The organism is Thermococcus profundus (assembly GCF_002214585.1).
GTDB classification, from domain to species: domain Archaea; phylum Methanobacteriota_B; class Thermococci; order Thermococcales; family Thermococcaceae; genus Thermococcus; species Thermococcus profundus.
Genome location: NZ_CP014862.1, coordinates 1,321,287 through 1,376,548 on the forward strand (window position 1 = coordinate 1,321,287; position 55,262 = coordinate 1,376,548).

62 protein-coding genes and 1 tRNA gene (2 of these 63 cut by a window edge) are annotated in these 55,262 nt (G+C 54.1%); 32 read left to right on the forward strand and 31 right to left on the reverse strand.

Going from position 1 to position 55,262, the window contains the following annotated elements:
* On the reverse strand, window positions 1-60 hold the 5' end (the start) of the coding sequence (locus A3L09_RS07125) for a DUF432 domain-containing protein (protein WP_088858295.1). 585 nt of this gene lie to the left of the window's left edge; 60 of the gene's 645 nt are visible here — the first part of the coding sequence; its start codon is at window positions 58-60; its stop codon lies beyond the left edge, outside the window.
* A 90-nt stretch (window positions 61-150) separates the two neighbouring features.
* Here A3L09_RS07125 and A3L09_RS07130 point away from each other — a divergent pair, with 90 nt between their 5' ends.
* The 5 genes from A3L09_RS07130 to A3L09_RS07150 all read left to right on the forward strand — a co-directional run bounded on the left by A3L09_RS07130 (window position 151) and on the right by A3L09_RS07150 (window position 3,488).
* Entirely contained in the window at window positions 151-738 is a 588-nt protein-coding gene (locus A3L09_RS07130) for an exosome complex RNA-binding protein Csl4 (protein WP_088858296.1), read from the forward strand.
* A complete protein-coding gene (locus A3L09_RS07135; RefSeq protein ID WP_088858297.1) occupies window positions 739-1,377 on the forward strand; it encodes a DUF2067 family protein in 639 nt (212 codons plus the stop codon).
* On the forward strand, window positions 1,367-1,654 hold the full coding sequence (locus tag A3L09_RS07140) for a DNA-directed RNA polymerase subunit L (protein WP_088858298.1): 288 nt from the start codon (window positions 1,367-1,369) through the stop codon (window positions 1,652-1,654). Before A3L09_RS07135 ends, A3L09_RS07140 begins: the two co-directional genes overlap by 11 nt.
* A 107-nt stretch (window positions 1,655-1,761) precedes the next feature.
* Window positions 1,762-3,099: a hypothetical protein gene (locus tag A3L09_RS07145; protein WP_157727214.1), complete on the forward strand. Its 1,338-nt coding sequence runs from the start codon at window positions 1,762-1,764 to the stop codon at window positions 3,097-3,099.
* A gap of 2 nt (window positions 3,100-3,101) precedes the next feature.
* On the forward strand, window positions 3,102-3,488 hold the full coding sequence (locus A3L09_RS07150; RefSeq protein ID WP_088859020.1) for a ribonuclease III family protein: 387 nt from the start codon (window positions 3,102-3,104) through the stop codon (window positions 3,486-3,488).
* A 7-nt stretch (window positions 3,489-3,495) separates the two neighbouring features.
* Here A3L09_RS07150 and A3L09_RS07155 read toward each other — a convergent pair whose 3' ends face one another.
* Both A3L09_RS07155 and A3L09_RS07160 read right to left on the reverse strand, forming a co-directional pair.
* Window positions 3,496-4,065, reverse strand: a complete 570-nt coding sequence (locus A3L09_RS07155) for an ASCH domain-containing protein (protein ID WP_088858300.1) — start codon at window positions 4,063-4,065, stop codon at window positions 3,496-3,498.
* The gene (locus A3L09_RS07160; RefSeq protein WP_088858301.1) at window positions 4,062-4,400 is read right to left on the reverse strand and encodes an ASCH domain-containing protein; all 339 of its coding nucleotides are present in this window, start codon (window positions 4,398-4,400) and stop codon (window positions 4,062-4,064) included. The genes A3L09_RS07155 and A3L09_RS07160 overlap by 4 nt, the downstream gene beginning before the upstream one ends.
* 75 nt (window positions 4,401-4,475) lie before the next feature.
* On the opposite strand from A3L09_RS07160, the gene A3L09_RS07165 reads away from it, so the two are divergent.
* Together A3L09_RS07165 and A3L09_RS07170 are read left to right on the forward strand one after the other, a co-directional pair.
* Window positions 4,476-4,667, forward strand: a complete 192-nt coding sequence (locus tag A3L09_RS07165; RefSeq protein ID WP_232473497.1) for a class III signal peptide-containing protein — start codon at window positions 4,476-4,478, stop codon at window positions 4,665-4,667.
* A gap of 22 nt (window positions 4,668-4,689) precedes the next feature.
* Window positions 4,690-5,916 (forward strand): A24 family peptidase C-terminal domain-containing protein, encoded by a 1,227-nt coding sequence (locus A3L09_RS07170; protein ID WP_088858302.1) that lies wholly within the window; start codon window positions 4,690-4,692, stop codon window positions 5,914-5,916.
* A gap of 78 nt (window positions 5,917-5,994) precedes the next feature.
* Here A3L09_RS07170 and A3L09_RS07175 read toward each other — a convergent pair whose 3' ends face one another.
* On the reverse strand, window positions 5,995-6,693 hold the full coding sequence (locus A3L09_RS07175; protein ID WP_088858303.1) for an acetate--CoA ligase family protein: 699 nt from the start codon (window positions 6,691-6,693) through the stop codon (window positions 5,995-5,997).
* Between the two features lie 154 nt (window positions 6,694-6,847).
* On the opposite strand from A3L09_RS07175, the gene A3L09_RS07180 reads away from it, so the two are divergent.
* The 6 genes from A3L09_RS07180 (at window position 6,848) to A3L09_RS10900 (ending at window position 13,009) form a co-directional block, all read left to right on the forward strand.
* Window positions 6,848-8,167 (forward strand): DUF4139 domain-containing protein, encoded by a 1,320-nt coding sequence (locus A3L09_RS07180; RefSeq protein WP_088858304.1) that lies wholly within the window; start codon window positions 6,848-6,850, stop codon window positions 8,165-8,167.
* Between the two features lie 130 nt (window positions 8,168-8,297).
* On the forward strand, window positions 8,298-9,530 hold the full coding sequence (gene eif2g, locus A3L09_RS07185) for a translation initiation factor IF-2 subunit gamma (RefSeq protein WP_088858305.1): 1,233 nt from the start codon (window positions 8,298-8,300) through the stop codon (window positions 9,528-9,530).
* Window positions 9,531-9,562: 32 nt separating this feature from the next.
* Complete coding sequence (locus A3L09_RS07190) at window positions 9,563-9,985, forward strand: PIN domain-containing protein (RefSeq protein ID WP_088858306.1); 423 nt, start codon at window positions 9,563-9,565, stop codon at window positions 9,983-9,985.
* A gap of 118 nt (window positions 9,986-10,103) precedes the next feature.
* Window positions 10,104-10,880: an HD domain-containing protein gene (locus tag A3L09_RS07195; protein ID WP_088858307.1), complete on the forward strand. Its 777-nt coding sequence runs from the start codon at window positions 10,104-10,106 to the stop codon at window positions 10,878-10,880.
* Between the two features lie 32 nt (window positions 10,881-10,912).
* On the forward strand, window positions 10,913-11,614 hold the full coding sequence (locus tag A3L09_RS07200) for a DUF434 domain-containing protein (protein ID WP_088858308.1): 702 nt from the start codon (window positions 10,913-10,915) through the stop codon (window positions 11,612-11,614).
* Between the two features lie 87 nt (window positions 11,615-11,701).
* Window positions 11,702-13,009: a hypothetical protein gene (locus A3L09_RS10900; protein WP_157727215.1), complete on the forward strand. Its 1,308-nt coding sequence runs from the start codon at window positions 11,702-11,704 to the stop codon at window positions 13,007-13,009.
* Window positions 13,010-13,145: 136 nt separating this feature from the next.
* Here the strand turns inward: A3L09_RS10900 and A3L09_RS10950 are convergent, their stop codons facing one another.
* A complete protein-coding gene (locus A3L09_RS10950; RefSeq protein WP_198362307.1) occupies window positions 13,146-13,310 on the reverse strand; it encodes a hypothetical protein in 165 nt (54 codons plus the stop codon).
* 112 nt (window positions 13,311-13,422) lie between these two features.
* Between A3L09_RS10950 and A3L09_RS07210 the strand changes: the two genes are divergently transcribed.
* Both A3L09_RS07210 and A3L09_RS07215 read left to right on the forward strand, forming a co-directional pair.
* Window positions 13,423-14,211, forward strand: coding sequence for a hypothetical protein (locus tag A3L09_RS07210; protein ID WP_232473498.1), 789 nt, complete (start codon window positions 13,423-13,425; stop codon window positions 14,209-14,211).
* A gap of 11 nt (window positions 14,212-14,222) precedes the next feature.
* On the forward strand, window positions 14,223-16,136 hold the full coding sequence (locus A3L09_RS07215) for a hypothetical protein (RefSeq protein WP_088858310.1): 1,914 nt from the start codon (window positions 14,223-14,225) through the stop codon (window positions 16,134-16,136).
* On the opposite strand, the gene A3L09_RS07220 is transcribed toward A3L09_RS07215, so the two are convergent.
* The 3 genes from A3L09_RS07220 to A3L09_RS07225 are packed head-to-tail and all read right to left on the reverse strand — an operon-like array spanning window position 16,127 to window position 17,269.
* Window positions 16,127-16,873: an endonuclease III domain-containing protein gene (locus A3L09_RS07220; RefSeq protein WP_088858311.1), complete on the reverse strand. Its 747-nt coding sequence runs from the start codon at window positions 16,871-16,873 to the stop codon at window positions 16,127-16,129. The two genes, A3L09_RS07215 and A3L09_RS07220, sit on opposite strands and share 10 nt — an antisense overlap.
* Entirely contained in the window at window positions 16,842-16,964 is a 123-nt protein-coding gene (locus A3L09_RS11115; RefSeq protein ID WP_335755358.1) for a DUF6849 domain-containing protein, read from the reverse strand. The genes A3L09_RS07220 and A3L09_RS11115 overlap by 32 nt, the downstream gene beginning before the upstream one ends.
* Entirely contained in the window at window positions 16,913-17,269 is a 357-nt protein-coding gene (locus A3L09_RS07225; protein WP_335755359.1) for a hypothetical protein, read from the reverse strand. The genes A3L09_RS11115 and A3L09_RS07225 overlap by 52 nt, the downstream gene beginning before the upstream one ends.
* A 109-nt stretch (window positions 17,270-17,378) precedes the next feature.
* Here A3L09_RS07225 and A3L09_RS11030 point away from each other — a divergent pair, with 109 nt between their 5' ends.
* Window positions 17,379-20,471 (forward strand): protein kinase domain-containing protein, encoded by a 3,093-nt coding sequence (locus A3L09_RS11030; protein ID WP_232473499.1) that lies wholly within the window; start codon window positions 17,379-17,381, stop codon window positions 20,469-20,471.
* A 37-nt stretch (window positions 20,472-20,508) separates the two neighbouring features.
* Here the strand turns inward: A3L09_RS11030 and A3L09_RS07240 are convergent, their stop codons facing one another.
* A complete protein-coding gene (locus A3L09_RS07240; protein ID WP_157727217.1) occupies window positions 20,509-21,849 on the reverse strand; it encodes a hypothetical protein in 1,341 nt (446 codons plus the stop codon).
* 365 nt (window positions 21,850-22,214) lie between these two features.
* Between A3L09_RS07240 and A3L09_RS07245 the strand changes: the two genes are divergently transcribed.
* On the forward strand, window positions 22,215-23,309 hold the full coding sequence (locus tag A3L09_RS07245) for a DUF835 domain-containing protein (protein WP_088858313.1): 1,095 nt from the start codon (window positions 22,215-22,217) through the stop codon (window positions 23,307-23,309).
* A gap of 401 nt (window positions 23,310-23,710) precedes the next feature.
* Here the strand turns inward: A3L09_RS07245 and A3L09_RS07250 are convergent, their stop codons facing one another.
* From A3L09_RS07250 to panB, 11 genes are all read right to left on the reverse strand, one after another.
* Window positions 23,711-23,908 carry a 30S ribosomal protein S27e gene (locus A3L09_RS07250; protein WP_088858314.1) on the reverse strand — a complete coding sequence of 66 codons (198 nt, stop codon included), beginning with the start codon at window positions 23,906-23,908 and terminating at the stop codon, window positions 23,711-23,713.
* Window positions 23,909-23,912: 4 nt separating this feature from the next.
* Window positions 23,913-24,197 (reverse strand): 50S ribosomal protein L44e, encoded by a 285-nt coding sequence (locus A3L09_RS07255; protein ID WP_088858315.1) that lies wholly within the window; start codon window positions 24,195-24,197, stop codon window positions 23,913-23,915.
* Between the two features lie 149 nt (window positions 24,198-24,346).
* Window positions 24,347-24,673 (reverse strand): hypothetical protein, encoded by a 327-nt coding sequence (locus A3L09_RS07260; protein ID WP_088858316.1) that lies wholly within the window; start codon window positions 24,671-24,673, stop codon window positions 24,347-24,349.
* 10 nt (window positions 24,674-24,683) lie between these two features.
* Window positions 24,684-25,667 (reverse strand): DHH family phosphoesterase, encoded by a 984-nt coding sequence (locus A3L09_RS07265; protein WP_088858317.1) that lies wholly within the window; start codon window positions 25,665-25,667, stop codon window positions 24,684-24,686.
* Window positions 25,664-26,035, reverse strand: coding sequence for a HEPN domain-containing protein (locus tag A3L09_RS07270; RefSeq protein WP_232473500.1), 372 nt, complete (start codon window positions 26,033-26,035; stop codon window positions 25,664-25,666). Before A3L09_RS07270 ends, A3L09_RS07265 begins: the two co-directional genes overlap by 4 nt.
* 4 nt (window positions 26,036-26,039) lie before the next feature.
* Window positions 26,040-26,366: a nucleotidyltransferase domain-containing protein gene (locus A3L09_RS07275; RefSeq protein WP_232473617.1), complete on the reverse strand. Its 327-nt coding sequence runs from the start codon at window positions 26,364-26,366 to the stop codon at window positions 26,040-26,042.
* A 32-nt stretch (window positions 26,367-26,398) separates the two neighbouring features.
* The gene (locus tag A3L09_RS07280) at window positions 26,399-26,710 is read right to left on the reverse strand and encodes a DUF3194 domain-containing protein (protein ID WP_088858319.1); all 312 of its coding nucleotides are present in this window, start codon (window positions 26,708-26,710) and stop codon (window positions 26,399-26,401) included.
* Between the two features lie 32 nt (window positions 26,711-26,742).
* Window positions 26,743-27,096, reverse strand: a complete 354-nt coding sequence (locus tag A3L09_RS07285; protein ID WP_088858320.1) for a prefoldin subunit beta — start codon at window positions 27,094-27,096, stop codon at window positions 26,743-26,745.
* 76 nt (window positions 27,097-27,172) lie between these two features.
* Complete coding sequence (gene pcc1 / locus A3L09_RS07290) at window positions 27,173-27,457, reverse strand: KEOPS complex subunit Pcc1 (protein WP_088858321.1); 285 nt, start codon at window positions 27,455-27,457, stop codon at window positions 27,173-27,175.
* Window positions 27,394-28,041, reverse strand: coding sequence for a ribosomal biogenesis protein (locus tag A3L09_RS07295; RefSeq protein ID WP_088859025.1), 648 nt, complete (start codon window positions 28,039-28,041; stop codon window positions 27,394-27,396). The genes pcc1 and A3L09_RS07295 overlap by 64 nt, the downstream gene beginning before the upstream one ends.
* A 419-nt stretch (window positions 28,042-28,460) precedes the next feature.
* Window positions 28,461-29,315: a 3-methyl-2-oxobutanoate hydroxymethyltransferase gene (gene panB / locus A3L09_RS07300; RefSeq protein WP_088858322.1), complete on the reverse strand. Its 855-nt coding sequence runs from the start codon at window positions 29,313-29,315 to the stop codon at window positions 28,461-28,463.
* A gap of 91 nt (window positions 29,316-29,406) precedes the next feature.
* On the opposite strand from panB, the gene A3L09_RS07305 reads away from it, so the two are divergent.
* From A3L09_RS07305 to A3L09_RS07330, 6 genes are read left to right on the forward strand one after another with little or no spacing between them, the layout of a single operon-like run.
* On the forward strand, window positions 29,407-29,667 hold the full coding sequence (locus A3L09_RS07305) for a ribbon-helix-helix protein, CopG family (protein WP_088858323.1): 261 nt from the start codon (window positions 29,407-29,409) through the stop codon (window positions 29,665-29,667).
* A complete protein-coding gene (locus tag A3L09_RS07310; protein WP_088858324.1) occupies window positions 29,636-30,097 on the forward strand; it encodes a type II toxin-antitoxin system VapC family toxin in 462 nt (153 codons plus the stop codon). Before A3L09_RS07305 ends, A3L09_RS07310 begins: the two co-directional genes overlap by 32 nt.
* A 1-nt stretch (window position 30,098) precedes the next feature.
* The gene (locus A3L09_RS07315; protein WP_088858325.1) at window positions 30,099-30,527 is read left to right on the forward strand and encodes an archease; all 429 of its coding nucleotides are present in this window, start codon (window positions 30,099-30,101) and stop codon (window positions 30,525-30,527) included.
* A 9-nt stretch (window positions 30,528-30,536) separates the two neighbouring features.
* A complete protein-coding gene (locus A3L09_RS07320; RefSeq protein ID WP_088858326.1) occupies window positions 30,537-31,475 on the forward strand; it encodes a tRNA (cytosine(49)-C(5))-methyltransferase in 939 nt (312 codons plus the stop codon).
* 1 nt (window position 31,476) lies between these two features.
* Complete coding sequence (locus tag A3L09_RS07325; protein ID WP_232473619.1) at window positions 31,477-31,929, forward strand: methyltransferase RsmF C-terminal domain-like protein; 453 nt, start codon at window positions 31,477-31,479, stop codon at window positions 31,927-31,929.
* 59 nt (window positions 31,930-31,988) lie between these two features.
* Window positions 31,989-33,428, forward strand: coding sequence for an RtcB family protein (locus A3L09_RS07330; protein WP_088858328.1), 1,440 nt, complete (start codon window positions 31,989-31,991; stop codon window positions 33,426-33,428).
* A 71-nt stretch (window positions 33,429-33,499) separates the two neighbouring features.
* Here the strand turns inward: A3L09_RS07330 and metG are convergent, their stop codons facing one another.
* A complete protein-coding gene (gene metG, locus A3L09_RS07335; RefSeq protein WP_088858329.1) occupies window positions 33,500-35,737 on the reverse strand; it encodes a methionine--tRNA ligase in 2,238 nt (745 codons plus the stop codon).
* Window positions 35,738-35,969: 232 nt separating this feature from the next.
* Between metG and rbcL the strand changes: the two genes are divergently transcribed.
* A complete protein-coding gene (rbcL, locus tag A3L09_RS07340) occupies window positions 35,970-37,304 on the forward strand; it encodes a type III ribulose-bisphosphate carboxylase (protein ID WP_088858330.1) in 1,335 nt (444 codons plus the stop codon).
* Between the two features lie 99 nt (window positions 37,305-37,403).
* Complete coding sequence (locus A3L09_RS07345) at window positions 37,404-39,770, forward strand: alpha-amylase family glycosyl hydrolase (protein ID WP_232473502.1); 2,367 nt, start codon at window positions 37,404-37,406, stop codon at window positions 39,768-39,770.
* A gap of 3 nt (window positions 39,771-39,773) precedes the next feature.
* Here the strand turns inward: A3L09_RS07345 and A3L09_RS07350 are convergent, their stop codons facing one another.
* Entirely contained in the window at window positions 39,774-41,018 is a 1,245-nt protein-coding gene (locus tag A3L09_RS07350; RefSeq protein WP_088858331.1) for an HD domain-containing protein, read from the reverse strand.
* Window positions 41,019-41,100: 82 nt separating this feature from the next.
* A complete protein-coding gene (locus tag A3L09_RS07355; protein WP_198362261.1) occupies window positions 41,101-43,242 on the reverse strand; it encodes a restriction endonuclease in 2,142 nt (713 codons plus the stop codon).
* A 123-nt stretch (window positions 43,243-43,365) separates the two neighbouring features.
* Between A3L09_RS07355 and A3L09_RS07360 the strand changes: the two genes are divergently transcribed.
* Complete coding sequence (locus A3L09_RS07360; protein ID WP_088859027.1) at window positions 43,366-44,610, forward strand: phosphoglycerate kinase; 1,245 nt, start codon at window positions 43,366-43,368, stop codon at window positions 44,608-44,610.
* Between the two features lie 14 nt (window positions 44,611-44,624).
* Here the strand turns inward: A3L09_RS07360 and cobB are convergent, their stop codons facing one another.
* Window positions 44,625-45,386, reverse strand: a complete 762-nt coding sequence (gene cobB / locus A3L09_RS07365; RefSeq protein WP_088858333.1) for an NAD-dependent protein deacetylase — start codon at window positions 45,384-45,386, stop codon at window positions 44,625-44,627.
* Between the two features lie 146 nt (window positions 45,387-45,532).
* Here cobB and A3L09_RS07370 point away from each other — a divergent pair, with 146 nt between their 5' ends.
* The 3 genes from A3L09_RS07370 to A3L09_RS07380 all read left to right on the forward strand — a co-directional run bounded on the left by A3L09_RS07370 (window position 45,533) and on the right by A3L09_RS07380 (window position 48,774).
* The gene (locus A3L09_RS07370) at window positions 45,533-46,765 is read left to right on the forward strand and encodes an aromatic amino acid transport family protein (RefSeq protein ID WP_088858334.1); all 1,233 of its coding nucleotides are present in this window, start codon (window positions 45,533-45,535) and stop codon (window positions 46,763-46,765) included.
* 140 nt (window positions 46,766-46,905) lie between these two features.
* Window positions 46,906-48,195: a serine hydroxymethyltransferase gene (gene glyA / locus A3L09_RS07375; protein ID WP_088858335.1), complete on the forward strand. Its 1,290-nt coding sequence runs from the start codon at window positions 46,906-46,908 to the stop codon at window positions 48,193-48,195.
* A gap of 96 nt (window positions 48,196-48,291) precedes the next feature.
* A complete protein-coding gene (locus tag A3L09_RS07380) occupies window positions 48,292-48,774 on the forward strand; it encodes an immunoglobulin-like domain-containing protein (RefSeq protein WP_198362262.1) in 483 nt (160 codons plus the stop codon).
* A gap of 210 nt (window positions 48,775-48,984) precedes the next feature.
* Here the strand turns inward: A3L09_RS07380 and A3L09_RS07385 are convergent.
* Window positions 48,985-49,072: transfer RNA gene (locus A3L09_RS07385), tRNA-Leu, on the reverse strand.
* 77 nt (window positions 49,073-49,149) lie between these two features.
* On the opposite strand from A3L09_RS07385, the gene A3L09_RS07390 reads away from it, so the two are divergent.
* Entirely contained in the window at window positions 49,150-49,656 is a 507-nt protein-coding gene (locus tag A3L09_RS07390) for a DUF402 domain-containing protein (RefSeq protein WP_088858337.1), read from the forward strand.
* Window position 49,657: 1 nt separating this feature from the next.
* Complete coding sequence (locus A3L09_RS07395) at window positions 49,658-49,945, forward strand: DUF167 domain-containing protein (protein WP_088858338.1); 288 nt, start codon at window positions 49,658-49,660, stop codon at window positions 49,943-49,945.
* On the opposite strand, the gene A3L09_RS07400 is transcribed toward A3L09_RS07395, so the two are convergent.
* Window positions 49,946-50,950, reverse strand: a complete 1,005-nt coding sequence (locus A3L09_RS07400; RefSeq protein WP_088858339.1) for a phosphorylating glyceraldehyde-3-phosphate dehydrogenase — start codon at window positions 50,948-50,950, stop codon at window positions 49,946-49,948.
* A 128-nt stretch (window positions 50,951-51,078) separates the two neighbouring features.
* On the opposite strand from A3L09_RS07400, the gene A3L09_RS07405 reads away from it, so the two are divergent.
* Window positions 51,079-51,906 carry a translation initiation factor eIF-2B alpha/beta/delta subunit family protein gene (locus A3L09_RS07405; RefSeq protein WP_088858340.1) on the forward strand — a complete coding sequence of 276 codons (828 nt, stop codon included), beginning with the start codon at window positions 51,079-51,081 and terminating at the stop codon, window positions 51,904-51,906.
* Window positions 51,907-51,950: 44 nt separating this feature from the next.
* Here A3L09_RS07405 and A3L09_RS07410 read toward each other — a convergent pair whose 3' ends face one another.
* The 5 genes from A3L09_RS07410 to crcB all read right to left on the reverse strand — a co-directional run.
* A complete protein-coding gene (locus A3L09_RS07410; protein WP_088858341.1) occupies window positions 51,951-52,631 on the reverse strand; it encodes an aspartate/glutamate racemase family protein in 681 nt (226 codons plus the stop codon).
* Between the two features lie 78 nt (window positions 52,632-52,709).
* A complete protein-coding gene (coaBC, locus tag A3L09_RS07415) occupies window positions 52,710-53,924 on the reverse strand; it encodes a bifunctional phosphopantothenoylcysteine decarboxylase/phosphopantothenate--cysteine ligase CoaBC (protein ID WP_088858342.1) in 1,215 nt (404 codons plus the stop codon).
* A 126-nt stretch (window positions 53,925-54,050) separates the two neighbouring features.
* Entirely contained in the window at window positions 54,051-54,536 is a 486-nt protein-coding gene (locus tag A3L09_RS07420) for a hypothetical protein (RefSeq protein WP_088858343.1), read from the reverse strand.
* 317 nt (window positions 54,537-54,853) lie between these two features.
* Window positions 54,854-55,234: a DUF190 domain-containing protein gene (locus A3L09_RS07425; protein ID WP_088858344.1), complete on the reverse strand. Its 381-nt coding sequence runs from the start codon at window positions 55,232-55,234 to the stop codon at window positions 54,854-54,856.
* 4 nt (window positions 55,235-55,238) lie between these two features.
* Window positions 55,239-55,262 carry the final stretch of a fluoride efflux transporter CrcB gene (gene crcB, locus A3L09_RS07430; RefSeq protein ID WP_088858345.1) on the reverse strand. Its footprint extends 348 nt past the window's final position, so only the last 24 of its 372 coding nucleotides appear in the window; the start codon falls outside the window, past its right edge — the gene reads right to left on this strand; it ends in the stop codon at window positions 55,239-55,241.

Below are 55,262 nucleotides of genomic sequence, written 5' to 3' on the forward strand. Positions count from 1 at the left end.
ATGAATTTTAGTGCTTCCGATTTTTATGAACTTGGTTCTAAGTTCGTGCTCACCGAACATGTTTCTAGATTGGCTTCCCTCGATTTAAGGTTATCGCGTGCTGGCAAAGACTTAAAAAATCCCCGCTGGAATTTTCACGGAGGTGGGAGAGTGGAAGCCAAAAAACCCGCTAAAGATGGGGACGTAGTTCTCCCGGGAGATTACCTGGGCGTAATAGAGGAGTACCTACCCGGGGAAGGGGTCAAGGAAGAGAACGGTGAGCTCATAGCCACCAGAGCCGGTAAAGTAAGGATCGATCCTGAGAGAATGGAGATCCACGTTGAACCCGTCACGGATGTACCGCCTCTTCCCAAAGTGGGGGACGTTGTGATAGCGCAGGTACTTGAGGTGAAGCCGCAGGCGGTCATCGTCCAGCTCCTCACCATAGAGGGAAGGAAGGACAGGGATATCGCGACATCGAAGCTGGCCGGAATCCATGTTTCCCAGGTAAAGAACGGCTTCGTCGAGGATCTGAGCAAGGAGTTTAAGGTGGGGGATATAGTCAGGGCCAAGGTGATTGCGAACGAGAAGAGCCCAATCCAGCTCACAACGAAGGCTCCGGATCTGGGCGTTGTCTACGCGTTCTGCTCCCGCTGCAGAACCCCACTCGTCAGAAGGGGCAACCAGCTCGTATGTCCCAAGTGCGGGAACGTGGAAACCCGGAAGCTCTCAACGCTCTACAGAAAGCTGGTGATCTGAATGGCGAGGGCAAAGCGGGTGATAACGATACACGTGAAGGACGACAGGGAAAAGGAGGAGTTCATGAGGGAGCTGGAGAGGCTGAACGTTCCGGCCTTCATCTACGTCCACGGAAAGCTCGACTCGCTCAAGATAAACGTCCAGGGAACCAAGGACGAGATCAAAGAGGCACTAGGAAAAATCCACGCAATACACAACAGGGTCAGGGCAAAGCTCTATCCGGACAGGAGGGGCATGTATCACTACTATCCGGATGATCTCTTCCGCGACGCAGGAACCAGCGTTTCCCTCCCAGTTCTTATGAAAAGCCTTGAACTCCTCGGGGAGAGTGCCGAGTTCGACGAGTCCAGAGGAGAGCTCATAACCTCCGCCCCCTGGGAGGAGATAGTGTCTCTGGTGAGAAAGCTGGGAGAGGCTTTGGCTGAGATATCCCTTCAGACAACGAGGCAGATAAGGGAGGTCATCTTGCCCGTCTCCGCGGCCTTTGGGCTCGATCCAGAGGAAGTCATCGACCTCCTCGTCGACCTCGGAGTGGCCGAGTGGAAGGAGGATAAGTTTAAATACGAACTCATAAAGAACAAGGAGCAGGCCCTTGAAGCAGTCCTGAATCATCTGAGGGGTGATAACGGTGAAGATTGAGGTCATCAAGAGGGAAGGGAACACCTTTGAGTTCTATCTTGAGGGGGAGGATCACACCTTCGCCAACCTGCTCGTTGAGACCCTCCACGAGGACGAGCACGTTAAGTTCGCGGCCTACGCTATAGACCACCCGGTTCTCATGGCGAGGAAGCCGCGCTTCAAGATCACGACCGACGGAAGCGAAAGCCCCGAAGAGGCCCTTGAGAAAGCCGCCCAGAAGATATTCGACAGGGCCAGGGCGGTTCTTGAAGCCTGGAAGGAAGTAACGGAAGGGTGACCCCTTCCTACCCACTACCATCCGAAATTCTTTTAAAGGATTATGGGTACTCCCACAGGGAGAGGTAAATGGGACAAGGCCATTTCATCAATGAAAACTTGAATCAGATGAGGAAAACCCTTTCGAAGAGACCTGTGCAGGTTCTCGCGGCTGTTCTCCTCATCGGCCTCTGGATCAGGCTTTACCTCGCCCCATACTCAAGTGGAAGCGACATACCACAGTTCTACGGCTTTGGCGGAACCATGCTCAGGCACCCCCTCGACTTCTACGCCTACGCCTCAGGGAACCAGTGGAAAACTGAAGGGTGGCCCTACAACTGGCCCTACGTTTACGGTCCTGTTCTGGCATATCTGCTGGCCTTTCTCAGGTTAATGGTTGGTAAAGGGGCCGTCAGGTTCTTCTGGGACTCAAACGGCTACCACGTCTTCGTCTCAAGGTCGTGGATCCTCGCGGTGAAATCGCTCTTCATCCTGGCCGACCTCAGCATAGCGGTTCTGCTCTACGCGATGATCAGGAAAAAATCCGAGTGGGGAGCCGTTATAGCTTCCGCCTTCTACATCCTCAACCCTATGGTCGTTTACGTCTCCTCGATCTACGGCATGTTCGACGGCCTGGCAGTTCTGCCATTCCTCCTAGGCATTTACTCCATCGAGCGGGGAAGGAAGAACCTCGGATACGGCCTCATCGGATTCAGCCTCGCTGTGAAGCACACCCTCCTCTTCCCGGCTTTGATAGTTCTGTGGGACGCGTTCCTGCCCCAGTGGAGGGATATTAAGTCCTGGGGTCGGGATTTTGCCTACTTCCTCTCCGGCCTTCTCCTGCCCTTCGTTCCATTCCTCCTGAAGCCCGGTTCCCTTATGGGGCTACACGATCTCCTCAAAGGAATGAAGCCAGACTACACCTACCCGGTAACGTACAACCTCAACGGCCTCGTCGCACTCCTAACTTTCATACACGACAAAACAGGGGTAAACACACTGTTCTACATGAAGCACTGGATCTACTTCGCGCTTCCCGCCCTAATCGTGGTGTTCTTTATCCACAGCGGGCTCAGGAACCTCAGGATCTCCACCGCCCTTGCCTACGCGGCTTTCGTTCTGACGTACTGGAGGGTGAACACCCAGTATATGCTCCCCCTCATAGCTCTCGTTGCTCTAGCCCTTCCGGAGCTGGACTGGCCGTCCAGGGCTGTTGCGTTCCTCACCACGATTCCGCCTACCATCTGGCCGATAGCATTCCCCACGAGCTTCTGGTTCCACGTTCACATCGAACACCCCAATTGGGAGATGGTAAAGTTAATAGACAGACACACCCTCATGATCTTCGACGTCGGGCCGTTCATAGTGCTCTCAATGGTCTTCACGATGCTACTCTTCGCCTGGCTGACTTGGATGCTATCCCTCGTCTTCGAACGCTGGAGGTGCCCCAGTTGGAGGTCGAATTGAAGGTGAGCTACCCCAGGGACTTCAGGGACAAGGGACTGGCCACGCTGGGGGATTCCCTTGCGAACTTTGTGTTCTCCCTTGCCCTGAGCGACTTCACCGGAAAACCGGCCGGCGGGAGGGTTCCCAACGCGGCCCTCGCGATAGCGATGGAGAGGGCGGGACTGAAACACGTGATACCGCCGAGAACCGACAAGCACGGAAAGGGGGACATAGCAGAGGCAATAATGGCCTACGCATGGCTCGAAGGGGTGCTCACCATTGAAGAGGCCGTCAGAATCCTGAAGGAAAACTTCGATGAAGACGTCCTTCATCCCTACCGGAACAAAGAAGCTATCGGAAAGGCCTTTGGGGAACTTCTAAAGCTGATAAAAGAGAGGCTGGCCCTTTAAAATCCCTTCAAACCTTTGGGCCCATGATGCCCTTTGCCTTAAGCGCCTCATAAGCCCTTCTCAGGGCGTCCCTGATGAGGTACCTCTTGTTCAGCCCGCCGAGTCTGTAGGCGGCTTTTCTCAGACTCCCCGCTTTAAGGAAGAGCTCTATGAGCTTTCTGTCCTCCTCGGGAAGGTCGAGGTACTTCAGGGCATTCTCCGCTATCTCCAGGGGCAGGTTTCCCTCGTAGGCGTAGTCGGAGCTGGTGACGGGCTTCTCAAACTTCTCAATCAATCTGAAAACTACAACGTGGGCGGGGGAGTCGTCGTTCACGTACTTGTAATGACTTTTCAGGGCATTCACGAGCTCTTCCCTTCCGGAGAAACCATCGAGGAAAGCGTCTTCGTCAGTAAGCTCCGCAACAGTTTTGCTCTCCACCCTCTCGATGACCGCTTTTCCTATGGCGTAGCCGCCGGAGTGTATCAGAACCTCGTCCCCGGGCTTGAGGTTCGGCTTTCTCCCGAGCCTCACGGTAGCCCTCTTCTTCCCCCTCAGTATCGCCTCCGCGTACCTCCCATCGAACTCAAGGTGCTTCATTTCCCACCACCGAGGAGCTTGAACCGTATCGCTATCACGCCATACCTGTTCTCCTTCCATTTGGGGTATATCCCGTGGAAGCGCTTTACCGCGCTCTCAAAGCTCGGCTCGTCTGGGAAGATCTTCTTTATGGGCTCCTCACGCAAAACCTGGCGGAAGGTTTCGTACTTCTTCACCCCCGTTACCACGGCTGGAACTTCGTCGTTGAAGATTATCCTGTCACCCTCTTTGATATTCCTCAGGGCGGGGTAGGCCACGCGAACCTCTATCCTCTTCTCCCCCGATTTTATGAAGTCTAGGTATTCCTCACGAACCCTGAGTCTGTAAACCCTCATTTTCACACCCGTCCATCTCATCTCAGGGAAACTTTTAAATCTAATCGAGCCGAATTTACACTGGAGCTGATAGAGATGCCTGGAGTAAAAAAAATGCCAGGGGTGAGGAGGGGACAGAGCGCCCTGGAATACCTCTTCATGCTAGCCGCTGCGCTGGTGCTCGTGGCGGTCGCGATCAAGGTCGTCCTCGACGCTACAAAGGATCTCCAGCAGAACATAGGCGACTACACAAGCAACGTCAGGAAGGAGATAATGGAAAACCTCTGAAGAACCATCGGGGAGTGGTAGCGTGGAACCCTACTTCTGGATTATCCTGATCGTTGGATCGATTGCGGGGATTATAACATCCTACACGGATCTCAAAACCGGCTTCATATTTGACAACCACGTTTTCCCACTTCTGGCGCTTATAGAGAAGGCCAAAGGAATGGAGGATGAAGACGAGACCGGACTTCCGGAGTGGCTGGTTAAAATCCCCGTGCCCGCTGTGGAGGCTGGAATACTCCTCTACCTATACCTCGGCCTCCGCAATGGGGATTACGTGCTGGCGATTTCAGGAGTTATAGGCTTGATCATGGGATTCATCCTCGGAATAGTCCTCTACTACGCCGGAGCCTGGGCTTCCGGTGATGTTCTCGTCCTGGCGGCTTTCTCAGCCCTCCTTCCATACCCCCTCAGCTATGCGAAGGTGGTTGCACCCTACGAATCCAGCTACCCCCTCTATCCCCTGGCGATACTCTTCAACAGCATCCTGGCCATCTTCCCGTTCCTGATATTCTACGCCCTCGGGATTTTGATAGTCAGGAGGAAAATGAAGAGACTCAAGGAGGTTTTCTCGGAAAAGATCGTCCTCACCGTTGAAGTCTCGCTCTGGATCATGGGGGGAATAGCCCTGGTGGTTCTTCTTAACAGGACTGCAGGAATAACCCTTCACCCCGCTGTTGGATACCTCCTAACGCTGGCCGTTATATTCGTCCTTGGGAAATGGAAGCGCGTTGGGGATGTAATCGGAGCGGCATCCCTGGGATACCTCGTCTATCTGGCGGGAGAGAGTGCCGTGTACAGTTTTGTCAAGCTAATGGTTGTGCTCTACACCTTCAAGGTGTTCTTCTCAATCGTGAAAGTCCTAAGGGAGGAGGCCTTCATAGAGGAGGTTCCTGTGGAGGAGCTTGAGGAATGGGACATACTCGGTGAGACTATATACATCGACAACGGCGAGGTCGTGAGGGACAGAACGGGCTTCTTTGAAGCCCTGAAAAAGGCCCTCCTCTCAGGAAACATGGAAGCGCTTTCCTCCAGGGCAAGGGGAGAAGTGATAGCGTCCCCAACGGCCGAGGGTCTCTCGAAAGAGCAGATAGAGAGGTTAAAGGCCCTGGTCGCTGAGGGCAAGCTGGAAAACCGCTTTTTAAGGAAGAAATCAATGCCCTTCGCCCCCAGCATATTCCTAGGCTTCCTGATAGCCCTCCTGTGGGGCGATATATTCTGGTGGCTCGTTCTGAAAACAGCCGGTCTCTGAGGCCGATTTTCTCAAAATTTGAGTTTTAAGAGAAAGTTTGAGGGAAGCAGAAAGGGAAATCGATAAAGAAGGGAAGCTTCAGAGAAGCATTCTAGCATCAACGGCAACGGCCGAGTCCTCGTAGGCGAAGATCGGGTTGATGTCGAGCTCCTTGATCTCCGGAAGCTCAAGGGCGAGCTCGCCGACCTTGGTGATGATGTCAGCGAGGGCCTCGATGTCGACCGGCTTCTCACCGCGCGCTCCGGCCAGAATCGGGTAGGCCTTGATCTCCTTTATCATGTCGAGGGCTTCGTCCTTGCTTATCGGAGCAACGCGGAAGCTGACGTCCTTGAGTATCTCGACGAAGATGCCACCGAGACCGAACATGATGGCCGGGCCGAACTGCGGGTCGCGTATCATACCGACGATGACCTCCTTTCCGAGCGGGAGCATCCTGTAGATTATGACGCCCCAGAGGTCAGCGTCCGGCTTGTAGTTCTTGGCGTTCTCCATTATGGTCCTGAAGGCTTCCCTCGCCTCCTCGTCGCTCTTGATGTTGACCTTAACTCCACCTGCGTCGCTCTTGTGGATGATCTGCGGGGAAACGATCTTCATGACGACCGGGTAGCCGATCTCCTTGGCGAACTGAACGGCCTCTTCCTCGTTGGTGGCGACCTTAAATTCCGGAACCGGAACGCCGTAGAGCTTGAGTATCTCCTTGGCCTCCGGCTCAACGAGCGGCCTGTTTTCGGCCTTGGCCTTCTCAATTATTTCCTTAGCCTTTGCGATCCTGTCCATATCAATCACCTCGTAAGCCTGACAGTTGTGAATGCTCGGGGCCCGTTAAAAGGGTTTCCATTTGCCAACCCACAGAAAGGCAACACTTCAACCATGGTTGAAGCTATGGTGGGGGTATAAGTAGTTTCCCGCCGTAGTAACTCTGGTGATAACCATGCGAAGGCTATGGAAGCTGGCCGCGGGAGCGGTCGTGATCATAATATTGATGGTGGCCCTCTCTGGAACCGAGAGAACGAGGGCAGCAAAGGCCGACACAACAGTGGCCCTCTACGATTCGGCTAACCTGGGGGTCGTCAGCAGGGTTCTGAACCTCAGCCTTGAGAAGGGAATGAACAAGATACCGCTCGAGGAGCTGGCGGGACTAAACGTTGAGGAGATAACGGTGAGGCCGTTGAATTCAAGCGTCCAGTTCCTTGGACTCTACAGCGCCGAGTCGAGTGAGAACATCTACGACTCCAACGTCGGGAGTGACGTTGAAGTTAAGACGTCAAACGGGGACGTTATAAGCGGGAAGTTCCTCGGCCTTAAGGACGGAAAGCTGATAATCCAGGGGACCGACGGCCTCTACGCCGTTAACCCAGGGGAGCTGGTCTATTTCAAGGCATCGCGCATAGAGAAGAAAGGAGGCGTCTACGCCAGCTTCCTAGCGGAGAAGGAGGGCAAGTACCCCGTTGAGATAACCTACCGCGTCTCGGGGATGAGCTGGGGAACGAGGTACAAGCTCTACCTAGGTGACAACACGGCGAAGCTCGTTGGGTACATCGTTATGAAGAACCCCACCTCGAGGGAATACGAAAACGCGAAGGTGGTTCTGGTCTCTGGCGACGTTCACTTCTACAGGGATGTCTCGCCGAGGTACGTTTACGAGGTCGCGGCCAAAGAGAGCGCTGGAGAAGCTAACATCCAAGAACCGGTGAAGCTCGAACCCTTCTACACCTACCCCCTCGGTGCAGTTGACATAAAGCCCGCGAGCACTATGATGATCCCCTACATATCTACCGAGCTCAGCGTTAAGAGGGAGTACCTCTACGAGAGCTGGAACTACAACAGAGAGGGAGACGTCTACGAGTCAATATCCTTCAAGACGGACAAAGTTCTTCCAGCTGGAGTTGTTGAGATATACCGCGAGAGCGGTGAGGGAACAGTGCTCATCGGGGAAAGCCACATAGAGCACACGCCCAAGGGAGATACCGTTAGGATAGGTATTGGAAAGGAGTACGACCTCAAGGGCACGACAAAAGTACTGAACTACGAGCACAGTGACCGCTGGGCCAAATACAAGATCCAGATAACCGTGGAAAACTTCGGGGACGAGGACAAGACGGTCATCGTCAGGCACTACAAGTACCGGGGAAAGGTCCTGAGCTCAACGATTAAGCCAAGCGACGATACAAGCCAGTACGTAGAGTTCGTCCTGAACGTTCCAGCCGGGGAGTCCCGGAGCGTTACCTTCGAGTACGAAGTGAACTGGTGAACCGCAGGCTGGTTTTCATTTCCTTTTTTCTCCCTCTTCTGGTAAACCACGCCCCGCCGTGGAGTACGGTCTGGAGAAAAAGATAACCTTAATAAACGACCCCGCTTTCTATGGTTAAGGGTGAGAGGAAATGGCAAAGAAGAAGGAGTTTAAGCAGGCTGAGGTTAACATAGGGATGGTCGGTCACGTTGATCATGGTAAAACAACACTCACAAAGGCCCTGACCGGAATCTGGACTGACACCCACAGCGAAGAGCTGAGGAGGGGCATCACAATAAAGATAGGCTTCGCCGATGCTGAGATAAGGAAGTGCCCGAACTGCGGCAGGTATTCGAGCTCTCCAGTCTGTCCCTACTGCGGCCACGAGACCGAGTTCGAGAGGCGCGTTTCTTTCATAGACGCACCCGGCCACGAGGCACTTATGACGACGATGCTCGCAGGCGCTTCTCTCATGGACGGTGCAGTTCTCGTTATAGCCGCCAACGAGGGAATAATGCCCCAGACCCGGGAGCACCTCATGGCCCTCCAGATCGTAGGCAACAAGAACATAGTCATAGCCCTCAACAAGATCGAGCTCGTTGACAGGGAGAAGGTTATGGAGCGCTACAATGAAATCAAGGAGTTCGTGAAGGGGACCGTGGCCGAGAACGCCCCGATAATACCGATTTCTGCCCTTCACGGGGCGAATGTTGACGTTCTTCTGGCGGCCATAGAGGAGTTCATACCCACCCCAAAGCACGACCTAAACAAGCCACCCAAGATGCTCGTTCTGAGGAGCTTCGACGTCAACAAGCCCGGAACCACGCCCGAGAAGCTCATTGGAGGCGTCATCGGAGGCTCGATAATCCAGGGCAAGCTCAAGGTTGGCGATGAGATCGAGATAAGGCCCGGTGTTCCATACGAAGACCACGGGAGGATACGCTACGAGCCGATAACGACTGAGATAACCTCCCTCCAGGCCGGTGGAAGGTTCGTTGAAGAGGCCTACCCCGGTGGTCTCGTGGGTGTCGGAACCAAGCTCGACCCGTTCCTAACCAAGGGCGACTTGATGGCGGGAAACGTCGTCGGAAAGCCCGGAAAGCTCCCGCCGGTGTGGGACGATCTCAGGCTCGAGGTTCACCTGCTCGAGAGGGTGGTAGGAACCGAGGAAGAGCTGAAGGTAGAGCCGATAAAGAGACGCGAGGTGCTCCTCCTCAACGTCGGTACAGCGAGGACGATGGGTCTAGTTACAGGCCTCGGAAAGGACGAGGTCGAGCTCAAGCTCCAGATCCCTGTCTGTGCCGAGCCGGGGGATAGGGTCGCCATAAGCAGACAGGTCGGGAGCAGGTGGAGACTCATCGGCTACGGCTTCATAAAGGAGTGATTTCTTCCCTATTTTCAATTCTGGTGGTTTTTATGGGCGAAAGGCGGAGAAGAGAGTGGCTGGTTGTCCCAGACACGAACTTTCTCCTTGTCCCGGGCCAGTTTGGCGTTGACATAATCGGCGAGCTTCAAAGGGTTCTGGACGTTAAGTTCAGGGTGATCGTTCCAAACGTTGTCCTCGACGAGCTGAGCGTCATAGAAAGAAAATCCCGCGGTAGGGATCTGATGGCAGTGAGGATGGCGAAGAAGCTTGCCGAGAGGTTCGATGTTGTAGAAGTCGGCCGCTTCGGCGAGAGACCGATAGACGATCAGATATTTGATTTCGCGGTGGAAAACGAGCGGGTTATAGTCTGCACGAACGACAAGGGACTTAAGAGAAGGCTCCGCGAGAGGGGCGTTCCAGTTGTGTACCTCCGCTCGAAGAAGATACTTGAGCTTGAGGGGATGCTTGAATGAGCTGAGTTTTTGGATTTCAGTGCCTACTCAGCCCACTTGGCAGCTCATTTTATTCACCGTTCCGTTCAAAACCCTTAAAACCCGATCTTCTCCAGCCTGGAGAATAGGGGGTGAGAAAATGTACACGGAAGAGAACCTCCTGAATGAAATCCGCGAGCTTATGAACGATGACGAGCTCTTCAAGATGTACGAGAGGGCTTTCAGGGAGTACCAATACTACTTCGACACCACTAACTACATCGTGCTCAACGTCTACGGCTTCAACGACCACGGGCCGGTTCACGTTCTCCTGACGACGAGGAGGGCCCTTGAGCTTCTGAGGATAATCAGGAAGTTCGGCATCCAGACGACCGCTGAAAAGCTCGGAAAACCATTCCGCTGGAGCAAGTTCATCGTTGCCTTCGGCGCGCTCTTCCACGACATCGGCAACATGATACACAGGAGCCCCCACTACCAGTTCAGCGTCTTCCTGGCGGAGCCAATAATAGAGAAGCTTGTCAGCGAGTTTGAAAAGAGGGATCCCCTCCTCCTCAAGGCTCTAACCCTCAACGCCATCTACACCCACGACGAGCACGTGCCGTGCACGACCATTGAAGGCTCGCTGGTGACGATAGCGGACGGCTGTGACATGGAAGCTGGAAGGAGCCGGCTCATATATAAGAAGGACAAGGTGGACATCCACGCAGTCTCGGCCCTCGCCATAGAGAGGGTCGAGATAAAGGAAGGGAACGAGGAAGAGCCGATACTCATTGAAATCTGGATGAAGCACCCTGCCGGAATCTTCCAGGTTGACGAGATACTGACGAAGAAGGTCAAGAGTTCGCTCCTCAGCGGAAGGGTTAGGCTCAGAATACACACCGGTGCCGACGGGGAGATATTCGAGAAGATCGTCTAAAGGCTTTTAATCCTTCCACCCTATTCTTTTTCATGTCCCTCCTTGACGCTTATCGCGATTTAAAATATCTCCTCAACAGAGGCTACCCCAAGAAGAGCGCCCTGAAGTTCGTTGGGGATCACTACCGACTCCCTCTGAGGGGAAGGTACCTCCTGGCGAGGTGCGTCTTCCCTGACGCATGGATCGATGAGGTACGGAGGAAGCTCCTGAAGCCTGAGGAGCTCGCCGGGAAACCGCTGGCCATAGACGGCTTCAACGTCCTCATAACCCTGGAATCCCTCAGAGATGGGGAGGCGATACTCTGCGAAGACGGCCTGGTGAGGGACTTGAAGTATCAGGGAAAGTACCGACTGAATGAAAGAACCTCCGAAGTCATCGAAATGACTGTCGAGGCACTCTTCCGACTGAAAGTCTCTGAAGCGATCTTCCTCTACGGCAAGAACATCCCGAAGAGCGGTGAAATAAGGAAAACAACAGAAGAGATCCTCCAGAGATTTGGGGTGTCTGGTGAAGTTAGATTAGCTAGAAACCCGGATTTCGAGCTCAAATCCTTTGAAAACGTTGCAACCGCCGACACAGCCATAATTGATGCAGTTAAAGGGGTTTTCGACCTGGCCGCCTACGCTGGGAGGGAGTTCCGGCCCACAACCCTTGGTGAATTCTTCCGGAAAGAATCAGAATTTACCGACTTCTCACCGATTAGACGGTTTTCGAAAAACTACAATCCATTTTGAAGTTTTGGGAAATCTTTAATAGGACGGAGTACGTATTATACCAGAGAGAAGCCCCTTTAGTTCTTTTGGGGTTGAGGAGGGATAGATATGAGGAAAATTTCATTGCTGATTCTTCTCTTTCTGATTTCAGGGTTAGTCATCACGAGCGGCTGTATGAGCGGTTCCGGCGGCCCTTCCACCACGAGTTCGCACGAAAGCAGTACATCATATACAACCACGACTGAAGGCTCATCGGCCTATTCCACCACTTCAAGAACAACGACCTACTCAACCACAGCTCATACGACAGCTCCCACGACCACTACTTCATCCACAGTGACCACCTCAACCAGTTCCTCTGGGACCACAATACCCATAACGGAAAGCTCAGAAAGTTCCACCACAACGACGACTTCAAGCGGCTCAACCGTTACAACCTCAACGATCACTCACTCCTCCACAACGACTACATCTTCATCGACTACGACCACAACTACAACGACATCAACAACCACGACCACCGCAACGCCCGCAGAGGAGGCCCGCTGGAACAACCCCTGGAGCTACGCTCCCGTCACCTTGGATGGGGAAACCTACTGGATAACCTACTACAAGTACCACTGCAAGGTACAGCCCAACCAGAGCGCCCCGGTTTACGAGTACGAGGTCGAAAAGTGGCTCGGCAAGGAAAACGTCCGCGTGTACGGAACGGACATGACGGGGAATAAGGTCGACGTTGGGGAGCATGAGGTCTACGCCTACAAGACCAAAATAACCCCGATAAACGCGAAATCAATAACAGAGCCCGTAACGATAACCGTGTGGTCAACGATCCTGCTCAATGACACGTTTATCTACCCCTGGAACATCCTGTGGTTGTCCTCCATGTCCCCGTACGGAGGCAACAGTACTTTCGTGGGGTTTAGAATCGAATACAGAGGGGCCGAGGCCCTGGTAACAAACCCGTCTGCATTCCAGCGGGGGCTGTTCCCATACTTATCCGACGAGTCCCACGTGCTAAGCCAGATAAGCGACGACCTCGGCAACGTCTACCTCGGCTGGGTGGCCACAATAAGCATGGGCTTCTGGTACGAATGGAGCACTCTCAACCTCCTACAGCCCCACAGCGGTGTTTGGGATGATATGCGGGGCCACACTATAACTTGGAGCACCTCCCCAGACGGAACGGCCGAGTACGGGGGACACGAGTTCCTTCTCATCGACTACAGCTGGAGCTATGCCGGAGCCTCTGAAAACGTCTCCCTGAGCGGGAGCGGTAAGTTCTCCCCCTACCTGCCACTCCTGGTCCAGGGAGAGGGCCACTACTCCTACAAGGACGAGAAGTCCGGAAAAACAACCGTTATCTACGCATACATCAAGCTTGAGGATATAAAGCTGGAGAGGGAGAGTGGATGAGGCGCTTTCTTTTTGTTCTAGCCCTCTCACTGATCCTCGTTTCAAGTGCCTGCATATCCCAAAATCAGACAGCTTCCTCAAAGATAACTACAAGTGAGAGCTCATCCTCCAAATCTTCGACGACTTCTATTCCCCATCAGGAGACAACGACCACCCCTCCCACTACTACAACCCCTGAAACCGCCCCCGCAACCTCCGAAACTACCGCCTCATCCAGCACAACGACTGCCACACCCCAAAAACCCGAAACTTGGAACATGACGCTCGTCTGGAACGTCTCCACAGTGGGGGTCCCATTCATGGATTTGAACCCCGAAGGTAGTCTTGGGGCCGCAATAGATTGGAACAACGGTATTATTTACCTTGTGAAACCAAGCGGAGAGAGCACGGCTTTCAAGATCTGGGAAGGGGAGATGGTCCAGCCAACGATCTCCGGAGTGGCGATCAAAGATGGTGTCGCCTACGTTTTGGCCAAATACGAGGAGTTCGTCGGGGTCAGGAAGTACTCCTGGGATGGAAAGGTCGGGGAGGAGAGACACGGCTGGGATGGGAGCATGCCAGACCAGATAGTCCGCTCCCCGAGCGGAAACCACCTCTGCTACCTTGTAACGCCGGACGCTGGGAAACAGGAGCTCTACTGCGACGGGGTTAAGATCTCGCTTAAGGGAGATGAGTACGTCCTAACGGGGGTTTCAGATACGGGCGTGGTGGTGCTCACGAGGGGAGACAGCGCACTGATCTTCAAGGAGGGCTCGAGGATTTTGGGCCTCAACACGAGCAACGTCATAGCTTATGGGGACAAACTCATAGCTAGCGAGGGGAATTATCTCAAGATCTACGACCTCAACGGAACATTACTTGCCGAAAAGGAGGGCTATCCCTTCAAGATGAGGACTCTCATTCCAACTGGAAAGTACATCTTCAGAAACGAACCCCTTGAAGACACCTCGGTTCTCACGTGGAACCTTACGGAGGTGAGAACCCTTCCCGGCTTTCCGGAGTTCGCCAACGAGAAATTCGTTGTGATGCGGAAGGACGACTTCCTCATTTGCTACTCTCTAATGGACTTCCACGAGGTCTTCAAAATTAATGCTCCTGGCAGTTCAGTAAAGCTCAGCGACGATGGAAAGGTCATGCTCGTCTCAGATGAATACGGGAAGTACTGGCTGTATAAGGCCAATCTTCCCAAGGGAGAAAGTTAGGAGGTTTTGGAATGAAAAGAAGAAAGATTTTGCCCGGTCTTCTGCTGGTGGCCATTCTCCTCCTGGGGGTGGTTGCCAGCGGCTGTATGGGTGGCGGTGGTGGAGGAAGCAACACTTCCTCCAGTGCTTCGGAAAGTGAATCGAGCTCCCAGAGCTCCTCCTACGGCGGAGGAACTTCCACCCAAAGCTCCCCCCATGGTGGGGGCACATCGACTCAGAGTCAGAGCCATTCGACCACAACGAGCGCCTCCCGTCCAGAGTACTGGAGTCCCTGGAACTCCACGGTGAAGGTCGCTCTCAACGGGAAGGAGTACTGGGTAACCTACGTCAAGTACAGGGTGAGCGTGAGCGGGAGCGAAGGAAGTGGGACGTACGAAATAGAGAAGTCTAGAGGCTACAACAACATCCACCTCTACGCAACCGGTTCGAACGGGGGAAAGAAAGACCTCGGAGAGGTTCAGGTCTTCGAGTACTGGGGCAGGATAACCCCCATCCAGGATCCGGAGCTTCAGTATCCAGTAGAGTACAGGATTTGGGTGAAGGACTTCAGCCCCGAGACGGATCAGTACTTCCTCGCCCCGATGCCTAACTTCGCGGCCCTTATTCAGGGCTCAACCGTTGGCATCGAGGTTAAGTACGGCGACTCCCACTACCTCTGGACGAACCCGGCTTCTCTCGGCCACTACTCGGAGATGCCCTATACCGAGGGCGATTCAGAGGTCATGAACACCCTCGCCGGAGTCCCCATTTACGCCTACTGGATGTCGATGGTCATGGTACCGCTCTGGGGAGATATCTCAGAGAGGGATCTGAGAACCGGCGGAAGCTACAACGAGGGCTTCATGGGGATCGGCTACAGCTACCGCATAACCCCCGACGGCACCGTTCACATCGGCGGCTACTCCTTCTGGACTGCTGATGTGGAGTGGAGCTGGAGCGCCGGAACAGTCAAGGGCAACGGCTCAGCAAAGATATCCCCGGAACTCCCTGTTCCTGTGAAGATAGCAGGATCCTTCGCTGGCTATTCCGAAGGTGCCAGCGGCCAGATATCCGCGAGTCTAGAACTTGAGGACATAAAGCTCTCAGAAAGCTTTGGTCAGGTTGAGGAGCCAGAATCAACCTGGACGCCGACGCACACGGAAACTACAACCACAACAACCATCACAACAACCACGACCACCCAGACGCAGACCCAGCCTGAGAACTGGAAGAGAGCCTGGGACGCCTCGGAGCCGATAGCCATCGGCGACACTGCATACGTGATCAAAGGCGTGAGCTACGACATAACGTACAAGACGGCTGGAGAAGAAGTCCACTACACGATGGAGCGCGGCTACAACGAAACCGACGGGAGCTACGTTGCCTACGCGGTGGTTAGAATGGACGACGGCTCAACCTACACCTTCAAGGTCTACACCAACAACATAGGAGAGTACACCGGCTGGGTTCTCTGGGTTCCCTCCGTTTTCGAGCTGATTGAAAGCGGCTCCAGCTTTGAAAAGTACACCGTGCAGGGGCCGAGCTGTTCCTACACCTACGACGCGAGCGGAAACATGAACGGTGATATGAACTGCGGCGCAGTGATAACCCAGAACCCCCTCGATCAGATATGGGATGTTTACAACGGCTTCTCAGGCGGCATCTACGGCGACGTCGTTGACGTGAGCGACCTCTCATCGAACGGGAACGGCTACACAGTTTCCTCTGACGGAACCGTCAGCTTCTCGGGAATGGACTTCAACCTCTACAACGTCACCTGGAGCGGGAGCTTCATGAGCGCGCTCCCGGCCAACGGCTACACCCTCATCGCCAAGGAGCTTCCATTCCCGATCGAGATAGTGGCCTCGATAAGCGGCATGGGCGGAGGCTCACTCTACCTCCACGTGAAGATAACCGACATAAAAATGGAAGAGGCTCAGGACTGAGCGGTTTTCTTTTTCTTCCCGCTCCCCTTTATGTCTTCGTCCTTTACGAGCCCCTTCGCGTAGGGGCAGAGCTCTTTCAGGGGGCATTCTTCGCACTTCGGGTTTATCGGCCTGCAGATGCTCCTCCCGTGGTCGACCATCGCGTGGTTGACGTAGATCCACTTCTCCTTTGGAATCAGCTCCGTGAGGTATTCCTCGACCTTTTCAGGGGCAACGCGCGGAGGAGCCAGGCCCAACCTTTTGCTTATCCTGTTAACGTGGGTGTCAACGGGGATCGCCTGCCTTCCGAAGCCGTAGGCCAGAACTATGTTCGCACACTTCCTCCCGATCCCCGGAAGCTTCATGAGCTCATGAACCTCATCAGGCACCTTCCCATCGTATTTCTCAAGGATTAGCTGAGAGGCCTTTACTATCCACTCGCCCTTCGTCTTCCAGAGACCGACCCCCTGCTTTCTCAAAAATTCCTGCATATCCTCGACGGGAGTGCTGGCTATCGTCTTGATGTCCTTGTATCTCCTGAAAAGCTCCTCCCAGACGCGATAGGTAACCTCATCCCTCATCCTCTGGGAGATTATGCAGTGGACGAGCGTTCGATAGGGGTCGCCGATGAGGAGCTTCTCCCTCGGATGGGTTTTCATCAGGATTTCGACTATCTTCTCGGCCCTCTTTCTCTTCTCCTCCCAGCTTTCCTCGAAGGTGAAGCCCTCAAGGCTCAATGATTGTGACTTTGCTCCCATGGAGTACCACCACCTTATCTTCTGCTACCCTAACTTCCTTCAGTTCATCGAACTCCCTGCTATAAATCTTTTGCCCGTCCCAGTTGTAGATTCGAACCCCATCCCCCACGACAATGACAAGGCCCTTCGAGAAGGGAGCACTTCTCTGACTTTTTCATCGAATTCAAGGGTTATCTCTTTCACCTCGCTCCTCGTTATCTCGATCCTTGTGTTCTTCGAAACCTTCATCGGATTTGGGTCTGCAAGGACGACCTTGAATGCTAGGGACTTTCCAAGGAGGTCTATCTCAACTGTCTCATCAGTCTTCACTTCCCTCCCAGTTAGTTTTGAACGGATGATCTCCTCAAAGCCGGACGGGAGTTCAACGTCGAAGAGGGGCTTGAGGACGAGGCGCATGGTTCTCACTTATAGGGATAATGAGCAGAGCGATAATAAGGGTTTCCGAACCGAAACCGCTAAATATTCCGGCGTCTTACTTTCTCCAGTTTAATCGGGGGCGCGGGCGATGAGCTACTGGGCGAAGACGTATGGTGAAGGAGAAGCGCATGGGGTGGCTGTGGATAAGAACGGAGATATTATCATAGTCGGACAAACTAAAGATGAGAATGCTTTTGTTGCCCGACTTAACAAGGGAGGGGACGTTAAGTGGTTCAAGATTTATGGTGGAAGCAAGCAGGACAGCTTCAACGACGTGAAGATAGCCCCAAACGGAGACATTATTGTCGCTGGATACACTAAAAGCTTTGGTGTTGGTATCTGGAATGCATGGGTTCTGAAGCTCGATAAAAACGGAAATGTGAAATGGCAGAAAACATACGGAGGAAAGAGCTGGGATGGGGCTCTGGCGGTTGGCATTGCTCCAAACGGGGACATTATTGTGGCAGGTTATACTTACAGCTTCGGCGCAAGTAGTGTTGACTTGAGTAAGAATGGACATGATCTACTAAAGAAATTCGCTCATGGGGGAGATTTTTGGGTTTTGAGGCTTGATGAGAATGGGAACGTTAAGTGGCAGAAGACTTACGGAGGAAGCGATTATGATGGGGCTCACTCAGTTGCCATTGCTAACAATGGGGACATTATTGTAGCTGGAGGAACTTCAAGCTTTAGCGCTAGTAAGGTAGATGTTTGGGTTCTGAGGCTTGACAGCAAGGGGAACGTTAAATGGCAAAAAACTTACGGGGGAAGCGATTATGATAGTGCCTCCGCGGTTGCCATCACTGATGACGGGGGTATCATAGTAGCAGGCCACACCGAGAGCTTCGGCGCTGGCGGTAAAGATGTTTGGGTTTTGAGGCTTGATGAGAATGGGAACGTTAAGTGGCAGAAAACTTACGGAGGAACAAAGGACGACGAGGCCAACGCAGTCGCCATAGCATCCAACGGTGACATTATCGTAGCTGGAGGAACTTGGAGCTTCGGCACCGACAAGGAGAACGCTTGGATTTTGAGGCTTGATGAGAATGGGAACGTTAAGTGGCAGAAGACTTGCGGAGGAAGCGATGAGGATGATGCTCACGCGGTTGCTATCACCCCAAACGGGAACATTATCGTAGCCGGATGGACTGGCAGCTTCGGCGGTGTCTGGGTTCTTCGTCTCCCTCCAGATGGAAACCTTCCTGATTGTGACTTCTGCGGAGATTCCCATGCACAGGTAACGGACACCAACGCAGAGGTAAGAGACACAAACTGCGAGGTTCTCAGTGGCATCCGAAAGTACCAAGTCGAAGTCGGGCTAATACGGAAAAAGAAGAAGTGGCGCATTGAAAAAGCCACTCCTACAGTCAAAGGTTCACACGCCCGGATAAAAACCCTCCAAATAAAGCCAGAAACTCAGTACTATCATCCCCTCCAAGAAGATGCTATAGAACCATCTACGTCTAAGGCCAAAAACATTAAACTTAACAAAACAGTCCACGTTGCTTCATTCCCCAAGGTATCTGTGGAGCTCAGAAGTATTCCGTATGTTTACGTGGAGGGCCTAAATTACCCGATAAAACTAACTGGACCAGGAGGAAAAACACTTAAAGATCGGACACTATACGATATGGAGTTCAAAGAAAAAATTGGGCAGGCCGTTCTTAAGTTAATAAACAATGACACCTTCAGAGAGCTTATCGAACGTCTTGTTAATAAATACGGTGAGATAACCGAACTGGACATCAACTTTGCACCGTCAAACTTGAAGTTCAACGGATTCTCCGCGCTGTTAAAACAACCCTTCGGCCAAGTTTATAAATGGAACGTTAACCTGAAGCTGGGGAGTATCATCCTCCGGCCGAAGAAAGGAAACCAGGTTCTTTACCGGGAACCCCTCACACCCAACGAAATCCAAGAACTCAAAAACGCCTCACGTGAGCTAATGGAGCTAATGGACATCGCCAAAAACAGTGAAACCACAACTACAAAAATAACACCCCAACCAACTCATCAAAAATCAGCAATTCCACAAAACTCAGCAACGTCCATAACACCGGCCACCCCAGTAACTCCCTCTTCTGTCTCTTCCTATGTAAGCGTTACATCCTTCCCGGCTGAACTCCTCCAGTTCTACGAGCCCCTCGAAGAGCTTGGCAAAGGAGGCTTCGCCAAGGTTTACAAAGCAAGGAGGAAGAGGGACGGCGAGATAGTTGCGCTCAAAATCCCCCTCAGCCTCGACGCGGCAACTGGCAAGTCCTTCCTGAGGGAGATTGAGAACTGGACTAAACTGAAGCACCCGAACATCGTCAGGGTTTACGACTACAACATCCTCCCGGTTCCATTCTTTGAGATGGAATACTGCGAAGGCTCACTCGCACAGCTTCCCAAACCGCTCCCCCCGCGCGACGCCGCGCTCTTAATCTTCAACATCGCCGAAGGTCTGGAGTACGCGCACTCCAAAGGTATAATCCACCGCGACCTTAAGCCTTCAAACATCCTCCTCAAGGGGGGAATTCCAAAGGTTTCGGACTGGGGATTGAGCAAGGTAATCGGAGAGTCCCGCTCCACCACGACCACAAGCTTTACAGCCCTCTACGCCGCCCCAGAACAGTTCAGCAAGTCACGCTTTGGCCCCACCGATCAGAGGACTGACATCTGGCAGCTGGGGATTATATTCTACGAGCTGGTAACGGGTAGGCTTCCCTTCGACAGTGAGGACCCCTTCGAATTGATGTCCATGATTATGATGGAAGATCCGGTCCCTCCCTCAGAGGTTAATCCAGAAGCGAAAGAGGTAGAGCCAGTAATCCTGAGAATGCTTGCTAAGCACAAGGAGGAGCGGTACGAGGACGTGGGAGAGCTTCAGATGGATTTGGCTGGTTATCTTGGCATAGAGTTCCGGCGGGAGTTGAGGAAGAGTAGGACGATGGGTGATAAGAGGCTGATCATTTACTATCTCAGCAACCTCCTCCTTATGAGCGTCAAGACTGGCAACTTGACCGGGGCCTACAAGTACTCGGAGGATTTTGCCAAGTTCATTGGTGGAAAGCTCGGCAATGAGTTTTCCTCGCTGGCGGAGCAGTTTAAACTTCGCCTTGAGGAGAGACTGGATATTCCCGTTGAATTGCTCGAAAAGACAGAGATACTCGTCCACAGGGTCATGGTGGACTACAAATAGTCTAGAACTTCAAGAGAAAAGAAAGTTCAGATTAGGCTTACCAGAGCCCTTCATCGTCCTTTTTCAATCTCCTCCAGCCCCAGAACTTGAGGTCGTCCTCTATTTCGAGAAGAGCCTCCCTGTCTATAGCCAATATTGTGTCGCCGAGTTCGTTGATGAAGTACTCATCTCCATCATTCTCGACCCGGTATACTGTCCCGTCGCTGTCATAAACGTGGCGGTAGCCGGAGAGGACGTCGCTTATCTCTATGGTCTCGTGGTAGCTCTGGTTCAGATCCGCGTAGAAGTTCTCCATTATTCCCCTGTTGATCTCGTCGAACGTGGAGTGCACGATGGCCGAAATCTCGGCGTTGTGCCTCCTCATGCTGGCCAGCTCCTTCTGGAATATCCTGTTCATCTCCATGTTCATCGCCTGCATGTGGACGATGTAGGCGTTCATCCTGTAGGTCTCAAACTGTGGAAGAGGTTTGACCGAGGAGGCGATGCTCTGGACGATCGCCCTGTCAGTCCCGTAGTGGAAGGAAGCACCAGCACTGACCACTGAGAAGAAACCAACGCTGTTGAACAGCCCGTAATAGTCTCCCCAGAGGTAGAGACCATCCACCACGGCCTCGAAGCCCTCGCCGTTAAAGCCTTGAGCGGGCATGCCGAGGCTCATCAGCATCAGCCTCATCACGTTCTCATCGTAGGTGAAGCTCGAGAACTCCTGCAGGGAACCGTTGAGGTAGGGACTTATCTTTTCTATGAACTCCCTGCAGGAAAGGCTTGAGAGAGGAGGAATCGGCCCCGAGATGCTCCCAACGAGGAAGCCCTGGGTGTTGGAATAGGCCACCTCGGCCCTTCCAGCATATCCCTCATCCCACCTGACCTCGTAGAGCATCTCCGGAACGCCCCCAATCTCGAAGGGAATCTCCCTGACCTGGCTCCCCTCCGGGACGAGGATGGTAAGTGCCAGCATGCCGCGGTAGTGGAGGGTTCTCCTCTCAAAGGGCATTCTGTCCTCGACGGGACTGAGGCTCTCAACAACCGACCCAAATGCGTCGAGGTACTCCTCAAGCCTTTCCGCAGGAGCCGTCATGAGGATCCCAACGTTCCCGGAGCGCCTCAACACCGTCACGAAGTCCACGCCGAGCATGTTATGGGCAAAGAACTCCGTTGATTTGCCCTCGAACTTCTCAACACGATTCCCATCGCCGAGACTGTCGATGATCCTTTCTCTCAGGAGTTCAAATTCTTCGTCGTTTCTCATAAAGTAGAGAACCAGTGAAGCCAGCCTGTCAGTCACTCTAATGCTCCGCCCCTCCACTTTCACCTCCCAGGGCTCGGGAAGCTCCATCGAGAAGCCGTAGAAGACGTTCTCGTACTTCAAGTTCCCCACCGTTTTAATGTATGCACTCAGAAATTTTAAGACTTGGTTTGAAGCCATAAGTCAAACCCAGGGAGTTTCACATCGCAATATATCCAAATATCCACAGACATCATGCATGACTGAATAAAAGCCTCCCATGTCAACTCACTTACATATGCCGTTGACAATGCAAAAGTACTTCCTTGTGGGAACAAAGTTGACTTTGGAGTTCTTGCCGTTCTGGCGGCTCTCTTAGTAAACTGACCACATGAAGCTGAAGAGAGGATAACCCAACGAACTTTTCATCTGAGGCTCCTCTCAAAGGGCAACTCATCAAACTCACAAAGCTTTTTAACCAACTGTGCTATAACTCCCAAACAGGCGAGGCGAAAATTATGGTTGCCCCCAATGCTCTTGTGGTTTCAGAAGCTATAGCCGTTATGGCCGCAGACCTGTTTGCCTTCGGCATAGTTCTAAGGGCCTACCTCAGACACCGGCGGAGATCGGCGCTGATGTTTTCTCTGGCGTGGTTCTTTGATTTCCTAGCGATCGCGCTATCCTCTTCCGAAGGGACTCTTCAGGCCTTCGGCATACTGTCGTTCCCAGCCTTTTCCGCACTCCTCTTCGCAGGCGCAATCTACATGCTCCAAGAAGAGGGGATAGCTATAAACAGGAAAGCGCTCCTCTCCACTTCACCCGCACCCCTTATTTTCATGCTGTACCTCCTTGGGGTATACGCATACACCGGGGATCCAGAGTGGACGGCCACTGCCGCGGCGTCGCTGGGGATAACCGGGATGTTCGTAACCATGGCTGGGATTCTCCTGAGGGGTCTCGTGGAAATCTATCACAGCGCGGCCAGATATTTTTATATCGGTGTTATTCTCTTCGGCTTCCATCTCGTTCCAGCCGCCCTCTTCGGCAAGAGCGCGTGGTATGAGCCCATAGGGTTCTCCCTCTCCGCAGTCCTTATAATCACGATGGTGGCGGCAATCCTTAAGATGGTGCACTCGGAAACCTTTATCAAAGGCGTTCCAGAGGGAAAGATAGGAAAGGTCAACCTTGAACCCGGCGTTTTGATAGTAACCCCTGAGGAATACCGCAACATACAGACGAAGCTTTTGAACTTCCCGGTTCTGGCGTTTTTGAGGGACACCTCAAGGATATCAAAGCAGTGGAAGGTCTACTTCGTCACAAACGCCCCGTTCGGGGATAAAGGGAGCGAGAGCATACGTCCCACTGATCTGGCAAAGATAGGGGAGATGATATACCGCTACGTCAGTGAGATGAAGGAAAAAGGGCTCAGGGGAATTGTGGTAGTAGACTGTCTCGAGTACCTCATAATATACAACCACGAGGAAGGCTTTCTCAAGTTCATCTCCCAGGTCAGGGACTTTGTAGTCCTCAGCGGTGGAACGCTGATACTGGTAGTGGATCCCGAGAGCGTCGGGGAGAGGCTCATGGCCCAGCTTGAGAGGCTCCTCGCTTGAACACCACAACCTTTTATACCGTTCATCCTAACTTTCAATGCCCCTGCGCGAGGACCCCGGGGAGAATGAACCGGGGGGCGATGTGGGGGCAACAGCCCGGTCTCAGCGAGGTCCCCACGGGAGGGCCTTCCGCGTTACGGAGCACGATGACCGTGGGAAACCCAGACCGGGCACAATTCTGGCCCGCCTGGGTTAACCCGCCCGAGTTCTGCCGCTGGCTGCAGTGACGGCGGGGGTTACGGGCGGGCCACATTTCCGTAATTAAGTTTTTGAACTTTTGTAGAATTGTGGAATTATGTAAATGGTGATAAGGTAATTGAAGGCTGTTTATACCAAAGAACCGATTCCTGCAAAGCCTGTGGGACTCCAACATGAAAAATCAGGGGAGAAGAGAAAGAGGTTCACTCAAGAACCTCGAGGATCTTGGCCTTGATTATGCCCTTTCCGCCAGTCGGCTCGACAAGGGTGGCACCGCAGACGAGGCAGCGGACCTTGGTTGAAGGATTGCTGAAGACTATCTGCTCGTTGCCGCAGTCGATGCACTTAACGCGGAGGAACCTGCTCCTCGGCATCGGGATGAGGTTCTTCGGAAGGGCCATCTCTTCACACCTCCACCAGCTCAAACTTCTTCACACGGAAGCCCTGTCCCCTGGTGTGGGCCTTGCCGCAGACGGTACACCTGAAGCGCAGGTCGAGCTTCTTGACCGGCTTCTCCCTTCCGGCCGGGTTCGGCCTCGGGAAACCGCGGTAGCCCTTCATAATCCTTCTGAATCTCCTCTGGCCCTGGCTGAGCTCGCTCCTCGGCCTCTTCTTGACCTTCTCGACCTTGTGGATCGTGTGCTTCTTACAGTAGGGGCAGTAAGTCCTTATCTTCTTCGGGTACTTCATTCTCTCACCTCCGAGAGCGGCCCGGTGGGCTCCTACTCGCCCCGGCCTCGGACACCCCCGAGCCATGAGGCATGATAGCGCCTGCAGGCATCGGTAAGTGGGAGGCTTTAAAAAGTTTTGTGGATCCCGAGTAAAACCATCAGTAAACTTCAACCTCTCATCTTCTCGTCCCACTTCTCAAGCATCGTATCCAGCGCGAGCAGACTGTTGAGCCTCAGCCTGACCTTCCCCTTCTCCCAGTCGATCGAGCCCTTGAACTCGTTGAGGAGCTCAAACACCTTCTCCGCCTCTTTCTCGGGCAGATTCCTCCCGTAGAACTCCTCCCCGCAGTGGGGACACTTGAAGACGAAGCCCCTGAAGCTGGCAAGGAACTTCTCCCTGTCTTTAAGGGTTTCCTCGTTGAGGCCCTTCTCGATCATCTGGTTTATCAGTTCTGCCCAGTCCAGTGAGCTTCCGCAGAGCGGGCACTTGGCCATTCCAACCACCTCAACCGTTTTTGGAAAGGAACTTCTCAATCTCCCTCACTATCAGCTTGATGGCTTCATCGAGGTTCTTCTTCCCGTTGGCGCCGGCGGCTCCAGCGTGTCCACCGCCGGAGCCCTCAATGACGTCTCCAACTTTCTCCATAATCTTCCCGAGGTGCAGGCCCTTTTTAACCAGGCTCTCCTTTGCCCTCGCCGAGATCCTGACCCCCTTCTTCTCGCTCCCGACTATCGAGACGTCCGCCCCGAGCTGGAGGAAGATCTTGCAGGCGTAGGACTCGTACGCGGAAACCTTCGAAACTGCGATTATGTGCCCCTTGAACTTCCTGATCTCCAATCTCTGACAGGCCTTCAGCACGGCCATCCTCTTGGCGTTGTCCAGGTTCTCATCGCTCACGGGGGCAACGAGCTGGAAGATCTCCCCCATCTGAATCGGGAAGGCATCAAGCATCTCACCTACCGCCTTAAACGTCATTGAGTTCGCGAACCTGAAATTGGCCGTATCAGTCACTATCCCCGCGAGAAGGGCCTTAATGGAGGCCTCATCAGCAAATCCGAGGTACTTAAAGAGATCCCACACGATTTCAGCCGTGGAAGTACGGGTCGAGTCCACGACAGAGATATCCGCTTTTATTGGGTTCTCCTTCTCGATGTGGTGATCTATAAGGACCGTAAACTTATCCTCAGGGATCTCGATCGGTTCAAGCTGCTCCAACGAGGAGGTGTCGAATATGATCACGACGTCCTCATCGACGGAGGGGTTCTTCTCAACGGGAACCGGAGAAAGCGTGAGAAGCCTCTTGGCGTAGGAAGAAACGCTTTGAGCAACCCCAATCCTAACCTTTTCAACTCCTCTAGCATTCAGAAAGCGGGCAAAGGCTACGGCAGAGCCGAGGGAATCCGGATCGGCGTTGTGATGGCAGAGCAGGAGGAAAGATTTGTCTCCGGCGGTTTCAAGGAAGCGCCTGAGCTTTATCTTGCCCCTCATTTCAACTCCTCCAAGGCTTTTTCTATCCTCTCCACGAACCTTCTGGCCTCTTCCGCTATCTCCTCCGCTTCTTCAAAGGTGGGCCTGAAGGTTGAGTCGTAGTCTGCCCGCTCTCTTAGACTCTCGGCCAGGGCGAGGGCTTTGGCATAGTATGTCTCAACCATGCCACTCTTCACGAATTCAAGGCCAAATTTTGCTATGACTCCCCGGTGACTCTTCGTGACGATACCTTTGGCCCTGAGGAGCGCACTGGCAGCGTAAAACATGGCGTAATAAGCCCTGCTCATTGAGTCTCGGTAGAGGCCGTTTTCAAGGAGCAACTCCGCCGCATTGAGGGATTCATGGGCATGTTCCATGAGAATGGCCACCTCTTCACTGACCAAGTGAAACTCCCTCCCTGCGGATGTTGGTGTAGAAAGCGGTGTTGATGTCCTTCATGAGCTCAAACTCCGAAAGACTCACGACTTTGGCCGAAACGTAAACACCATATTTCAGAAGGTATCCCACAACCAGATCGGAGATCCTCTTTTGAATCTCCCAAGGATCAGCATCAACAACAACAAGAACGTCGATATCGCTGTCGCTTCCATAATCCCCTCTGGCCACAGAGCCGAAGAGTATTATGTCCCTGACAAGGTTTCCGAAGGATTTCTTGACGTCCTCTGCAAACTTTTCCGCTACACCATGATAGTCCATCATAGTCACCAATGTAATTTATTTTCCACGATGATTTAATCCTTTCCTGCAATCTCCCTCAGCCGCTTCTCAACGGCCGCGTAGGCTTTCTCAACGGCCTCATCTATTAGGGCATCCACGTCCACCCTAACAAAGACGGGAACCTCAAGGTAGACCTCGATCTCAAGGTCGAGGGTCTCTCCCCTGTTTATCCTCGCGGTCACTTCGATGTCCTTCACTTCGCTCTTGTTCAACGCGTCAAAGACGTGCTTTATCACGACTTCCTGGGCCAGCTCTCCGATTTCAACAAGCTGATCCTCGCTCAGCTCCGGAAGGCCGATGTGAATAACACGCTTGCCCTCCCCCACTTCCGATCCTCCCCCAAGGGTAAGAAAAGGGATCAGCCCGCAACAGGCTGCCGGAGAGCGCTCTGTATCTGAGCGGTGAGCTCCTTGAGCTTCTCGTTGAGCTTCTTCTCCTGCCTCTCAAGGGCGTTGAGGCGAACCTCAAGGGTCTCCACCTTCTCCTTGAGCTCCTGAACGGCCTTCTCCTTCTCTGTCTTCACTATGAGGGTTCCAACGGTCTTGTATATCACCGCGTCGTCCGGGAGCTTCTCGATCTCCTCAAGGGCCTTCTTCGCCTCAGTGAGCTCTGCCTGCACCTTCCCCTTCTGCTGGACGACGAGCTGGAGCTGCTGCTGATAACCCTCAAACTGCCCGAGCATGGCCTGGACCTGCGGCGGAATGTTCTGCATAACCAACACCTCCGTAATCGTGATCTCGGGTTAGAATAAGGGGGAGGCTTTAAATAGTTTCGGTGGCTTCCGAGCCTCAGATCTCAAGGGAATCGATGGCGACTTTTATCCAGCGGAGGTAGGAGTTCAGCGTTCCCCTGAGGGCGGAGTTGTCTTTGGCGAGGAAGCGGATCACCACCTTTTTTCCATCGAGAAGGAACTCAATCCTGCTCCGCCTGTACGGGACGCTCTCATGCTCGTACAGGACGCTTTCGTAAACAATCCTAGCTATATCCTCGCTTGGAAAAGAGAGTTCGATCACTCCCTCGATCGGCCAGTTCTCCTCTGGGGCTTTATTCCTAGACTCTCCTTGTAGTCCCATCTCCTTCCGTCCTCCATTATCCATATCTTGACGCTTATCAAGGGGCCGACGGGGTTCTCCTTGCTGACGTCGAAGCGGTAGAAGTTAACGGCCATGCCGCGCGGGTGCCTCTCTATAACACCCAGAACGTCGGTGCCGTACCTGTCTGCTATCCCAGTGAGGGAGCGCTCCCTCCTCGGAACGAAGGTCCCGCCGGTGAGCTCGGCGAAGGCCTGGGCGAAGGCGACGTGATCAAGCCCAACACGCTTTGCGGTGGTGACAACGAAGGGCATCTCCTCCCTGATGGGGCGCACCTCCCTGAACCCCATCTCCCTCTGGAGCTTTATACCGTGGAGGTAGAGGTAGCCCAGGTAGCCCCAGTCCTCGGGGTCGACCTTTATGAACGTCATCTTTAGGGGGTTTCCCTTCCACACATTGACTATCAAAAGCCTCTCGTAGTTCCTGTCGTAGGCCTCCATGAGGAGGTCGTGGATGGTCTTCTTGCCCCTGGTTAAGTAGAGTGAATTGGGGAAGACCTTCTCTAGGTCGTGCCCGAAGCTCCTCGTCCTCCTGGTGGGTCGGTGGGATGTCGTTATCAGCATCATGGCATTCCTTAGCTCAGGGACATGGTTAAAAAGCTTTTTCATGTTCTACTGCGAGATTTTTATCCCCCAGGGGGACCTCTCAGCATAGACGCTGAAGCCGCGGGAACCCTCCTAGACCTGGGCGGGATGCTCCTCTACGGCCTAGAGCCCGTCGTGATAAAGCCGAACCTTCCAACCCCCTCAGCTTTGCTTTCTTTGCCTCGGTGATCCTCTGGACCCTTGCCCTTTCCAGAGGCGGTGCCGAAAAGATAAGGACTGGAAGAACCCCCGGAGCAGTGAGGGCAAAAAGCGAGCTCAGAACTTGAGATATGCTCTGACAAAAGGAACAAAGAAACCCCTAATCCAAAGCGTCTCCTAGTGGGATCGTATGTCGTCCCCAGAATTCATCTGTTCTCCCCCCACCCCCGCACCGCAGAGCATCACTCGTCCTCTAGCCTTTCAAGGGCATTCCTCTTCTTCCTCTCAAAGTCGTCCTTGTCAAGGAACTCCCAGTAGTGCTCTTTAGCAGGGAACTTCTCCTCCTTTACCTCCTCACGGTAGCTCTCGAGGGCAAGCCGGATTATGCTCGCTAAATCGGTGTATTTCCTAACGAAGGGCGGGACTTCCTCGTAGATTCCGAGAAGGTCGTGCCAGACGAGAACCTGACCGTCAACCCACGGACCGGAGCCTATGCCGATTGTCGGGATCGAAACCTCCTCCGTGACGAGCTTTGCCACATCCGCCAGCGTGAACTCGAGGACAACAGCGAAGGCACCCGCCTTCTCAAGGGCCTTGGCATCGCGCAGGATTTCCTCAATTTCATCCTCTGTCTCGCCCATGAGCCTATAACCGCCGAGGCGAAGGTAGCGCTGCGGGGTTAGGCCGGTGTGTCCCATAACGGGAATACCCATGCGGACGAGCTTCCTAACGAGCTTCCTGTGGTCGTAGCCGCCCTCTATCTTTACCGCATCCGCCCCCGCCTGGATAAGTCTGACCGCGTTCTTAACGCCCTCCTCAACGCTGATCTCATAGCTCCCGAAGGGCATGTCCGCCAGAACAAGCGCCCTCTTAACGGCCCTCGCCACAGCCCGCGTGTGAAATACCATCTGCTCCATGCTCACGTTGAGGGTGTTGGGCTCGCCGTAGACGACCATTCCCAGGGAGTCTCCAACGAAGACTATGTCCATCCCGGCTTTGTCAGCGAGAAGACCAGAGGGGTAATCGTAAGCCGTCACCATCGCTATCTTTTCCCGCCCCTTCATCTCGATTATCCTTCTCGGCGTTATCTCCCTCATGCCACCACCCACACCATTTCGACGGCGGTCTAATTAACGGTTTCGATGGGTTTATATATACCGATGTAGGTAAATACCGACAGGTGAGAGCATGGGTAAGGTCAAAACGAGCGTATACATCGATGAGGAGCTGTGGAAGGAGTTTAAAGAGCTTGCCCAAAGAGAGAACAGGGAGGTAAGCAAGCTTCTCGAGGAATCTCTTATGAACTACCTCATAAATGAGGTTCTTAAGGACGTTGATGACTCAAAAATCCCACTGTGGTTCGAGCCTCTGGACGTTCCCAAGGAGGACAGCGGAAAGCTCGTGAGGGAGATGCGGGATGAGAGGGAGAAGCGTCTACTTGGACAGTAGTGCCATCCTGAAGAGGTATCTAAATGACGAGTACAGCGAGATCGTGGAGGAAATATTCAAATCAGCTTACAGAGGAGAGGTAAAGCTTGCCTTCAGCTTCTGGAACATTGGAGAGGCTCTCGGCATCTTTGACAAGAGACTTAGGCGCGGCACCCTCAATCCCGAGGATTATCGGTTCATCAAAACTGCCTTTCTCGCGGAAGTGAAGCGCTTTACCCGGCTGGGAGTCCTTGAGATAGTACCCGTTCATTCTCTTCTTTTGGCTGATGCATGGAAGCTAATTGAGAAGTACCACATCTACCAGGCAGACGCCCTCCAGATAGTCTCAGCAAAGCGCGTTAATGCTTCAGAATTTTACACAGCTGACAGGAGACTCCACAATGCGGCCCTAAACGAGGGATTGAACTCTAATCTCCTTGGGGGTGAATAAAATGAGAAAATGGGAACACTACGAGCATACCGCAGATATAGGCGTTCGCGGTTACGGTTCAACGCTGGAGAAGGCCTTTGAGGCCGTTGCCCTCGGCCTCTTCGACGTTATGGTGGACGTGGGGAAGGTTGAGCCTAAGGAGTGCAGGGAAGTTGAGGTCGAAGAGGAAGACCTTGAGGCACTCCTCTACAGCTTCCTTGAGGAGCTTTTGGTTCTCCACGACATGGAGGGACTGGTTTTCGGGGACGTCAAAGTGAGCATCGAGAAGACTGAAGAAGGTTACAAGCTCAAGGCTAAGGCCTGTGGCGAGCCTTTGGACTTAGAAAAGCACAATCCCAAAGAGGAGGTCAAAGCCATAACATACCACGACATGAGGATTGAAAAGCTTCCTGACGGTGGATGGATGGCTCAGTTCGTTCCGGATCTGTGAGGTGTTGGGATGAGCGCGAGGGACGTTATTAAAGAGACCAATCCCGCTTTCTATGAAAGGTATTCCAGGATTGAGGACAGCGATGAGTTCTGGGAGTTCATAATCAAGCCTCTACGTCAGAGCATCAGGGTGAACACACTAAAGGCACCGCTCGAAGTGGTAGTTGAGAGACTTAGTGAGGAGTTCGAGCTTGAACCGATCCCCTGGGTCAAGGAGGGCTTCTTCATAAACGTGGACAGTCTCGCGAAGATTCCGGAGCACGGTTTAGGAGTCGTCTTCGGCCAAGAGGCCAGCTCGATGATACCGCCGGTTGTTCTCGACCCCAAGCCAGGGGAGCTTGTCTTGGATATGGCGGCGGCGCCTGGATCAAAGACAGGACAGATAGCCCAGTACATGGAAAACGAAGGGTGCATAATAGCCAACGACCCCCAGATCAGCAGGGCCAACGTCCTCATGGCGAACCTCAACAGGATGGGCGTTCTTATAGCCAGGGTGACGATTAGGGACGGTGCCAGCTTCGCCCGCTTTGAGAACACCTTTGATAGGGTCCTCCTCGATGCTCCGTGCTCCTCTGTGGGAATGATACGGAAGAGGTGGAAGTTCCTGACCGAATGGCGCGAGAAGGCCGTTATCCGTTATATGAACATCCAGAAGAGGCTCATCCTGGCGGGATACAGGGCCCTAAAGCCAGGCGGAGTAATGGTATACTCCACCTGCACCATAGATCCGCTGGAGAACGAGGAGGTCGTCGACTACCTCCTGAGAAAGACGGACGCAAAGCTTGAGAAGATAGATCTGCAGGTTAAGACGAGCGAACCCGTCCTCGAATGGGAGGGAAAAGAGTACTCGGAGGATCTGAAGAAAGCTTTGAGGATCCACCCGAACGACAACGACACCGAGGCGTTCTTCATTGCAAAAATCGTTAAGCCGGGTGATGGCGGTGAATGAAGTGCAGAGAAAGTTCACAAATCCGCGGGAGGAGATAGGGAAAACCCCAGATACAGAGCTCGTTAAGAGACTCCTCATCGAGAACTACGGTCATGCTCCAGACCTGGTGTACCTCATCAGGGGCAATCACCAGAAGGTTTACGCCAGAAAGCCCTGCCCTCTCGAAATAAAAAGCGACGGCTGGCTCTACTTCGGAAGGATCGAGAGCGACGGAATAAGGCTGAGCATCGAGGGGAGCTTTCTCGTCGGGCCGAAAGCAACGAAGAACGTGGTTGAACTTGGCGATGATATGGCCAGGAGGTACTTAGCTGGAGAGAGTGTGGAAATTGAGAACAAAGAACTCCACGGCTGGGTGATAGTGAAGTGGCGCTCCTACTACCTCGGCTCGGCGAAGGCAAAGGAGGGAAGGTTGATAAACTACGTGCCTAAGGAGAGGAGGCTGAGGGTTGAGTAACGATTTTGTTCCTCGAAACCTTAAAATAACTTTAGGGCGACCTAAGAGGGGGTGAGAGGATGGTACCGCTGAAGAGGATAGACAAGATCCGCTGGGAGATACCGAAGTTCGACAGGAGGATGCGCGTCCCCGGAAGGGTCTACGCCGACGACGCTCTAATCGAGAAGATGAAGAACGATCGGACGCTTGAACAGGCGGCGAACGTCGCCATGCTCCCGGGCATCTACAAGTACTCCATCGTAATGCCGGACGGACACCAGGGCTACGGCTTCCCAATCGGCGGAGTGGCGGCCTTTGACGCAAAGGAGGGTGTAATAAGCCCCGGAGGAGTCGGCTACGACATTAACTGCGGCGTCAGACTCATCAGAACTAACCTAACCAAGGATGAAGTCAGACCGAGGATCAGGGAGCTCGTTGATACCCTCTTCAAGAACGTCCCAAGCGGACTGGGAAGCAAAGGCCGTGTGAGACTCCACTGGACCCAGCTTGATGATGTCCTCGCCGACGGAGCCAAGTGGGCAGTTGACAACGGCTACGGCTGGAAGGAAGATTTGGAGCACCTTGAAGAGGGCGGAAGGATGGAGGGAGCAAATCCGGAAGCTGTCAGCCAGAAGGCGAAGCAGAGGGGTGCACCCCAGCTCGGCTCCCTCGGCTCAGGAAACCACTTCCTTGAGGTTCAGTATGTTGACAAGATCTACGATGAGAAGATAGCCAAGGCGTACGGCCTCTTTGAGGGACAGGTTGTGGTCATGGTTCACACCGGAAGCAGGGGTCTTGGCCATCAGGTCGCGAGCGACTACCTAAGGATAATGGAGAAGGCCAACCGGAAGTACGGAATTCCCTGGCCGGACAGGGAGCTTGTGAGCGTCCCGTTCCAGAGCGAGGAGGGGCAGAGATACTTCAGCGCAATGAAGGCAGCGGCAAACTTCGCGTGGGCCAACAGGCAGATGATAACCCACTGGGTCAGGGAGAGCTTCGAGGAGGTCTTCAAGCGTAAAGCTGAGGACATGGAGATGGAGATCGTCTACGACGTCGCCCACAACATAGCCAAGCTTGAGGAGCACGAGGTTGATGGAAGGAAGGTGAAAGTTGTAGTCCACAGGAAGGGTGCAACGAGGGCCTTTCCGGCAGGCCATCCGGACGTTCCAAAGGCCTACCGCGACGTCGGCCAGCCCGTCCTCATCCCAGGCTCAATGGGTACCGCAAGCTACGTCCTCGCTGGAGCTGAGGGCTCGATGAAGGAAACCTTCGGAAGCTCCTGTCACGGAGCTGGCAGGCTGTTGAGCAGAAAAGCTGCCACACGGCAGTACCGCGGCGACAGGCTCAGGAACGAGCTGGCGCAGAAGGGAATCTACGTAAGGGCCGCCTCCCTTCGTGTTGTCGCAGAGGAAGCCCCCGGTGCCTACAAGAGCGTAGACAACGTCGTCAACACCGTCCACGAGGCAGGGATAGCGAACCTCGTTGCTAGAATGAGGCCGATGGGAGTTGCGAAGGGCTGATGCCCTTTTTTGAGCTTTTTTGACATTTTCTTCTATTTCTGAGAACAAGAGAAGAAAAGAAGGAAAAGGGTTCACCTTATCCTTGAGCCAAGCTTGACCTCCTTGTCCGGCATGAGCAGGGCGACGTTCTCGCCGTCGTCCGCAGCGAGGAGCATTCCCTGGCTTTCTACTCCTCTAAGCTTCTTGGGCTCGAGGTTGGCTATGATGACGACGTAGTGGTTGAGCAACTCCTCGGGCTTGTAGTACTTCTTGAGCCCGGCAACGAGCTGCCTGACCTCGTCTCCAAGGTCGACCTTGACGAGGTAGAGCCGGTCCGCGTTGGGGTGGTCCTTGACCTCTATTATCTTTCCAACCCTCAAATCGAGCTTGGCGAACTCATCAAAGCTGATATACTCCATCTTCTTACCCTCCTTGGCTTTCTCCTTCTTCTGGGGAGCCTTAGCTTTTTCGGCCTTCTCAGCCTTTCCGCCCTTTGAAGGGGCCTCCCCGTATATGCTCTTGAGGAGCGCGAGGGCCTCTTCCTCCCTCTTCTCCCCGAAGCGCTCTAAGATTACCTTAAAGACGTCGTCTCTCTTGTAGTACTTGTCGAGGAGTATCCTTGCGCTGGCGGGGTTGCCCCTGCCGATGTAGTTCACGATGAAGTGGATTATCTCCTCGTCGGTGACCTTTCTGAACATTGGGGTGGCCTTTCTCACGCGGTGTCCGGCCGGAAGCTCGGTGAACTCCCACTTCTTGAGCTCCTCAAGGTTGAGGAGGTGCCATATCTTCTCACTTGCATCCGGCAGGAACGGCTCGAGGAGTATTCCGAGTGCCTTGACTATCTGGAGCGAGACGTTGACGGTCGTCGCAGTCCTCTCGCGGTCGGTCTTGGCGGTCTTCCATGGCTTCTGGTAATCGAAGTAGCGGTTTCCGAAAATGGCCAGCTCCATAACACGCTTGAGCGCGTCCTTGAAGCGGTAGCTAGCTATGAGCTCGCCAGTCTCCTTAAAGGCCTTCTCTATCTCCTCAAAGGCCTGCTTGTCCAGCTCGTTCAGTTCACCCCTCTCCGGAACCTTTCCATCGAAGTAGCGGTTCACGAAGGTCATGGCCCTGTGCACAAAGTTTCCGAGGTTGTTCACGAGCTCCTCGTTTATCTTGCTCTTGAAGTCGGCGAAGTTAAAGTCAGAATCCCTCGTCTCGGGCATTATGGCGGTGAGGTAGTAGCGGAGGTAATCGGCTGGAAACGCATCCAGGAACTCGTGGACCCATATCGCCCAGTTCCTGCTCGTTGAGAACTTCTTGCCCTCGAGGTTGAGGTACTCGTTGGCGGGGATGTCGTAGGGCAGGTTCCACTCGGCCTCGACTTCATCGTCCTTGTACTTGCCGTAGGCCATCAGGAAGGCGGGCCAGAATATCGCGTGGAAGGGAACGTTATCCTTTCCGATGAAGTGGATGACCTTGGTCTGACCGTCGAGGTTGAGCCAGAACTTCTTCCACTCGTTCTCCCTTCCTTCCCTCTTCAGGTGCTCGATGGTGATGCTGATGTAGCCGATCGGGGCCTCGAACCAGACGTAGAGGACCTTTCCCTTAACGTCTTCGTCGTCGAGCGGAACCGGGATACCCCAGTCGAGGTCGCGCGTCATGGCCCTCTCTTCGAGACCCTCGTTTATCCAGCCGAGGACTGTGTTGCGCACGTTCGGCTTCCAGTGCTCCTGACTCTCGACCCACTTCTTGAGTCTCTCCTGGAAGTCCCCCATGCGGATGTAGTAGTGCGCCGAGTCCTTAAAGGTGATCGGGTTGCCGCAGATGTTGCAGCGGGGGTTGATGAGGATTTCGGGCGTTAGCGGGTGACCGCAGACCTCACACTGGTCGCCTCTCTGGTTTTCCGCCCCACAGTAGGGGCACGTTCCGATGACATACCTATCCGGCAGGAACATCTTGTCGTGCTCGCAGTAGGCCTGCTTGCTCACCTTTTTTACCAGATGACCGTTCTCAAGGGCCTTGAGGAAGAACTCCTGGCTTACCCGGTAGTGGACGGGAAGTTCAGTCCTTCCGAAGTAGTCGAAGCTTATCTTTGCCCTCTCGAAGGTGGTCTTTATGTGCTCGTGGAACTCGTCAACAATCTCCCTCGGGCTTCTGCCTTCCTTGAGCGCGCGGAAGGTTATCGGCGTTCCATGCTCGTCCGTTCCGCAGACGAAGAGAACCTCCTCACCCTTCAGGCGGAGGTAGCGCACGAAGATGTCCGCTGGCAGATAGGCTCCAGCTAAATGCCCCGCGTGAATCGGCCCGTTAGCGTAAGGCAACGCCGATGTGACCATGTACCTGACCATTTTAACCACCGTCCGGCAGTGGGTTCCCTCCCTTATAAGCCCTGCGGGTTTTAAACATTACGGTGGGTTATTAAGATAGGGAGAAAATATGCAGGGTTTGATATATAGCAGAAGCGACTCATGGAGCGATCCTGAGGGACCCAAAAATTAATAAGTATTGCTTTCCAATTTTCATGCCCGTAAACCGGAAGGCTTAATAGTTAGGAGACCCTAATTAGAGGGAGGTGTGAAAATGCCCGAGAAGTTTGACAAAATATATGACTACTATGTGGACAAGGACTACGAGCCCAACCGGAAAAGGGACGTCGTGGCCGTTTTTAGGATGACTCCGGCTAAAGGATACACCATCGAGCAGGCAGCCGGAGCAGTTGCCGCTGAGAGCTCTACTGGAACGTGGACGACGCTCTACCCCTGGTACGAGCACGAGAGATGGGCCGACATGTCGGCCAAGGCATACCACTTCACGGACATGGGCGACGGTAGCTGGATAGTGAGAATAGCCTATCCGGAGCACATCTTTGAGGAGGGCAACATGCCCGCTTTCCTTGCGAGTGTGGCTGGAAACGTCTTCGGAATGAAGCGCGTCGAGTGGCTCCGCCTCGAGGACATCTACCTCCCGGAGAAGTTCCTGCGCAACTATCCCGGTCCGCAGTTCGGTATCGAGGGCGTCAGAAAGAAGCTCGAGATCTATGACAGGCCGCTCTACGGTGTCGTTCCCAAGCCCAAGGTTGGCTACTCCCCGGAGGAGCTCTACAAGCTCGCCCTCGACCTGTACACTGGAGGGGCTGACTACATCAAGGACGACGAGAACCTGACCAGCCCTTGGTACAACCGCTTCGAGGAGCGCGTTAAGGTCGTCACCAAGGCCATGGAGAAGGCAGAAGCAGAGACGGGCGAAAAGAAGACCTGGTTCGCCAACATAACCTCCCCGATACTCGAGCTTGAGAACAGGCTTGAGATACTCGCTGAATACGGCGTTCCTCACGCGATGGTCGATGTGGTTGTCCTTGGATGGGGCGTCCTCGACTACATAAGGGACCTCGCCGAGGACTACGGCATAGCCCTCCACGCCCACAGGGCGATGCACACGGCCTTTGCCCGCTACAAGTACCACGGCATCTCGATGTTCGTCCTTGCCAAGCTCTACAGGGTCATCGGCGTTGACCAGCTCCACATCGGAACTGCCGGAGCCGGCAAGATGGAGGGCGAGAAGTGGGAGGTAATCCAGTACAAGCGCATAATCACCGAGGACCACTACGTTCCCGATGAAAACGACGTCTTCCACCTCGAGCAGAAGTTCTACCACATAAAGCCCGTCTTCCCGACGAGCTCCGGTGGATTGCACCCCGGCAACATCCAGCCCGTTATAGAGGCCCTCGGAAAGGACATCGTCCTCCAGCTCGGCGGCGGAACCATGGGTCACCCGGACGGGCCGAAGGCCGGAGCCATGGCCGTGAGGCAGGCGATAGACGCCATAATGCAGGGAATACCGCTGGATGAGTATGCTAAGACCCACAAGGAGCTCGCAAGAGCACTGGAGAAGTGGGGCCACGTCACGCCGGTCTGACGGGTTCTTTCTCCTCCTATTTTTAGATCTTTTGATCGGGGCCCTCGTTAGCATCTTCAACGAAAACCCTAATATACCCCCATTCACTATTCACCGCCGGTGATACATGTGGGAAAGAGAGCTTTGGGAGCCATTCTCCTTCTCGTCCTCCTGATGGGCGTCTTCGCCTCGGGCTGTCTGAGCGGCAAAGGAAATCCCGCGGCAAACACGACCACAAGCCAACTCCCAACGTCCCAGAAATCATCGATCCCCAGTACAACCTCGGAGTCGATTACTGAAACTGCCACTACCACCCCGCACACATCAACAACGCCCACCACATCCTCAAGCCCCACTACGACCACAGTCACGACAACGGCGACGACAACAACGCCTTCACAGTCTCACCGGGAGAACTACACGGTAATCTACCTCTCCGGTTCCTCCGGCTCCTGCCCGGCGGGTAAAGTTCCGGTCACCTTCGTTTACGAGCCAAAAAACAAAACCGTCAAGCGCGTCAGCCTGAGGGGAACCTTCAACAGCTGGGGCCAGTGGTACATGAGGAAGACCATCAACGGCACGTGGGTTCTCAAGACATGCCTCAAGCCGGGAACTTACCAGTACAAGTTCTACATAGACGGCCGGTGGGTTGAGGACATGTCAGCAGTCGATCCAACCGCCGACGGCTACGTTGACGACGGCTACGGAGGTAAAAACGCCCTCAAGGTGGTCAAAGGAGAGAGCTTTCTCAGCGTTGAGCACGATCCCTCCGACCCCACTTATCTCTCCGTTGCCGACAACAGAACCGTTGTACGCTTTAAGGCAGCGCCCGGAGTTATAGAGTCCGCAGTTCTGGTTACATCGGTAGGGAACTTCACGATGGAAAAGCAGGTATGGTGGAGCTCAGGGGAGATCTGGCGCGCCGAGGCCCCAGTTGAGCCATTCACCTACCACTTCGTCGTGAAGGCCAACGGGAGCGGGTTCGCCATCTTCAACTCAAGCGACTCGAAGCTCTTCTCCTTCGACGGTGTCGACAACTTCCCGCAGGTATCATGGGTAAGCAGGTCGGTGGGCTATCAAATCTTTCCAGACCGCTTCTACAACGGCAACAGGAGCAACGACGTTCTGGCACTGGATCACGACGAGCTCGTTCTCAACCAGGTCAATCCCGGCAAGCCCATACTCTCCAACTGGAGCGACCCGATAACCCCGCCCCACTGCTGCCATCAGTACTTCGGCGGGGACATAGCAGGAATTACGCAGAAACTCGACTACCTCCAGTCCATCGGCGTTACCCTGATCTATTTGAACCCCATCTTCCTCTCGGGAAGTGCCCACGGCTACGACCCTTACAGCTACTACGAGATCGATCCAAAGTTTGGAACGGAGGAAGAGCTCAAAACTTTCCTCAACGAGGCCCACAAACGTGGAATAAAGGTCATCTTCGACTTCGTGCCAGACCATACTGGCATTGGACACCCGGCTTTCCTGGACGTCTGGAGGAAGGGCAACCAGAGCCCCTACTGGGACTGGTACTTCATCAAGGAGTGGCCCTTCAGACTCGGCGACGGGAGCGCCTACGAGGGCTGGTGGGGGATAGGGAGCCTCCCGAAGCTCAACACCGCCAACCCTGAGGTGAAGGAACACCTCATAAACGCAACGCTCAAGTGGCTGGATTTCGGCTTCGACGGCTTCAGGGTTGACGTACCAAACGACCTCGTGAACGCGGACGAGTTCTTCCGCGAGCTCAGGGGGAGGGTAAAAGAGGAACATCCGAACGCTTACATGGTTGGCGAAATATGGACGCTCTCCCCGGAGTGGGTTAGAGGGGACCGCTTTGACTCCCTCATGAACTACGCCCTCGGGAGGGACATCCTCCTGCCCTACGCGGGGGGAACCCTAAACGGAAAGACCGCCCTCGACATGCTGGGAAGGTACTATGCCTCCTACGGTGAGAACGTCGTTGCCATGGGCTTCAACCTCGTCGATTCCCACGACACCTCACGGGCCCTCACGGATCTCGGCGGCGGAAAGTTAGGCGAGAAACCGAAGCCGGAAGCAGTCCAGAGACTCAAGCTCCTCTCCGCCCTGCTGTACACCCTCCCCGGGATGCCGGTGACGTTCCAGGGCGACGAGTGCGGCTTTTTGGGTGACAAGAGCCACTACGACGAACAGCGCTATCCACTCCAGTGGGACGAGTGCAACCAGAGCCTCGTCCAGCACTACAGGGCCTTATCAGAGCTGAGAAAGAGTCTGCCAGCACTTACAAGCAGCAAGATAAAGTTCTACACCGTCAAAGAGGGAGTTGTATCGTTCTTCCGCGGGCATGACGACGAAGTCCTAGTAATAGCCAACAACAGGGAAAACGCGACGATGATGGAGCTCCCACAGGGAACGTGGGAGGAATTCTGGCCTGGAAGCAGGAAGTTCAGCGGGGAGATCGAAGTCCCGCCCATAAGCCTGCTCGTGCTGGTAAAAGGAAAATAAAGGTCATCCGAAGATGACCTTCCTCCACGTTTCTCTAACTTTTTCCACGTACTTCGCTGGAGCCGCTATAAGAACGGCCCACCTCGGCGTCTGCCTCCTCTTAAGGGCGTTTGCGAGGGGGGTAACCTTAGTCAGGGGCTCCAGCTTTCCGTCTTCCATGAGGACGTTTATTTCCGTGGCCTTGAGCCTCGGCTCGCTGAGCATTAGATCGGCTATGCTGAACTCAAGGATGACCTCTCCCTCCCTTGCACCCGCGGCATCGGCAAGGGCCCTCTCTATCTCCTGCCTTCTCTTCACGTTCTTGTAGGCCGTCAGGAGTTCTCTTTTCTCCTCAGTGCTCAGCTCGTCGGTTCCAGCTAAGACGGCCGCTTTGTATAGGTTGCGGTACTTTATGCGTCTGACCATCTCCGAGGGGAAGCCCTCAAGGTCCTCCAGCTCAACGAGAACCCTGCAGTCTATCATCTTCCAGAAGTCCCACAGGTGATCCTCCTCAAGGGCGAACTCAAGGGCCCTGGTAAGCATTCCCTCGGCTATTTTGACGGTGTGGTGGAAGTAAACGCGCGAGTACATGAGGGAGCGCGCCACCATCATGCCCTCGACGGCCTCTATTCCCTTCTCCTCAACGGCAAGTTCCCCGTCATGGATAGTCAGAACCTTCAGGAGTCTCTCCATGTCGATTATGCCGTGTGCAACGCCGGTGTAGTGGGCGTCGCGGATTAAATAGTCGATCTGGTCAACGTCAACGTCGCCGTGTAGCGCCTGTCCGAGGTACCTCCTCCCGTGCTTTCCAAGGATGAGCTTTGCAACTTCGTGGGGATCGATGCCGTGCTTTCCAAGAATCTCAGGGATCCTTCCTCCCCCGTTGCCGTCGGTGAGGTCTATCTCCCCCAGGATTATCTTCTGGCCGAGCCTCATGTGATCGTATTCCTTCGTGTAGTGCTTGTATATCATCTCAAACGTGTGGCTGAAGGGGCCGTGGCCGATGTCGTGGAGCAGGGCCGCTATCTCAAGGACTTCCGCCTCCTCTTTCTCCAGCCCGAGCTCATCAGAGAGCCTTCTCGCAACGTTCCACGTTCCGAGCGAGTGCTCAAAGCGGCTGTGGTTTGCTCCAGGATAGACGAGAAAGGCAAGGCCCAGCTGTCTTATGTGCCTGAGCCTCTGGAACTCGGGCGTTTTAACGAGATCGAGAACGACGCCGTCGATCTTCATGCTGCCGTGAATGCCGTCGTGGATAACCTTTCCACCCATAATCACCACCGAAAAACGTTCGTCAAGTAATTTAAAAGGGTTTTCCACAGATCGCCAAAAATTGAAGGAGAAAATAGGAGGATTACCTATACTCGCGCTCAAGGTTCATCTGCTTAAGCCTGGCCGTTAATCCCTTAGCTGAAACGGAGTCCTCCTTAAGGATCCCGCCGCTCCTCGTATCGATCCTCGCGTAGTAGAGCCTGTCCTTGCCGGAGACCTTTATGTGGACGTAGCCCTTGTCCTTGTAGTGGGTCAGCCGCTCGGTCCTCGGGTTCTCCTCGCCGTATTTCTCACGCACATGCCTGTGGTAGAACTCCTCCAGCGCCCTCTCGGTGAAGTAAGCTTCCTTCTCAACGATTTCTCCCGTTGCCCTGTGGAGAACCAGCTTTCCCACCTTTGAAACGCCCGTGAACGTGACTACCCAGTCCTTGGCCAGCTCGATGGAGTCCACCTTCGCCTCGGGATCCACTTCCCTCGCCTTCTCCTCCGCGATCTTCTCGGCCAGCTTCCGCCTTAGGATTCTGTCAATCTCCTCCATCATCTTGCCGTCCTTGCTCAGGCGGACCTTTATCTCGTGAGTCTCGTTGGCGGCGTCGACCAGGTACTCGTCTCCTTCATCGGACACCGATGCTATCTCATAGCCGGGATACTTCTCCAGAACGAGTTCTCCTGCCCTCTTCTCAGAGATCTCAACGTAGTAGTCTAGAACGTCTCCTGTAGAGCCGTCTATCCTCACCCGGGCCATTCCGTCCTCCCCTGAAAGCTCAAGTTCGAGGTACTTGTGTTCAACCACCCGGTAGGAGGAGAGCGAAAGCCCATTGACGGGAAAGTTCTCCTCGATTATGGATTTCCCCTTTTCGACGGCCCCTTTGAGGGAGGGAAACCTGGCGACCTCTCTGGTTTCTCCGTTGCTCAGATCAATGGCTACAGAGACCACTGTGTCCCCGGTCAGAAGATCGGCGACGGCGCTCTTCTTGTTGAACTCAACACCCAATATTTCACTTCCGGGATAGGACTCAGCCAGGAGCTTCTTAACTGCCTCCTCGCTCATCCTCGTGTCTAGACGGAGGAGCTTCCCGGTGTAGGGATTGAACGCGGCCTCAAAGGAGAACCTCTCGGTGGTTCCGGAGACGAGCACTTTTTTCTTCTTCTTTGTTATCTTGACCCCCTTTCCCTTGATCCCCTCCCCCGTTGCCTTCATAACTGCCTCTCTGGCCTTCTCCACGAAGTACTTCTCGGGGAGGGGTTCTATTGATGCCTCAACTTTGCCTTTTGGAAGCTTCACTAGGGCCGTTCCCCTGTTGGCGCCGATTTTGAACTCAAGCTCTGCCTCTTTCGGCACGTAGACCTTTCTTCTATCTGAAATCTGAACCTTGTTCTCGGACGTTCCCAGTTCCTTCGCCGCGGTCTCCTTAAGAACGAGGACGGCTTCCCCAGGGGTCAGCGGAACCTCCAGCTCCCTTTCCGTAGCCCTGATGACCGCCGGAGAATCCAGTCTGGCCTTTCTGATTGGGTTGCTCAGCTCGGCATCCTCATCCGCACGCAGAACGATCTTGTCCCTGGAGAAAACGACAGCACGTCCCTTGTTTTCATCGTCCACTGCCCAAGAGATTATGTACGCACTCTGGAGCTTCACTCTCAGGCCGGAAAGCTCCACCTCATCGGGTTCGATGGGGTAATTCGAGGACAGGTACCTGGCGACACCCTTCAGGATTTCCTCGGGGGAGAACTCGTACAGAAGGGGGGCATCGAGGTTGAACTCCCTCAGGGTCTCCTCTTGGTGGTTTACCTCTTCCCTCTCCTCGAGGATTCTTTCAATGTCCTCTGGAACCGGAACGGAGTAGTTGTTTAGGAGTGAAGCCAGCTTGTCCCCGTCCCAGGGGACGATCCTCCCCCGGTACTCGCGGGAAAGAAGGAGCTTCGCGTCCTTTGTAAAGCCAGCGGGGGACACAAAAACCCCCTTATCGGCCCGGTGCTCGTCCAGAAGTTCCCCGAACTGGTTCACCCTACGCGAATCGGCAAGGCCCTTCTCGTGGAGGGCAATAATGACCTTCTCAGTCCCGGCTATCGGATCCTTTCTGAGGGCGATTATGTCGAGGCCCCACTCCCCCCGCCGGGGAACCTTTTCGTACTCCATGAAGCCCATCCTTTTGAGTAGCTCGATCAAAACATCGATGAGACTGTCCCTAGGTGAGAGCATCACGATCTCCGACGTCCATGCCACCGTCATCACCACACTGTAATCCCTTGGGCGGCATCCTATAAATCTCTTTCTTCGCGGTTATCACCCCGGGTGTTCAGAATGATTTTTAACACTTTGAAAGCAACATCCACCGGTGAAAGGGGGATGGAAAAAGCGTTCAAGCTCACGGACTTCGACTTCCACGATAAAACCGTCTTTCTGAGGGCGGATCTCAACTCTCCTGTCAAGGACGGGAGGATAATAAGCGACGCCAGGTTCAGGGCGGTTCTCCCCACGATAAAGACCCTTCTCGAAAGCGGGGCAAAGGTGGTTATAGCCACCCATCAGAGCAAGCCCTACAAAAGCGACTACATAACGACCGAGGAGCACGCAGAGATACTCTCCAGGCTCCTGGGGATCACCGTTGAGTACGTCGAGGACATCTTCGGAAGATATGCTAGGGAGAGAATAAAAGCCCTCAAGCCGGGAGAGGCCGTAATCCTAGAAAACCTGCGCTTCTCCGCCGAGGAAACCCTCTACAAGCCCATTGAGGAATGCGAAAAGACTCACTTCGTCAGAAAGCTGGCCCCGCTCATAGACTACGTCGTCAACGACGCCTTCGCGGCCGCCCACCGGAGCCAGCCTTCCCTCGTCGGCTTTGCCCGGCTGAAGCCGATGATAATGGGAAAGCTCATGGAAGCTGAGGTAGAAGCCCTCGGGAGGGCCTACGAAACGGGGGAGAAGCCCAGGGTCTACGTTCTTGGAGGGGCAAAGGTCGACGACTCCCTCAGGGTAGCGGAGAACGTCCTCAGGATGGGAAGGGCCGATGTAATACTCACCGGCGGCCTCGTCGCCCAGGTTTTCACCCTCGCCAAGGGCTTCAACATTGGGGATGCGAACCTCTCGTTCCTCGAAAGAAAGGGCCTCTTGGAACTCGTTGACTGGGCGGAAAGGATCCTCGACGAATTCTATCCCTACGTTAGAACCCCCGTCGACTTCGCGATCGATTACAGGGGGGAGAGGCGTGAGATAGATCTTCTAAGCGATGAAAAGCGGCTCTTCGATGAGTACCCGATACTGGACATCGGCGGGAGGACGATAGAGAAGTACAGAAAGATCCTCCTCGATGCCAGAACGATAGTCGCCAACGGTCCGATGGGCGTCTTCGAGAGGGAAGAGTTCGCCAGGGGCACCGTTGGAGTTTTCAGAGCCGTTGGGGAAAGCGAAGCCTTCAGCGTCGTCGGGGGCGGCCACTCGATAGCCAGCATCTACCAGTACGGCATAGAGGGCATAAGCCACGTATCCACCGGAGGGGGAGCCATGCTGAGCTTCTTCGCCGGGGAAAGGCTTCCAGTCCTGGAGGCGCTCAGTGTGAGCTACCAAAGGTTCAGGAGCGCTCTGGGGGGATAAAGGGGGCACCAGGTTTATCCCCCTTCCACCGTCTTCTTGATTGAGTCTAAAATCCCGCGCATGGCCTTTCCTGCGGGCAGGGGGATAAAAAGATCCGCTATCGGTGTTATCCCGCTCCCCTTCGGGTTTATCTCAATCACCCTCCCGCCCCTCTCTTTGACGATGTAAGGGATGTACGCGGCCGGATAGACGACCCCGCTCGTGCCGATCACTAAAACAAGATCCGCTTTGGAAGCCAGCTCAAACGCCTTCTCAAGGGCTTCCTTCGGCAGGGGCTCCCCAAACCAGACCACGTCCGGCCTTAGCTGGGAACCGCAGTTAGGACATTTTGGAACCCCGTTTCCTTTCAGGAATTCCTCAAGCCTTCCGCTTTTCTTAAGATCTTCCGAGTAGTTGCAGGAGGTACATTTAACACGGAATATGTTGCCGTGGAGCTCGATTAGGTTCTCCGTCCCGGCCTCCCTGTGGAGGTCGTCGACGTTCTGGGTTATCACCGCTCTTATAATCCCCATCCTCTCAAGCTCCGCGAGGGCTAGATGAGCGTCGTTTGGCCTTGCCTTCCGTATCAGCTCCATCCTCCATCTGTAGAAGTCCCAGACAAGCTCAGGGTTCCTCTTGAATGCCTCGGGGGTTGCCAGTTCCTCAGGTTTGTGGTTCCTCCACAGCCCGTTGGGATCTCTGAACGTTGGCACACCGCTCTCAGCACTTATCCCGGCTCCGGTGAAGGCTATCGCGGAGCGGGAGCGCAGTAAGAGTTTGACGGCCTCCCCTATCATGTTCCATCCTACTCGCACCCCCTTAAAAATCCTGCCCGAGTTCGACGGGTATTCCCCGAAAGGGCCGAATAAAATTTGAAGTCCGGTTCAATCTTTCGAGCAAGGGTTTAAATTGTATGCATGCATACATTTTAACGGTGAGAGAAATGCCGGTTTCAAACGGGGTTGAGAGAAAGAGAGTGACCACATCACACGGGAGGTACTATTCGGCGAGAATAGCGGCCCAAAGAAGAAAAAAGCTCATTGTCATACAGAACATAAGACGCAGGAAAGGATCCAAGGGGCTCAGAACAAGCCCGATAACCCTTGAGAAGGCACGGATAAGCGAGAGGGAAGCGCTGGCGGTATTAGTTGGAACGCAGATAGGTGCTGGGGTGCTCGGACTCCCGTATGCTGCGGCAAAGGTGGGCCTCATTCCAGCTATCGGCGTCCTCATCGGGGTAATGGCCCTCATGCTCGGAACGGCCTTCATAACCCTGAGGTTCTCTGCTGAGATGGGCGGGGCCCAGATGAGCACAATCGCCCAGAAGAAGCTCGGAAAAGCAGGCGGCTGGCTCATGTACCTCAGCATAACCCTCATGAGCTTCGGTGCTCTCCTCGCGTACGTTGCCGGAATGGGACAGGTGTTCTCAAGCCTCTTCGGCGTCAGCGAGACAGTGGGCGGCGTTATATTCTGGGTGCTGGCTTCAATCGTCGTCTACCACGGCCTAGAAGCCAGCGGAAAGACCGAGCTGATAATGAGCTACGTCATGCTGGCCCTCTTCGTTGGGGTTACTCTAATGCTCGTCCCCCACGCCAGGCTGGAGAATGGCCTCTACGCAGACCTCTCTGGCCTGTTGAGCATAACAGGCGTTGCGATCTTCGCCCTTGGCTGCCACACGATAATTCCCGACGTCTACAAGGGGCTCGGAAGCTACGAGAAGACGAAGAGGGTAGTTGTCCTGGCTTTCCTCATCCCAACGGCGATCTACGCTGTGTTCATGGCCTCTTTCCTGCTTGTCTTCGGCAGGGGAACGCCAGAGGTGGCCACGCAGGGCCTTGAGACGCTCTATGGAAGGATCGGCTGGCTCACCGGCAACCTCATACCCCTCTTAGCCATAACGACGAGCTACATAGGGATAGCCCTAGCCCAGCAGAGCAACAGCGAGGAGTTCGTGAGGCTCAAAAGACCACTCGCATGGGGCCTGACGGTTATTCCCCCCGCCCTCGTCTACTTCGCTGGCATCAGGAACTTCGCGGACGTGCTGGCCTTCGCGGGCGACACCGGAGACATGCTGGCCTTCATCGTGCTCCCGCTCCTCATCTGGGGAGTCGAGAAGATACGGGGACTGCGGGCTAGGGCAGAGGAGAAAGCCCCAAGGCCGCTCCCATCCCCATGATCTCCTTTTTTACCCTTCTTTCAGTGTTTCGAGTTCGGCACCAGTGCCGTTTTTGAGCGTTCAATGTCCTTTTTCATCCAAGTGCACACCTCGGTAAGATTTATATCCTCATCGTTCAAACCTCCGTCGAGGTGTTCCACATGGCTGAGGGATACAGGGAGTACAGGGATAAGGTTCTGGAGTTTATTGAAGACCACGAGAACTGGAGGAAGCACACGATAAACCTCATCGCGAGCGAAAACGTGACTTCTCCGACGGTTACGCGGGCCGTTGCGAGCGGCTTCATGCACAAGTACGCCGAGGGCTGGCCGAAGCAGAGGTATTATCAGGGCTGCAAGTACGTTGATGAGGTCGAACTCATCGGTGTAGAGCTCTTCACCAAGCTCTTCAAGAGTGATTTCGCTGACCTTCGCCCGATTTCCGGAACGAACGCCAACCAGGCCGTCTTCTTCGGACTCACCCAACCGGGCGACAAGGCCATAGTTCTCCACACCAGCCACGGCGGTCACATAAGCCACATGCCCTTTGGAGCGGCTGGAATGCGCGGTCTTGAAGTCCACACCTGGCCCTTCGACAACGAGGAGTTCAACATCGACGTCGACAAGGCCGAGAAGATGATAAGGGAGCTCGAGCCCAAGATAGTAGTCTTCGGCGGTTCGCTCTTCCCGTTCCCGCACCCGGTCAAGGAGCTCGCGCCAGTAGCCAAGGAAGTTGGAGCATACGTCATGTTCGACGGTACCCACGTCCTCGGCCTCATCGCTGGAAAGCAGTTCCAGGACCCGCTCCGCGAAGGAGCCGACATAATCACAGCCTCAACTCATAAGACCTTCCCGGGACCACAGGGCGGTGTCATCCTCTACAAGCGCTTCGGTGAGACAGAGGAGATAGCCAAGCTCCAGTGGGCCATCTTCCCGGGCGTTTTGAGCAACCACCACCTCCACCACATGGCCGGAAAGACCCTCACCGCGGCTGAGATGCTCGAGTACGGTGAGAAGTACGCGGCCCAGATAGTCAAGAACGCCAAGGCCCTCGCCGAGGCTCTCGCAGAGGAGGGCTTCAAGGTCATCGGTGAGGACAAGGGCTACACCGAGAGCCACCAGGTCATCGTCGATGTATCCGACCTCCACGAAGCTGCCGGAGGATGGGCGGCTCCCCTACTTGAAGAGGCTGGCATAATCCTCAACAAGAACCTCCTGCCCTGGGATCCGCTTGAGAAGGTCAACACCCCGAGCGGCCTCCGCATAGGAGTCCAAGAAATGACCCGCGTCGGAATGATGGAGGACGACATGAAGGAGATAGCCCGCTTCATGAAGCGCGTCCTCCTCGACAGGGAAGACCCTGCCAAGGTCAGGAGGGACGTCTACGGCTTCCGCGCCGAGTTCCAGAAGGTTTACTACTCCTTCGACCACGGCCTCCCGATGAGGGAGTGATCCCATTTCTTTCCTTTGTTTGCCTCAGATACTTCAAGCGCTTTTGAAACCGTCGCAAGTTTTAATAGCCTCCACCGCGAGGATTCAATGATAACGATGAAGCGCGTGGTACTCGTGATGCTGCTCCTGTTTGGGATGGTGTTTGCCTACCAAGTACTGATCACCCAGGAGGAGGGCACCCTCAAGGAAGTGGATCTGCGAAAAGACACCATAGACCTGAACGAAACCCTCGGCCCGATGGTGCCAGTTGAAAACATATCCCACATTATTCGCCTCGACAGACAGACCTACTCTCCCGGGGACACGATGACGCTGACGGTAACCAACTCGATGAATTCAACGCTCACTACAAGGTACGACTTCAGGATCTACAGGAGAGGGAACGAGGGCTGGATCGAGGTTCAGCTTAACCTCGCATTCCCGGACGTCTTGATCGAGGTGAGGCCCGGCGAAAGCTGGGAGGAGAGGATAGACCTCTCGGAGCTCGGGCTGAAGCCCGGGAAGTACAGGGTTGAAAAGACAATATGCGCCAACGGTCTCTGCTTCCCCGACTGGGCAGAGTTTGAGGTTAAGGGATGAACAACTAGCTCACCTTTCTCTCTCAAAACCTCCCCTTCAAGAGAGGGGGAGTTGGGCAAGAGATATAAAATCCGAAAACCTATTCTCTTATCGTGCGGTGCCCGGCCTTCATCAGCCGTGCACCCCCTAGCGGTGAACGGCCGGGTGCCGCACCAACAAACGAAAACGATTCTGGAGCCTAAATTGTCCGCCGGAAAACTCAAGAAGCTGTGGTGCGGGGGACGGGATTTGAACCCGCGAACCCCTACGGGACGGGACCCTAAATCCCGCGCCTTTGGCCAGGCTCGGCAACCCCCGCGCGTTGAGAGGTAGAATGGGGCGGTTAAAAAATCTTTCGATGGGTAGGTTTTTAATCGGAAGGCTCAAGTGAAGCCCATGGGACAGAGAATCAATTTAACCTATCGCAGGATTCCCAACAGGATCCTTGAGCGGGATGATGAGATAGTCGCGGATCTGGGGAATGTCATAGTCGCAAAATCCCGCTTTGCAGGCATGCTGGCCCCGCTCAAGGTTAACGGTATCGAGGTCATCAGGAACGGCTACAACATGCTCTACTTCGCCTTCGTTGGGAAAAACTACGACGTCCTCAAGGTATACGACGAAGAGGGGAACTTTAAAGGGCTTTACATCGACGTTCTGGCCTACACGAGGCGCGAGGGAAACACCCTGGACATGCTCGACCTGTTCTTGGATATCTTTGTCTTCCCAAACGGGGAGGCCTTTCTCATCGACGAGGATGAGCTCGAGATGGCGCTGAACTACGGGCTTATAGATAAGAAGACCTTCGACTTCGCCTACCGGGTCGCGCGGGAGATACTCGAAAAGCTTAAACGGAAGAAGTTCCCGCCGGAGATCGTGTGGGAGTACGACTGGGGGGATTGAGATGAGGAAGTTCATCAAGGAGACAAAGGACGGGGTTCTGCTCCTCATTCACGTCCAGCCGAAGGCGAAGAAGAACGCGGTTGAGGGGATCGATGAATGGCGCGGAAGATTAAAGGTCAGGATAGCGGCGCCGCCCGTTGAGGGAAAGGCGAACAAGGAAGTGGTGAAGTTCTTCTCAAAGCTCCTCGGGGCTGAGGTCAGCATAGTCCGGGGAGAAACGGGCAGGGAGAAGGACTTGCTCGTGAAGGGCCTGAGCGTTGAAGAAGTAAAGAAAAAGCTGGGGGTTTAATCACTTCAGAATCCCTAAACTCTTGTTCGTCTTCCTTATACTCTCCCACTTGTCGGCCATCTCGAACATGGCCCTTATCGCATCTACGTTCTCCGGAACGACGTCGCTCTCCTGGTGGACGGCCTGGATGTAGAAGAGCCTGTTGCCCTTCACGCTTATGCTCTCCTTCCAGACGGCTATCTCGTAGAGGTTGTTCCACTCGCGGTGGAGATCCCTTGCGAACTCTATGAGCTGGGCCGTGCTCTCAAAGCCCTTATCCTTCTCGAAGAGGAGAACCCTAGTGGTGTTCTCGAAGATATCGATAACATCCTCCCTCGTTACCGGCTTCTTGAGCTCTATCATAACGCTGTGAACGTGCATCAGGGTGGTCGGCACGATGAAGGCCATCGTCTCGATGTTTATCGGGATAACCGTCTGAACATCGGGGCCGTGGTGAGAGGGAACCGTTACGCTCGGCGTTATCGCGTTGACCGGGCCGCGCTTGGAGTCGTTCGGATCTGCGGCTCTCCTAATCATTACTGCGTAGACGTAGTCGATGTACTCTTGAAGGACTGAGAGCGTTCTGGTCAATCCAGTCGTGTTGCAGGAGACTACTCTAACGTAGTCCTTTCCGAGGGCCTTCTCGTAGTTTGCCTGGGCCACAAAGGAAACTTCGGCAGTGGAGGCCTTCTCACCACCCTGGAAGATAGCTTTAACGCCGGCCTTCTCGTAGAGGGCCTTGTTCTTCGCCCCCATTCCACCGGGGGTGGCGTCAACGATCACGTCAACTTTCTCCAGAAGATCGTTTAGGGTCCCGGCCACCTCGAAGCCGGCCTTCTCAAAGCGCGGGAGGAACTCCTCGCCCGCGGCATAAACGGGAATTCCAAGCTCTTTAGCGCGGTAGGACTCAAAGTCTGGCTTCGTCTTTGTTACTCCAATGAGCTCCATATCGTCCTGCTTCGAGACGGCATAAGCTACACGCTTTCCAATGGTTCCATAACCGTTAACTCCAACCCTGACCTTCATGGGATCACCGGGAATTTTACAGTGATAAAATACTTAAGCCTTGTTTTCACTGGGGGTGAAAACCCGAAAGGATCGAAAGAATGATAAAGGGCTGTGAGGAGTTGGAAGGGGTTTGAGCGGTGGTTAGGATGCTACCCGATGAAGTCAGAGCGGTGCTTGAAGAGATGAGAACTGAGAGGATCCACGGGGCCAGCTGGCTGGCCATGCGGGGAGCCGAAGCGTACGTTCTTCTCTCAGAGCTTCTTGAAGGAGAAGAGCTTGAAATGGCCCTCCGCGAGATGAGGAGAGAAATCCCCTCCGTAAACCGGACGATGGCCTCCCTCTACAACCTGGCCAGGTTCATCCCGATAACTGGCTCGCCGGAGATCGTCAGATCCAGGGCCGGGGAGTTCATCCGTCTGGCCCAGGAAGCCAAGAGGGAAATCGGAAACATCGGAAGCGAGCTCATAGATGAGAACGACGTTGTGATAACCCACTCATTCTCCTCAGCAGTTCTTGAGATCCTCAAATCCGCCTGGAGGAAGGGAAAGAGGTTCAGGGTCATCCTCACCGAGAGCGCCCCGGACTATGAGGGAATAGCCCTGGCAAACGAGCTCCACTCCTTGGGCATACCCCACGAGGTCATCACAGATGCCCAGCTCGGCCTCTTTGCCAAAAATGCAACTCTGGCCCTTGTAGGCGCGGACAACGTGACGAAGGACGGGTACGTGGTGAACAAGGCCGGGACGTACCCCCTTGCCCTCGCCTGCCACGACAGCGGCGTTCCCTTCTACGTTGCGGCTGAGAGCTTCAAGCTCCATCCAGAACTCGAATCGAAAGAGGTAGAAATAGTTGAAAGGCCATACACAAGACAGGGGCACAGGGTAAGGAACTTCATATTCGACGTGACCCCCTGGAGGTACGTCCGCGGGATAATCACGGAGCTTGGAGTGCTCGTTCCCCCCAAGGAGATCTGACCGACGGCTCGTCCCTCTCGAAGCCAAAGCTTGAAAAGTAAAAATCATTCGCTCGCTAGTTCGATGAGCTTCCGCATGTGGATCGCGGCGGTGTCGAAGACTTCAACGGAGACGTCTTCCGGCTTGATGGCCAATGGCAGCTCGGTGCAGCCGAGGATTACCCCCTCGATCCCCTCCTCCCTCGCGTACCTTTCAACAAGCTCGATCAGGTAAGGCTTGCTCTTCAGGTTCTCGAAGGCCAGCTCGCTGAAAATTATTCTGTCAACCTCGTTCATCTCGTCTTCGTTTGGAACGACCACTTCAAAACCCGCCTCCCTAAGGGCGTTCCTGTAGAAGTCAGCAGTCATCGTCGTTTTGGTTCCCAGAAGGAGAACCTTTTCAACTCCCCTGCGCTTTATCTCCTCAATCAGGGCGTCGATTATGCTCACCATTGGAACACTCACAGCCTTCTGAACCTGGGGAAAGACTATGTGTGGTGTGTTGGCGGACATGGCTATTATCTCCGCACCTGCCCTCTCAAGGGCCTTCGCCGCGCTTATGAGGATCTCCGTCCTCCCCTCCCAGCCGCGGGGGTTGTTCTTGAACTCCTCAAAGTTTATGGAGTAGATTATGAGCTCCGGAAACGTCATAGGGCCAAATTTCTCCCTGCTTATCATTATGTAGTTCCGGTAGTAGTAGCAGGTGGATTCCGGGGTGGTTCCACCTATTATTCCTATCCTCTTCACGGAGAATCACCGCACGGGGATAAATTTCGAAAATTATGAAGCTTTCGGCTATTTCAAGAGAGAAAAGTGAAAATGGGTTCACAGGACCAGAGATGTTATCTCGTCCCACAACCTCTCGGCGAGCTTCCTCTTGTCCATCCTCGGAAGCTTTTTTGTAAAATCCCTGCCGACAAGCAGAACCTCATTCTCATCACTGCCGAAGGCCTTGAGGGTGTTTGCCACAACCAGATCGCTTCCAGCGCGCTCAATTTGCTTTCTAGCGGCGTTTATGAGCTCCTCCTCGTTCAGTCCTGTTTCGGCCTTAAAGCCAACGAGGAACACATCCGGTTGAAGCTCCTTCACGCGGTCGATTATCTTCGGGGTCGGCTCGAGCTCAAGTGTTAGAGTTTGCCCGCTCTTTATTTTCACTCTGGATTTCTCCTTCACACGGAAGTCGCTGACCGCGGCGGCTAAAACCACCACGTCGTACTTTTTGCTCTTCAGCTCACTTTCTATCGCCTCAAGCATCTCTTCAACGGTATTGACCTCAATCTGGTTCTCAACGAGGCTCGGCACACTTCCCTTGGTCCGGATTAGAGTTACCTCCGCTCCCCGAAGTTCGGCTTCCTCGGCCATTGCGACTCCCATCTTCCCGCTGCTCGCGTTGGTTATGTAGCGTATTGGATCTATGTACTCCCTCGTTGCCCCCGCAGTGACTAGAACGCGCTTTCCAGCGAGATCCTTTTTGTAGAGCTTTCTTATAACGTGATAAACTATCTCCTCAATCGAGGCTACCTTTGCCTTGCCCTCCTCAAATCTGGGCTGGATAAATTCCACACCGAGTTTCTCCAGCTTCTCGATGTTCTCCCTCACAATTGGGTGATCGTACATCGTTGAATGCATCGCGGGGGCTATCACGATTGGCGTGTGGGCGAACGCCGTTGTCACGACGGTTGTAACTGGCGTATCGTCGATTCCGCAGGCAATTTTGGATATGGTGTTGGCCGTCGCGGGACAAACGAGGACCAGGTCCGCCTTGTTCTCGTGATCCCCTGCAAGTTCGACGTGTTCTATAAAGCCCGTAATTTCAGTCACTACAGGGTTCCCCGTGGCAAACTCCATGGAGTAGGGGTGAATTATCTTTTGAGCATTTTCGCTCATTACGGCGTGGACTTCTGCGCCGTGTCTTATAAGCTCCCTCGCGAGTTTAACGCACTCGACCGCCGCTATACTCCCGGGGATTGCGAGAACAATTTTCTTGCCAATGAGCTTCCGGCTTTTGGTAGCGTGGATCAGTTTAACATGGTGGAGCACGGTGATCACCGTTTTCAATTGGTCTCTCCAACTCTAAAGGTTTTTGGGAATCAGAAAAAGCTAGGATACCTCCAAATAGACTGGACGTTTCTGAAAGAGGCTGAAGCGATAGGGACGTCTGAGGCGTTACGGTGATATCATTATTCGGGTCAAAGTGTTCCTGTGAACGATCTTTGTGGAGAACTGGTTATCAAAGCCGAGGGTGCCGAACCGGGATCTTAGGACGCCCGAAAGGGACTCGATTGGGAACTCACCGCTGGTTATTACCGTAATCCTCGTGGGAAGAAATGCTCCCATCTCCGGCCTGTACTGCATGATGACGACCACAGGGTAGGTCTTCCCATCCAGATGAACCGCGTTTATGAACGCTTGGTCTATAAACCTGAAGCCCTCACTCTCCGAGACCACCGTTATCTCCAAGGCATCACCGTAGGACTGAGCGAGTCTAAAGAGCACCTCCTCAAGATCCCCCTCAGGAATCCTCACCCTAAGCGCGGCGGTGTCCCTGTGCTTATTGTAAAGAGCCCACCTAAGGAAGATGCCTTGATTTATCAACGGCTCCATGATTTTATTCATCTTGGATATAGGAACCTCAAAGTCAAGTTCTACCATGTTACATCACCGCTGGTACCAGCAAGGCCCCCAGTCATTACGGGATGTGATGTGTTATCTTATTAAGTTTTCGGCAGGGGTACAGATTTAAGAGCACTAATGAACATATTTGAAACCGCAGCACAAAAAGGTGAAAGCAAAAGCTTATTCAACCCGGAGGGTCGGATTCAAGCCCTTATTCAACCACCTTATTACATTGCAGGGGGCACCCGCTTGTTACTGTCTTCGTAATAATCATATATAAAGTTTTCGCAAAAAATTGTGGTCATTTCAATAGAATAACAAAATTTTTACGAAATTTTACAAAATATCCAAACTCAGCCCTCCCTCACAGCATCCTCTTCGAACCTTTTTACTTCATCGGAGGTCCCCACCCACACAACGATGACAGGCTCAACGGTTATCATGCCGTCAGTTATCATTGGTTTTATTTTGCATATCGCCTCCTCTATTTTATATCCCCTGTCAACAACCTCAACAATAACGGGCAGGTCAGTGGAGAGCCGCATGACGTCGGCAGAATGGACGCGGCTCTTCTTTCCGAAGCCGTAGATGCCGCGGTAGACGGTTGCCCCAGCCATACCCATCTCGCGGAGCCTCTCAACTATCGCCTTGTAGAGGGGCTTCCCATCCCAGCGGTCGTTCTCGCCGATGTAGATCTTAAGGCGGAGGGTGTTCCAGTGCTCGACTTCAACCACAATCTCACCTCCGGGCCAGCATAAAGCC

Coding starts and splice junctions, on each gene's coding strand:
- A3L09_RS07195 (WP_088858307.1), top strand. CDS start 10,104: ATGTACACGGAAGAGAACCTCCTGAATGAAATCCGCGAGCTTATGAAC.
- cobB (WP_088858333.1), bottom strand. CDS start 45,386: ATGATAGGGGAGGCCGTCAAACTCTTACTGCGCTCCCGCTCCGCGATA.
- A3L09_RS07215 (WP_088858310.1), top strand. CDS start 14,223: ATGAAAAGAAGAAAGATTTTGCCCGGTCTTCTGCTGGTGGCCATTCTC.
- A3L09_RS07330 (WP_088858328.1), top strand. CDS start 31,989: ATGGTACCGCTGAAGAGGATAGACAAGATCCGCTGGGAGATACCGAAG.
- A3L09_RS07175 (WP_088858303.1), bottom strand. CDS start 6,693: ATGGACAGGATCGCAAAGGCTAAGGAAATAATTGAGAAGGCCAAGGCC.
- A3L09_RS07350 (WP_088858331.1), bottom strand. CDS start 41,018: ATGGGTGGAAAGGTTATCCACGACGGCATTCACGGCAGCATGAAGATC.
- A3L09_RS11030 (WP_232473499.1), top strand. CDS start 17,379: ATGAGCTACTGGGCGAAGACGTATGGTGAAGGAGAAGCGCATGGGGTG.
- A3L09_RS07360 (WP_088859027.1), top strand. CDS start 43,366: ATGGAAAAAGCGTTCAAGCTCACGGACTTCGACTTCCACGATAAAACC.
- A3L09_RS07260 (WP_088858316.1), bottom strand. CDS start 24,673: ATGGCCAAGTGCCCGCTCTGCGGAAGCTCACTGGACTGGGCAGAACTG.
- A3L09_RS07245 (WP_088858313.1), top strand. CDS start 22,215: ATGGTTGCCCCCAATGCTCTTGTGGTTTCAGAAGCTATAGCCGTTATG.
- A3L09_RS07210 (WP_232473498.1), top strand. CDS start 13,423: ATGGTCCAGCCAACGATCTCCGGAGTGGCGATCAAAGATGGTGTCGCC.
- A3L09_RS07255 (WP_088858315.1), bottom strand. CDS start 24,197: ATGAAGTACCCGAAGAAGATAAGGACTTACTGCCCCTACTGTAAGAAG.
- A3L09_RS07145 (WP_157727214.1), top strand. CDS start 1,762: ATGAGGAAAACCCTTTCGAAGAGACCTGTGCAGGTTCTCGCGGCTGTT.
- A3L09_RS07200 (WP_088858308.1), top strand. CDS start 10,913: ATGTCCCTCCTTGACGCTTATCGCGATTTAAAATATCTCCTCAACAGA.
- A3L09_RS07155 (WP_088858300.1), bottom strand. CDS start 4,065: ATGAAGCACCTTGAGTTCGATGGGAGGTACGCGGAGGCGATACTGAGG.
- A3L09_RS07295 (WP_088859025.1), bottom strand. CDS start 28,041: ATGATGCTGATAACGACATCCCACCGACCCACCAGGAGGACGAGGAGC.
- rbcL (WP_088858330.1), top strand. CDS start 35,970: ATGCCCGAGAAGTTTGACAAAATATATGACTACTATGTGGACAAGGAC.
- A3L09_RS07380 (WP_198362262.1), top strand. CDS start 48,292: ATGAAGCGCGTGGTACTCGTGATGCTGCTCCTGTTTGGGATGGTGTTT.
- A3L09_RS07400 (WP_088858339.1), bottom strand. CDS start 50,950: ATGAAGGTCAGGGTTGGAGTTAACGGTTATGGAACCATTGGAAAGCGT.
- A3L09_RS10900 (WP_157727215.1), top strand. CDS start 11,702: ATGAGGAAAATTTCATTGCTGATTCTTCTCTTTCTGATTTCAGGGTTA.
- A3L09_RS07405 (WP_088858340.1), top strand. CDS start 51,079: ATGCTACCCGATGAAGTCAGAGCGGTGCTTGAAGAGATGAGAACTGAG.
- A3L09_RS07315 (WP_088858325.1), top strand. CDS start 30,099: ATGAGAAAATGGGAACACTACGAGCATACCGCAGATATAGGCGTTCGC.
- glyA (WP_088858335.1), top strand. CDS start 46,906: ATGGCTGAGGGATACAGGGAGTACAGGGATAAGGTTCTGGAGTTTATT.
- A3L09_RS10950 (WP_198362307.1), bottom strand. CDS start 13,310: ATGAATGGGACCCCCACTGTGGAGACGTTCCAGACGAGCGTCATGTTC.
- A3L09_RS07265 (WP_088858317.1), bottom strand. CDS start 25,667: ATGAGGGGCAAGATAAAGCTCAGGCGCTTCCTTGAAACCGCCGGAGAC.
- A3L09_RS07305 (WP_088858323.1), top strand. CDS start 29,407: ATGGGTAAGGTCAAAACGAGCGTATACATCGATGAGGAGCTGTGGAAG.
- A3L09_RS07310 (WP_088858324.1), top strand. CDS start 29,636: ATGAGAGGGAGAAGCGTCTACTTGGACAGTAGTGCCATCCTGAAGAGG.
- A3L09_RS07420 (WP_088858343.1), bottom strand. CDS start 54,536: ATGGTAGAACTTGACTTTGAGGTTCCTATATCCAAGATGAATAAAATC.
- A3L09_RS07180 (WP_088858304.1), top strand. CDS start 6,848: ATGCGAAGGCTATGGAAGCTGGCCGCGGGAGCGGTCGTGATCATAATA.
- A3L09_RS07250 (WP_088858314.1), bottom strand. CDS start 23,908: ATGGCCCTTCCGAAGAACCTCATCCCGATGCCGAGGAGCAGGTTCCTC.
- A3L09_RS07190 (WP_088858306.1), top strand. CDS start 9,563: ATGGGCGAAAGGCGGAGAAGAGAGTGGCTGGTTGTCCCAGACACGAAC.
- A3L09_RS07370 (WP_088858334.1), top strand. CDS start 45,533: ATGCCGGTTTCAAACGGGGTTGAGAGAAAGAGAGTGACCACATCACAC.
- panB (WP_088858322.1), bottom strand. CDS start 29,315: ATGAGGGAGATAACGCCGAGAAGGATAATCGAGATGAAGGGGCGGGAA.
- A3L09_RS07160 (WP_088858301.1), bottom strand. CDS start 4,400: ATGAGGGTTTACAGACTCAGGGTTCGTGAGGAATACCTAGACTTCATA.
- A3L09_RS07165 (WP_232473497.1), top strand. CDS start 4,476: ATGCCTGGAGTAAAAAAAATGCCAGGGGTGAGGAGGGGACAGAGCGCC.
- A3L09_RS07320 (WP_088858326.1), top strand. CDS start 30,537: ATGAGCGCGAGGGACGTTATTAAAGAGACCAATCCCGCTTTCTATGAA.
- A3L09_RS07275 (WP_232473617.1), bottom strand. CDS start 26,366: ATGATGGACTATCATGGTGTAGCGGAAAAGTTTGCAGAGGACGTCAAG.
- A3L09_RS07135 (WP_088858297.1), top strand. CDS start 739: ATGGCGAGGGCAAAGCGGGTGATAACGATACACGTGAAGGACGACAGG.
- A3L09_RS07395 (WP_088858338.1), top strand. CDS start 49,658: ATGAGGAAGTTCATCAAGGAGACAAAGGACGGGGTTCTGCTCCTCATT.
- metG (WP_088858329.1), bottom strand. CDS start 35,737: ATGGTCAGGTACATGGTCACATCGGCGTTGCCTTACGCTAACGGGCCG.
- A3L09_RS07285 (WP_088858320.1), bottom strand. CDS start 27,096: ATGCAGAACATTCCGCCGCAGGTCCAGGCCATGCTCGGGCAGTTTGAG.
- A3L09_RS07225 (WP_335755359.1), bottom strand. CDS start 17,269: ATGCGCCTCGTCCTCAAGCCCCTCTTCGACGTTGAACTCCCGTCCGGC.
- eif2g (WP_088858305.1), top strand. CDS start 8,298: ATGGCAAAGAAGAAGGAGTTTAAGCAGGCTGAGGTTAACATAGGGATG.
- A3L09_RS07390 (WP_088858337.1), top strand. CDS start 49,150: ATGGGACAGAGAATCAATTTAACCTATCGCAGGATTCCCAACAGGATC.
- A3L09_RS07220 (WP_088858311.1), bottom strand. CDS start 16,873: ATGGGAGCAAAGTCACAATCATTGAGCCTTGAGGGCTTCACCTTCGAG.
- pcc1 (WP_088858321.1), bottom strand. CDS start 27,457: ATGGGACTACAAGGAGAGTCTAGGAATAAAGCCCCAGAGGAGAACTGG.